Annotated in this window: 56 protein-coding genes and 1 pseudogene (1 of these 57 cut by a window edge); 41 read left to right on the top strand and 16 right to left on the bottom strand. The window is 69.4% G+C overall.

The window, feature by feature from the left end; all coding sequences use genetic code 11:
- Positions 1 to 148: 148 nt before the first annotated feature.
- Complete coding sequence (locus FHX39_RS10340) at positions 149 to 457, top strand: putative quinol monooxygenase (RefSeq protein ID WP_183338146.1); 309 nt, start codon at positions 149 to 151, stop codon at positions 455 to 457.
- Between the two features lie 25 nt (positions 458 to 482).
- Positions 483 to 1,337, top strand: a complete 855-nt coding sequence (gene pdxY / locus FHX39_RS10335; protein WP_183338144.1) for a pyridoxal kinase PdxY — start codon at positions 483 to 485, stop codon at positions 1,335 to 1,337.
- A 158-nt stretch (positions 1,338 to 1,495) separates the two neighbouring features.
- On the opposite strand, the gene FHX39_RS10330 is transcribed toward pdxY, so the two are convergent.
- Positions 1,496 to 3,019, bottom strand: coding sequence for a helix-turn-helix domain-containing protein (locus tag FHX39_RS10330; protein WP_183338142.1), 1,524 nt, complete (start codon positions 3,017 to 3,019; stop codon positions 1,496 to 1,498).
- Between the two features lie 127 nt (positions 3,020 to 3,146).
- Here FHX39_RS10330 and lpdA point away from each other — a divergent pair, with 127 nt between their 5' ends.
- The gene (gene lpdA, locus FHX39_RS10325; protein ID WP_183338140.1) at positions 3,147 to 4,547 is read left to right on the top strand and encodes a dihydrolipoyl dehydrogenase; all 1,401 of its coding nucleotides are present in this window, start codon (positions 3,147 to 3,149) and stop codon (positions 4,545 to 4,547) included.
- Between the two features lie 31 nt (positions 4,548 to 4,578).
- Here the strand turns inward: lpdA and FHX39_RS10320 are convergent, their stop codons facing one another.
- Complete coding sequence (locus tag FHX39_RS10320; RefSeq protein WP_183338138.1) at positions 4,579 to 4,755, bottom strand: hypothetical protein; 177 nt, start codon at positions 4,753 to 4,755, stop codon at positions 4,579 to 4,581.
- A gap of 231 nt (positions 4,756 to 4,986) precedes the next feature.
- Here FHX39_RS10320 and FHX39_RS10315 point away from each other — a divergent pair, with 231 nt between their 5' ends.
- Together FHX39_RS10315 and FHX39_RS10310 are read left to right on the top strand one after the other, a co-directional pair.
- Positions 4,987 to 7,896, top strand: coding sequence for a helix-turn-helix transcriptional regulator (locus FHX39_RS10315; RefSeq protein WP_183338136.1), 2,910 nt, complete (start codon positions 4,987 to 4,989; stop codon positions 7,894 to 7,896).
- Positions 7,897 to 7,958: 62 nt separating this feature from the next.
- The gene (locus FHX39_RS10310; protein WP_183338133.1) at positions 7,959 to 8,339 is read left to right on the top strand and encodes a VOC family protein; all 381 of its coding nucleotides are present in this window, start codon (positions 7,959 to 7,961) and stop codon (positions 8,337 to 8,339) included.
- A gap of 30 nt (positions 8,340 to 8,369) precedes the next feature.
- On the opposite strand, the gene FHX39_RS10305 is transcribed toward FHX39_RS10310, so the two are convergent.
- Complete coding sequence (locus FHX39_RS10305; protein ID WP_183338130.1) at positions 8,370 to 8,768, bottom strand: universal stress protein; 399 nt, start codon at positions 8,766 to 8,768, stop codon at positions 8,370 to 8,372.
- Between the two features lie 197 nt (positions 8,769 to 8,965).
- Here FHX39_RS10305 and FHX39_RS10300 point away from each other — a divergent pair, with 197 nt between their 5' ends.
- A complete protein-coding gene (locus FHX39_RS10300) occupies positions 8,966 to 10,258 on the top strand; it encodes a peptidoglycan DD-metalloendopeptidase family protein (RefSeq protein ID WP_183338129.1) in 1,293 nt (430 codons plus the stop codon).
- Between the two features lie 31 nt (positions 10,259 to 10,289).
- Here the strand turns inward: FHX39_RS10300 and FHX39_RS10295 are convergent, their stop codons facing one another.
- Entirely contained in the window at positions 10,290 to 11,054 is a 765-nt protein-coding gene (locus tag FHX39_RS10295; RefSeq protein WP_198423349.1) for a polysaccharide deacetylase family protein, read from the bottom strand.
- Positions 11,055 to 11,259: 205 nt separating this feature from the next.
- Between FHX39_RS10295 and FHX39_RS10290 the strand changes: the two genes are divergently transcribed.
- From FHX39_RS10290 to FHX39_RS10255, 8 genes are all read left to right on the top strand, one after another.
- Positions 11,260 to 14,982 carry an efflux RND transporter permease subunit gene (locus tag FHX39_RS10290; protein WP_183338127.1) on the top strand — a complete coding sequence of 1,241 codons (3,723 nt, stop codon included), beginning with the start codon at positions 11,260 to 11,262 and terminating at the stop codon, positions 14,980 to 14,982.
- Positions 14,983 to 15,042: 60 nt separating this feature from the next.
- Positions 15,043 to 15,630 (top strand): hypothetical protein, encoded by a 588-nt coding sequence (locus tag FHX39_RS10285; RefSeq protein WP_183338125.1) that lies wholly within the window; start codon positions 15,043 to 15,045, stop codon positions 15,628 to 15,630.
- A gap of 42 nt (positions 15,631 to 15,672) precedes the next feature.
- Positions 15,673 to 15,909 carry a type II toxin-antitoxin system Phd/YefM family antitoxin gene (locus FHX39_RS10280; protein ID WP_183338123.1) on the top strand — a complete coding sequence of 79 codons (237 nt, stop codon included), beginning with the start codon at positions 15,673 to 15,675 and terminating at the stop codon, positions 15,907 to 15,909.
- Positions 15,906 to 16,118, top strand: a complete 213-nt coding sequence (locus FHX39_RS10275; RefSeq protein ID WP_183338121.1) for a PIN domain-containing protein — start codon at positions 15,906 to 15,908, stop codon at positions 16,116 to 16,118. Before FHX39_RS10280 ends, FHX39_RS10275 begins: the two co-directional genes overlap by 4 nt.
- Before the next feature lie 296 nt (positions 16,119 to 16,414).
- A complete protein-coding gene (locus FHX39_RS10270; protein ID WP_183338119.1) occupies positions 16,415 to 17,164 on the top strand; it encodes a TnsA-like heteromeric transposase endonuclease subunit in 750 nt (249 codons plus the stop codon).
- Positions 17,161 to 19,239 carry a Mu transposase C-terminal domain-containing protein gene (locus FHX39_RS10265; RefSeq protein ID WP_183338117.1) on the top strand — a complete coding sequence of 693 codons (2,079 nt, stop codon included), beginning with the start codon at positions 17,161 to 17,163 and terminating at the stop codon, positions 19,237 to 19,239. Before FHX39_RS10270 ends, FHX39_RS10265 begins: the two co-directional genes overlap by 4 nt.
- Positions 19,240 to 19,242: 3 nt before the next feature.
- Positions 19,243 to 20,331, top strand: coding sequence for a TniB family NTP-binding protein (locus tag FHX39_RS10260; protein WP_183338115.1), 1,089 nt, complete (start codon positions 19,243 to 19,245; stop codon positions 20,329 to 20,331).
- Positions 20,328 to 21,266, top strand: coding sequence for a hypothetical protein (locus FHX39_RS10255; RefSeq protein ID WP_183338113.1), 939 nt, complete (start codon positions 20,328 to 20,330; stop codon positions 21,264 to 21,266). The genes FHX39_RS10260 and FHX39_RS10255 overlap by 4 nt, the downstream gene beginning before the upstream one ends.
- On the opposite strand, the gene FHX39_RS10250 is transcribed toward FHX39_RS10255, so the two are convergent.
- Together FHX39_RS10250 and FHX39_RS10245 are read right to left on the bottom strand one after the other, a co-directional pair.
- Positions 21,249 to 22,148, bottom strand: a complete 900-nt coding sequence (locus FHX39_RS10250; RefSeq protein WP_183338111.1) for a hypothetical protein — start codon at positions 22,146 to 22,148, stop codon at positions 21,249 to 21,251. The genes FHX39_RS10255 and FHX39_RS10250 overlap by 18 nt on opposite strands.
- A 14-nt stretch (positions 22,149 to 22,162) precedes the next feature.
- The gene (locus FHX39_RS10245) at positions 22,163 to 22,408 is read right to left on the bottom strand and encodes a helix-turn-helix transcriptional regulator (protein WP_198423348.1); all 246 of its coding nucleotides are present in this window, start codon (positions 22,406 to 22,408) and stop codon (positions 22,163 to 22,165) included.
- 440 nt (positions 22,409 to 22,848) lie between these two features.
- On the opposite strand from FHX39_RS10245, the gene FHX39_RS10240 reads away from it, so the two are divergent.
- From FHX39_RS10240 to FHX39_RS10230, 3 genes are all read left to right on the top strand, one after another.
- Positions 22,849 to 24,264, top strand: a complete 1,416-nt coding sequence (locus FHX39_RS10240; protein ID WP_183338109.1) for a 3' terminal RNA ribose 2'-O-methyltransferase Hen1 — start codon at positions 22,849 to 22,851, stop codon at positions 24,262 to 24,264.
- Complete coding sequence (locus tag FHX39_RS10235) at positions 24,261 to 26,813, top strand: polynucleotide kinase-phosphatase (RefSeq protein WP_183338107.1); 2,553 nt, start codon at positions 24,261 to 24,263, stop codon at positions 26,811 to 26,813. The genes FHX39_RS10240 and FHX39_RS10235 overlap by 4 nt, the downstream gene beginning before the upstream one ends.
- A gap of 490 nt (positions 26,814 to 27,303) precedes the next feature.
- Positions 27,304 to 27,801, top strand: a complete 498-nt coding sequence (locus FHX39_RS10230; RefSeq protein WP_183338105.1) for a hypothetical protein — start codon at positions 27,304 to 27,306, stop codon at positions 27,799 to 27,801.
- 68 nt (positions 27,802 to 27,869) lie between these two features.
- On the opposite strand, the gene FHX39_RS10225 is transcribed toward FHX39_RS10230, so the two are convergent.
- Both FHX39_RS10225 and FHX39_RS10220 read right to left on the bottom strand, forming a co-directional pair.
- Positions 27,870 to 28,544, bottom strand: a complete 675-nt coding sequence (locus tag FHX39_RS10225) for a class I SAM-dependent methyltransferase (RefSeq protein WP_332836768.1) — start codon at positions 28,542 to 28,544, stop codon at positions 27,870 to 27,872.
- A 51-nt stretch (positions 28,545 to 28,595) separates the two neighbouring features.
- The gene (locus FHX39_RS10220) at positions 28,596 to 29,141 is read right to left on the bottom strand and encodes a hypothetical protein (RefSeq protein ID WP_183338103.1); all 546 of its coding nucleotides are present in this window, start codon (positions 29,139 to 29,141) and stop codon (positions 28,596 to 28,598) included.
- Positions 29,142 to 29,477: 336 nt separating this feature from the next.
- Here FHX39_RS10220 and istA point away from each other — a divergent pair, with 336 nt between their 5' ends.
- Positions 29,478 to 30,713 carry an IS21 family transposase gene (gene istA / locus FHX39_RS10215; protein ID WP_183338101.1) on the top strand — a complete coding sequence of 412 codons (1,236 nt, stop codon included), beginning with the start codon at positions 29,478 to 29,480 and terminating at the stop codon, positions 30,711 to 30,713.
- Positions 30,713 to 31,510, top strand: coding sequence for an IS21-like element helper ATPase IstB (istB, locus tag FHX39_RS10210; protein WP_183338099.1), 798 nt, complete (start codon positions 30,713 to 30,715; stop codon positions 31,508 to 31,510). Before istA ends, istB begins: the two co-directional genes overlap by 1 nt.
- Here istB and FHX39_RS10205 read toward each other — a convergent pair.
- A complete protein-coding gene (locus FHX39_RS10205) occupies positions 31,497 to 31,778 on the bottom strand; it encodes a hypothetical protein (RefSeq protein ID WP_183338097.1) in 282 nt (93 codons plus the stop codon). The two genes, istB and FHX39_RS10205, sit on opposite strands and share 14 nt — an antisense overlap.
- Positions 31,779 to 31,940: 162 nt before the next feature.
- Here FHX39_RS10205 and FHX39_RS10200 point away from each other — a divergent pair, with 162 nt between their 5' ends.
- From FHX39_RS10200 to FHX39_RS10190, 3 genes and pseudogenes are all read left to right on the top strand, one after another.
- Positions 31,941 to 32,528 (top strand): TlpA family protein disulfide reductase, encoded by a 588-nt coding sequence (locus tag FHX39_RS10200; RefSeq protein WP_183338095.1) that lies wholly within the window; start codon positions 31,941 to 31,943, stop codon positions 32,526 to 32,528.
- 244 nt (positions 32,529 to 32,772) lie between these two features.
- Positions 32,773 to 33,237: pseudogene (locus FHX39_RS10195) on the top strand (peroxiredoxin); the annotation flags it as partial.
- A gap of 624 nt (positions 33,238 to 33,861) precedes the next feature.
- The gene (locus FHX39_RS10190) at positions 33,862 to 34,404 is read left to right on the top strand and encodes a hypothetical protein (RefSeq protein WP_183338091.1); all 543 of its coding nucleotides are present in this window, start codon (positions 33,862 to 33,864) and stop codon (positions 34,402 to 34,404) included.
- 370 nt (positions 34,405 to 34,774) lie between these two features.
- On the opposite strand, the gene lepB is transcribed toward FHX39_RS10190, so the two are convergent.
- The 3 genes from lepB to FHX39_RS10175 form a co-directional block, all read right to left on the bottom strand.
- A complete protein-coding gene (lepB, locus tag FHX39_RS10185; protein ID WP_332836767.1) occupies positions 34,775 to 35,545 on the bottom strand; it encodes a signal peptidase I in 771 nt (256 codons plus the stop codon).
- 616 nt (positions 35,546 to 36,161) lie between these two features.
- Entirely contained in the window at positions 36,162 to 36,428 is a 267-nt protein-coding gene (locus FHX39_RS10180; protein ID WP_183338089.1) for a hypothetical protein, read from the bottom strand.
- 101 nt (positions 36,429 to 36,529) lie between these two features.
- Entirely contained in the window at positions 36,530 to 36,946 is a 417-nt protein-coding gene (locus FHX39_RS10175; protein WP_183338087.1) for a hypothetical protein, read from the bottom strand.
- Between the two features lie 136 nt (positions 36,947 to 37,082).
- On the opposite strand from FHX39_RS10175, the gene FHX39_RS10170 reads away from it, so the two are divergent.
- On the top strand, positions 37,083 to 37,532 hold the full coding sequence (locus tag FHX39_RS10170) for a hypothetical protein (protein WP_183338085.1): 450 nt from the start codon (positions 37,083 to 37,085) through the stop codon (positions 37,530 to 37,532).
- 145 nt (positions 37,533 to 37,677) lie between these two features.
- Here the strand turns inward: FHX39_RS10170 and FHX39_RS10165 are convergent.
- Positions 37,678 to 38,960 (bottom strand): IS3 family transposase gene (locus tag FHX39_RS10165; RefSeq protein WP_183338083.1). Its coding sequence is split into 2 segments (ribosomal slippage): positions 37,678 to 38,672 and positions 38,672 to 38,960, totalling 1,284 coding nucleotides; the frame shifts between segments, so codons are not numbered across the junction.
- 115 nt (positions 38,961 to 39,075) lie between these two features.
- Between FHX39_RS10165 and FHX39_RS10160 the strand changes: the two genes are divergently transcribed.
- The 6 genes from FHX39_RS10160 (at position 39,076) to FHX39_RS10135 (ending at position 44,763) form a co-directional block, all read left to right on the top strand.
- Positions 39,076 to 39,726 (top strand): hypothetical protein, encoded by a 651-nt coding sequence (locus FHX39_RS10160; RefSeq protein WP_183338081.1) that lies wholly within the window; start codon positions 39,076 to 39,078, stop codon positions 39,724 to 39,726.
- A 204-nt stretch (positions 39,727 to 39,930) separates the two neighbouring features.
- On the top strand, positions 39,931 to 40,644 hold the full coding sequence (locus FHX39_RS10155) for a hypothetical protein (RefSeq protein ID WP_183338078.1): 714 nt from the start codon (positions 39,931 to 39,933) through the stop codon (positions 40,642 to 40,644).
- On the top strand, positions 40,641 to 41,195 hold the full coding sequence (locus FHX39_RS10150) for an RNA polymerase sigma factor (RefSeq protein ID WP_183338076.1): 555 nt from the start codon (positions 40,641 to 40,643) through the stop codon (positions 41,193 to 41,195). Before FHX39_RS10155 ends, FHX39_RS10150 begins: the two co-directional genes overlap by 4 nt.
- A gap of 159 nt (positions 41,196 to 41,354) precedes the next feature.
- On the top strand, positions 41,355 to 42,233 hold the full coding sequence (locus tag FHX39_RS10145) for a DUF1963 domain-containing protein (RefSeq protein ID WP_183338074.1): 879 nt from the start codon (positions 41,355 to 41,357) through the stop codon (positions 42,231 to 42,233).
- Between the two features lie 548 nt (positions 42,234 to 42,781).
- Complete coding sequence (locus tag FHX39_RS10140) at positions 42,782 to 43,750, top strand: hypothetical protein (protein ID WP_183338072.1); 969 nt, start codon at positions 42,782 to 42,784, stop codon at positions 43,748 to 43,750.
- Positions 43,751 to 43,779: 29 nt separating this feature from the next.
- Complete coding sequence (locus tag FHX39_RS10135; RefSeq protein WP_183338070.1) at positions 43,780 to 44,763, top strand: DUF4238 domain-containing protein; 984 nt, start codon at positions 43,780 to 43,782, stop codon at positions 44,761 to 44,763.
- Between the two features lie 633 nt (positions 44,764 to 45,396).
- Here FHX39_RS10135 and FHX39_RS10130 read toward each other — a convergent pair.
- A complete protein-coding gene (locus FHX39_RS10130; protein ID WP_183338068.1) occupies positions 45,397 to 46,338 on the bottom strand; it encodes a GlxA family transcriptional regulator in 942 nt (313 codons plus the stop codon).
- Between the two features lie 107 nt (positions 46,339 to 46,445).
- Here FHX39_RS10130 and FHX39_RS10125 point away from each other — a divergent pair, with 107 nt between their 5' ends.
- The 3 genes from FHX39_RS10125 to FHX39_RS10115 all read left to right on the top strand — a co-directional run bounded on the left by FHX39_RS10125 (position 46,446) and on the right by FHX39_RS10115 (position 49,333).
- Positions 46,446 to 46,757 carry a putative quinol monooxygenase gene (locus tag FHX39_RS10125; RefSeq protein WP_006247389.1) on the top strand — a complete coding sequence of 104 codons (312 nt, stop codon included), beginning with the start codon at positions 46,446 to 46,448 and terminating at the stop codon, positions 46,755 to 46,757.
- Positions 46,758 to 47,749: 992 nt separating this feature from the next.
- The gene (locus FHX39_RS10120; RefSeq protein ID WP_183338066.1) at positions 47,750 to 49,063 is read left to right on the top strand and encodes an ISL3-like element ISPfr2 family transposase; all 1,314 of its coding nucleotides are present in this window, start codon (positions 47,750 to 47,752) and stop codon (positions 49,061 to 49,063) included.
- A gap of 6 nt (positions 49,064 to 49,069) precedes the next feature.
- Positions 49,070 to 49,333: a putative quinol monooxygenase gene (locus tag FHX39_RS10115; RefSeq protein WP_183338064.1), complete on the top strand. Its 264-nt coding sequence runs from the start codon at positions 49,070 to 49,072 to the stop codon at positions 49,331 to 49,333.
- 150 nt (positions 49,334 to 49,483) lie between these two features.
- Here FHX39_RS10115 and FHX39_RS10110 read toward each other — a convergent pair whose 3' ends face one another.
- Positions 49,484 to 49,738: an aldo/keto reductase gene (locus FHX39_RS10110; RefSeq protein WP_198423347.1), complete on the bottom strand. Its 255-nt coding sequence runs from the start codon at positions 49,736 to 49,738 to the stop codon at positions 49,484 to 49,486.
- A 362-nt stretch (positions 49,739 to 50,100) separates the two neighbouring features.
- Between FHX39_RS10110 and FHX39_RS10105 the strand changes: the two genes are divergently transcribed.
- Genes FHX39_RS10105 through FHX39_RS21765 form a run of 5 tightly spaced genes read left to right on the top strand, consistent with a single transcriptional unit; the run spans position 50,101 to position 52,745 of the window.
- Entirely contained in the window at positions 50,101 to 51,234 is a 1,134-nt protein-coding gene (locus FHX39_RS10105) for a glutathione-independent formaldehyde dehydrogenase (protein ID WP_183338062.1), read from the top strand.
- Between the two features lie 50 nt (positions 51,235 to 51,284).
- The gene (locus tag FHX39_RS10100; protein ID WP_183338060.1) at positions 51,285 to 51,473 is read left to right on the top strand and encodes a hypothetical protein; all 189 of its coding nucleotides are present in this window, start codon (positions 51,285 to 51,287) and stop codon (positions 51,471 to 51,473) included.
- Complete coding sequence (locus tag FHX39_RS10095) at positions 51,458 to 52,027, top strand: type 1 glutamine amidotransferase domain-containing protein (RefSeq protein WP_183338058.1); 570 nt, start codon at positions 51,458 to 51,460, stop codon at positions 52,025 to 52,027. The genes FHX39_RS10100 and FHX39_RS10095 overlap by 16 nt, the downstream gene beginning before the upstream one ends.
- On the top strand, positions 52,024 to 52,518 hold the full coding sequence (locus tag FHX39_RS10090) for an SRPBCC family protein (protein WP_183338056.1): 495 nt from the start codon (positions 52,024 to 52,026) through the stop codon (positions 52,516 to 52,518). The genes FHX39_RS10095 and FHX39_RS10090 overlap by 4 nt, the downstream gene beginning before the upstream one ends.
- A gap of 35 nt (positions 52,519 to 52,553) precedes the next feature.
- On the top strand, positions 52,554 to 52,745 hold the full coding sequence (locus FHX39_RS21765; protein ID WP_332836766.1) for an alcohol dehydrogenase catalytic domain-containing protein: 192 nt from the start codon (positions 52,554 to 52,556) through the stop codon (positions 52,743 to 52,745).
- Here the strand turns inward: FHX39_RS21765 and FHX39_RS10080 are convergent.
- On the bottom strand, positions 52,738 to 53,781 hold the full coding sequence (locus FHX39_RS10080; RefSeq protein WP_198423346.1) for an ISL3 family transposase: 1,044 nt from the start codon (positions 53,779 to 53,781) through the stop codon (positions 52,738 to 52,740). The genes FHX39_RS21765 and FHX39_RS10080 overlap by 8 nt on opposite strands.
- 732 nt (positions 53,782 to 54,513) lie before the next feature.
- Between FHX39_RS10080 and FHX39_RS10075 the strand changes: the two genes are divergently transcribed.
- The 4 genes in view from FHX39_RS10075 to FHX39_RS10060 are tightly spaced (at most 11 nt apart) and all read left to right on the top strand, a layout consistent with a single transcriptional unit that may run on beyond the window.
- Positions 54,514 to 55,353, top strand: a complete 840-nt coding sequence (locus FHX39_RS10075) for a cupin domain-containing protein (RefSeq protein ID WP_183338054.1) — start codon at positions 54,514 to 54,516, stop codon at positions 55,351 to 55,353.
- Entirely contained in the window at positions 55,350 to 56,093 is a 744-nt protein-coding gene (locus FHX39_RS10070) for an HpcH/HpaI aldolase family protein (protein WP_332836765.1), read from the top strand. Before FHX39_RS10075 ends, FHX39_RS10070 begins: the two co-directional genes overlap by 4 nt.
- On the top strand, positions 56,086 to 56,559 hold the full coding sequence (locus FHX39_RS10065; RefSeq protein ID WP_183338050.1) for a nuclear transport factor 2 family protein: 474 nt from the start codon (positions 56,086 to 56,088) through the stop codon (positions 56,557 to 56,559). Before FHX39_RS10070 ends, FHX39_RS10065 begins: the two co-directional genes overlap by 8 nt.
- Before the next feature lie 11 nt (positions 56,560 to 56,570).
- Positions 56,571 to 56,886: the beginning of a DUF3500 domain-containing protein gene (locus tag FHX39_RS10060; protein ID WP_183338048.1), read on the top strand. The gene runs 923 nt beyond the window's last position; only the first 316 of its 1,239 coding nucleotides appear in the window; the start codon lies at positions 56,571 to 56,573; its stop codon lies off the right edge, out of view.

The following is a 56,886-nucleotide window of genomic DNA, read 5'->3' as shown; positions in this document are numbered from 1 at the left end:
CAGCCTACGGTCGTCAAGCAAGACACGCCGAGGGGGCGGGCAAGTTCTCGTCGCTCCCTCAGGACCGGTCGTCGGCGTCCCCGCGGAACCGCCAGACTGTGACCGGTCCATCCACCTCGTCCGTCCGCATCCCAGCCCCGGAGGTCTCGTGCCCGTCGTCGTCACCGCTGTGTTCCACCCCGTCCCCGGCCGCAAGGACGACCTCGTCGAGGCGTTGCGGTCGACGATCCCTGCCGTGCACGCCGAGGCGGGCTGCCTGCTCTACGCCATCCACGACGCGGACGACGGCACGGTCACGATGATCGAGAAGTGGGAGTCGGCCGCCGACCTCGAGGCCCACGCCTCCGGCTCGGCCGTCAAGCCGTTGCAGGCGGCCACGGGCGAGCTCCTGGCGGAGCCGGTCCGCGTGGTGACCATGGAGCCGATCCCGGTCGGTGGCTCCGCCGGGACGCTCTGAGCCCGGATCCGTCGAGGCTCGTCCCATGACCACGATCCTGTCGATCCAGTCGAGCGTCGCGTACGGCCACGTCGGCAACAGCGCGGCGACGTTCCCGCTGATGCGGATGGGCGTCGAGGTGTGGCCGGTGATCACGGTGCACTTCTCGAACAACACCGGCTACCCCTCGTGGCGCGGGCCGCTCCTGACGGCGGACGACGTCCGCGAGGTGGTGCGGGGGATCGACGAGCTCGGGGTGCTGGGGGAGTGCGACGCGGTGCTCTCGGGCTACCAGGGAGCGGCCGACAGCGGCTCGGCGATCCTCGAGGCCGTGGCGCTGGTCAAGCAGCGCAACCCGGCCGCGCTCTACTGCTGCGACCCGGTCCTCGGGGACGTCGGGCGCGGGTTCTTCGTGGCTCCGGGGATCCCCGAGCTGATGCGTGACGCCGTCGTGCCGCAGGCGCAGGTGATCACGCCGAACCAGTTCGAGCTCGAGTTCCTCACCGGGCGGACGGTACGGACGTTCGCCGACGTCGTCGCGGCGGCCCAGGCGGCTCGCGCGCTCGGGCCGGAGACGGTCCTCGTCACCAGCGTCGACGTCGAGGACGCCGAGCCCGGCACGCTCGACCTGGTCGTCGCGACCGGCGCGGGCGCTTGGCGCGTCACGACGCCGCGCCTCGACGGGCTGTTCCAGGGAGCCGGCGACCTGACCGCGGCCGTGTTCCTGGCGCGCCTGCTGCAGACCGACGACCCCGCCGACGCCGCCGCGTGGACGGCCTCGGTGGTGTTCGGCGTCCTCGACGCGACGCGGCGTTCCGGTCGGCGCGAGCTCGAGCTCGTCGCGGCGCAGGACGAGCTCGTACGCCCGTCGCGCCGCTTCGAGGCCGTACGCCTCACGTAGCGAGCGGGACTGCTCCGACGCGTTTGAAGCTCGACCACTACCGGATCGGGCGCCTCTGCCTGGACGACCGGACGGGCACGACATGCTTTTCGTCGTGCCCGGCAGGGAGGAAGGCAGAGGGTTGGAGCCCGACCCGCGCCGGAGCGAAGCGGAGGCAATTAATCTCTGAAGACCTCGATGTCGGCGCCAAGGAGGTTGAGGCGGTTGGCCAGGTCCTCGTAGCCGCGGTTGATCACGTACACGTCGCGGAGGACGGACTCACCGCGGGCGGCGAGCATGCCGAGCAGGATGCAGACGGCCGGGCGCAGCGCGGGCGGGCAGACGACCTGGGTCCCGCGCCAGCGGGTCGGGCCCTCGACGATCACGCGGTGCGGGTCGAGGAGCTGGACACGGGCGCCGAGGCGGTTGAGCTCGGTGAGGTAGATCGCCCGGTTCTCGTAGACCCAGTCGTGGATGATCGTCTTGCCCTCGGCGCTGGCCGCGATGACCGCGAAGAACGGCAGGTTGTCGATGTTAAGCCCGGGGAACGGCATCGGGTGGATCTTGTCGATCGGCGCGTGCAGGACCGACGGCTTGACCGTCAGGTCGACGAGGCGGGTGTGCCCGTTCGCGGCGACGTACTCGGTGCCGAGGTCGAACTCGAGGCCCATCTCCTCGAGGATCGCCAGCTCGATCTCCAGGAACTCGATCGGCGCGCGCTGGATCGTCAGCTCGGACTGCGTGACGATCGCGGCGGTGATCAGGCTCATCGCCTCGATCGGGTCCTCCGACGGCGCGAACTCCACGTCGGTGTTGATGCTCTCCACCCCGTGCACCTGCAGCGTGGTGGTGCCGATGCCGTCGATCTCGACGCCGAGGCGGGTCAGGAAGACGCAGAGGTCCTGGACCATGTAGTTGGGGCTGGCGTTGCGGATGACCGTGACGCCGGGGGAGAGCGCGGCGGCGAGCAGCGCGTTCTCGGTGACGGTGTCGCCCCGCTCGGTCAGCGTGATCGGCCGCGCGGGCTCGGTGGCGTCGACCGTGCAGCGGTAGAAGCCCTCGGTCGGGACGACGTCGAGGCCAAAGCGGCGCAGCACCTGCAGGTGGGGCTCGATCGTGCGGGCACCCAGGTCGCAGCCGCCGGCGTACGGGAGGGAGAAGTCGGCGTACGAGTGCAGCAGCGGGCCCAGGAACATGATCACTGAGCGCGTGCGGCGGGCGGCCTCGACGTCCATGGCCGCCAGGTCGAGCTCCTCGGGCCGGTTGAGCTCGAGGTCGGCGCCGCCGTTCAGCCAGCGGGCCTGCACGCCGATGCTGGTCAGCACCTCGAGGATCCGGTTGACCTCCTCGATGCGCGCGATGCCCCGGATGACCGTCCGGCCCCGGTTGAGGAGGCTGGCGCAGAGCAGGGCGACGGCGGCGTTCTTGGAGCTGCGGACCTCGATGGTCCCGTTGAGCTTGACCCCGCCCTGCACCCGCAGGTGCTGGGGCGCGGGCTGGCCGACCGAGATGAGCGGCGCGTCCAGCGCGGCGGCGATGCGGTTGACCATCTCGAGACTGAGGTTCTGGTTACCGGCCTCGATGCGGTGCACGGCGCTCTGACTGGTGCCGAGGACGTCCGCGAGCTGGGTCTGGGTCAGGCCGCGGTGCTTGCGCGCGCTCCTGATCAGTCCGCCGATACGGTCGAGGTCTGTGGTGGTCACACGCCCGACGATAACTCACATGTGAGATTTTTCTTCAACCACGGGGCGTGTCGGGGTGTCGTCCGGTGGGGGAAAGGCCCCATGACCACCTCGGCCGGGCCTTCGCCGCGACCCCTAGGCTAGCGACATGAGCGATCACTACGACGTCGTCGTGCTGGGCGCCGGACCGGGTGGCTACGTCGCCGCCGTCCGCGCCGCACAGCTGGGTCTGTCCGCGGCCATCATCGAGCTGAAGTACTGGGGCGGCGTCTGCAACAACGTCGGCTGCATCCCCACCAAGGCCCTGCTGCGCAACGCCGAGATCGCCCACCTCTTCACCCACGAGGCGAAGACCTTCGGCATCGGCGGCGACGTCACGTTCGACTTCGGCGTCGCGTTCAAGCGCAGCCGGACCGTGGCCGACCGAATGGCCAAGGGCGTGCACTTCCTCATGAAGAAGAACAAGGTCACCGAGATCGACGGGTGGGCCACGTTCGTCGACGACCACACCTTCGACGTCGCGCTGAACAAGGGCGGCAACCAGACCGTCACCTTCGACAACGTCATCATCGCGGCCGGTGCGACCACGCGCCTGCTGCCGGGCACCTCGCTCAGCGAGCGCGTCGTGACGTACGAGGAGCAGATCCTCACCGAGGAGCTGCCCGGCTCGATCATCATCGCCGGGTCGGGCGCGATCGGGACCGAGTTCGCGTACGTGCTGGCCAACTACGGCGTCGACGTCACGATCGTCGAGTTCCTGGACCGGATGGTGCCGCTGGAGGACCCGGAGATCTCCGCCGAGCTGCAGAAGGCGTACAAGAAGCTCGGCGTGAAGGTGCTGACCAGCACCAAGGTCGAGGGCATCGACGACTCGGGCGACAAGGTCAAGGTGAGCGTCTCCCCGGCGAAGGGCGGCGACACCCAGATCCTCGAGGCCGACAAGGTCATGCAGGCCATCGGCTTCGCGCCGCGGACCGAGGGCTACGGCCTCGACAAGATCGGTGTGCACCTCGGCGCGCGCGGGGCGATCGAGATCGACGACTCCATGCGGACGAACCTCCCGCACGTGTACGCCATCGGCGACGTCACCGGCAAGCTCCTGCTCGCCCACACCGCCGAGGCCCAGGCCGTCGTGGCGGCGGAGACGATCGCCGGCGCCGAGACCATGGCGATCAACTACGACATGATCCCGCGGGCGACCTACTGCCAGCCGCAGATCGGCTCCTTCGGCTACACCGAGGCGCAGGCCAAGGACAAGGGCTACGACGTCAAGGTCGCCAAGTTCCCGTTCACCGCGAACGGCAAGGCGCACGGCCTCGGCGAGGCCACCGGCTTCGTCAAGCTCGTCGCCGACGCCAAGTACGGCGAGATCCTCGGCCTGCACATGATCGGCCCGGACGTCACCGAGCTGCTGCCCGAGTTCACCCTCGCCCAGCTCTGGGACCTCACGGCCGAAGAGGTCGCCCGCAACGTGCACGCCCACCCGACGCTGTCCGAGGCCCTCAAGGAGGTCGCGCACGGCATCGAGGGGCACATGATCAACCTGTAGGCGGTCGGCGGCCGCTCCACCGGACGAGTCGTCAGTGGCTCAGGTGGAGCAGCCGACGCAGGCCGCCCGGGCGGGCCGTGCGGTGCTCCCGCGTCGCCCAGCGGTTCAGCACGGCGGGCGGCTGGCCCTCCGCGGCGAGCCGGTCGAGCGCAGCGATGTCCTGCAGCTCGGCGATCCTGGCGCTGTTCTCGTACTCGTTGAGTCCCATGGCGATCTCCTGCGTCCCGGGGGCTCTGGTCGAACCCCTCATGACGGTGAATCTCGTCGTGAGCCAGAGGCCGCGCATCAGGAGTTCGGCCTGATCAGCACACGTTTCTCGGGCCAGTCGTCGTCTGAGGTGGGGCCCGGCGGCGTCTGAGGTACCTCAGATGTGCCGACCACACCGCACGACGGCGTCACGGCTGCCGTTCCGTCGGTGGCGGCTGCGAGGATGACGCTCGTGCCCACCCCCGCCCCGCCGCTTGTCGGGCGTACCCACGAGCTCGAGGAGCTGGCCATGCGGGCGGGCGTCGTCGAGCCGGCCGGCCACGGCTCCGTGCTCCTGGGCGGCGACGCCGGCATCGGCAAGTCCCGCCTGCTGGGCGCCCTCGCGGAACGGGCCCGGGCGTACGGCTGGGACGTGGCGGTCGGGCACTGCCTCGACCTCGGCGGCAGCCCCGTGCCCTACCTCCCGTTCACCGAGCTGGCCGGTCGCCTCGCCGCTGTCCACCCGGAGCCCGTCGCCGAGCTCACGGCCCGGCACCCGTCGCTGCGGCGGCTCGTGGCCTCGGGGGCGGGAGCGTCCTCGACCGAGCCGGCCGAGCGGGGGCTGTTCTTCGAGGCCGTGCACGCGACCCTGTCGACGCTGGCCACGGAGCAGCCGCTCCTCGTGGTGGTCGAGGACCTGCACTGGGCCGACCAGTCCACGTACGACCTGCTCACGTTCCTGCTCACGCGCGGCTCCGGTGACCGGGTCGGGCTGGTCTGCTCCTACCGCAGCGACGACCTGCACCGCCGGCACCCGCTGCGCCCGCTGCTCGCGGCCTGGAACCGGCTGGCCGGCGTGAACCGCCTCGAGCTCGGGCCGTTGCCGGACGACGACGTCCGCGCCCTGGTCGGCTCCCTGCGCTCCGAGCCGACCACCGCCGCCGAGCTCCAGGACGTGGTCGAGCGGGCGGAGGGGAACGCGTTCTTCGCCGAAGAGCTGGTGGCCGCCATCGGCACCTCGGACACGCCGCGGGACCTGGCCGACCTGATGCTGCTGCGGGTCGACCAGCTCGACCCCGACGCCCGGCTCGTGGCCCGCGCCCTGGCCGTGGGCGGTCACGGGCTCCCCGACGCCCTGCTCGGCGAGGTCACGGGGCTCCAGCCCGATCGCTTCGAGGTGGCCGTGCGGTCGGCCCTGGACCGCAACGTCCTCCTCAGCGACCGCGACGGCTACGGCTTCCGGCACTCGATGCTGGGCGAGGCGATCGAGGCCGATCTCCTGCCCGGCGAGCGGGCCCGGCTGCACGACGCGTTCACGGCGGCCCTCGCCGGTCGGACGGACCGCGGCGCCTCCGCCGACCTCGCTCGGCACGCGCTCGCCGCCGGACGGCTGCCCGAGGCCTTCGCCGCCAGCGTGCGCGCCGGTGACGAGGCCGCGGCGGCGGGTGGTCCGGACGAGGCCGCGCGCCACTACGCCCGGGCCCTCGACCTCGTCTCGGCCGGCCGCGTGCAGCTCGCCGACGTCGACCCGCCGGTCGAGCTCGTCGGGCTCGTCGAGCGCGCGGTCTCCGCCACCGCAGCCGCGGGGATGGCGCGCCGGGCGGAGGGGCTGGCGGCGACCGAGCTCGCGCGGCTGCCGGCCGACGCCGCGCCCGCGGACCGGGCCCGCCTGCTGATCGCCCTCGTCGAGGCCGCCGAGGTGTACGAGACGACGTCGGACCTGGTCGGCCTGGCGGGTGAGGCCGAGCGTCTGGTGCCGGCCGAGCCTCCGACCGCGCTGCGGGCCCGGACGGTCACGGCGCTCGCGTCGGCGCTGGTGCTGTCGGGGCGGCTCGACGCGGCGGTCGGCTGGGCCGAGGAAGGACTGGCGATGCCGCCCGAGCTCCGGCCGGGGGAGACGACGGTCAAGCTGCGGACGGTGGTGGCCCGGGTCACCGAGCGGCGCGGGGACAGCGCGGGGTCCGAGCGCATCCTCGGCGAGCTCGCCGAGGCGCTGCACGCGGCCGACGACCCGGCCGAGGTGCGCATCCGCCACCAGCTCGGCGGGGTCCTGCTCGAGGAGGGCCGGCTGACCGAGTCGCTCGGGTCGTACCGGCGCGCCGCCGAGCTGAGCACCCGGCTGGGGCTGCCGTTCGCCCCCTACGGCGCCGAGGCGCGGGTGTACGCGGGCCTCGTCTGCTACCAGCTCGGCCGCTGGGACGACGCGCTCGCCCTGGCCCGGGACGCCGTCGACCAGGCGCCGTCGTTGCCCGCTGCCGCGCTGGCCGCGGTCGAGCTCCTCGTCCGGGCCGGACGGGGGGACCGTGCGGGCTGGGCGGCCGTGCTCGAACGGACCCGTCCCGAGTGGACGGCCGAGGGGATGGTCGCGATGCAGAGCGCCGCGGCCGCCATCGACCTCCACGGGGACGCCGGCGACCTCGACGGGGCGCTCGCGGTCCACGACGCCGTCGTCGTGACGATGACCTCTCTGTGGGGGTCGCCGGCCTTCCAGGGCCGGATCAGGCTGACCGGGCTGCTGCTCGGTCAGCTCGCGCCCCAGCTCGCCGGCCTCGACCCGGACCGGCGCTCGGCGCTGCTGTCGCTGGCCGAACGACTCGCCGCCGAGGCCGAAGGGTGGACCGAAGCCGGTCGGCACCGGGTGCCGGGCTCGGAGGGTCAGGCGTGGCTGCACCGGGTCCGCGCGGAGCACCTGCGGCTGCGCTGGCTGGCCTCGCAGCCGACCGACGCCGACGAGCTCCGCTCCGCCTGGGCCGGCAGCGTGGCCGGCTTCGCGGCGTACGGGCACGTCTTCGAGACGGCACGGTCGCAGGCGCGGCTCGCCGTCGCGCTCCGGGCGACCGGTCACGAGGCCGACGCCACGGCGGCCGCGTCGGCCTCCCTGGAGGTGGCCCGCGCCCTCGGGGCCCGACCGTTGCTGGACGAGGTCCGACCGCTCGTCGGTCGCGGGGACGCGTCCGGGGCAGGCGGCGACGTGCTGACCCCGCGCGAGGCGGAGGTCCTGGCCCTCGTCGCCGAGGGCGGGAGCAACCGCGACGTGGGTCAGCGGCTCTTCATCAGCACCAAGACGGCGAGCGTGCACGTCTCGAACATCCTCGCCAAGCTCGGCGCGCGCAGCCGTACGGAGGCCGTCTCGATCGCCCGGCGCCGCGGGCTGCTCGACTGAGGGCTGCTGGTCGAGGGACGGGGGCATGTCCGGCGAGGCTCCGCGTCGCTAGCCTCAGCCGCATGATCGATCATCTCGGGATCCAGGTGGCCGACGTCGACGCCGCCGCGACCTTCTACACCACCGCGCTCGCCGCGGTGGGGCTGCGCGAGGCCGTCCGGATCCCGGTCCCGCCCTCGTCGGTGGTCGGGATGGTGTCGTCGGCCGGCGGGCAGCCGGACTTCTGGCTCTCCCAGGGAGCTCCGGCCGAGACGCGGGAGATCCATGTCGCGTTCGTGGCGCCCGACCGGGACGCCGTCGACGCGGTCCACGCCGCGGCGGTCGGGGCGGGCTACGAGGTCCTGCACGCGCCCCGGGAGTGGCCGGAGTACCACCCGGGCTACTACGCCGTGTTCCTGCGCGACCTCGACGGGCACAACGTCGAGGTCGTCGTCCACCGCTGACCGGGCTCCCCGGCCGGCGGCGGGCGGGGCTCAGCCCTTGGCGGCCTTGACCCCGACGACCGGGCAGTCGGCGCCGAGCAGGACGGCCTGCGCGGTGCTGCCGGTGATGAGCTTGCCGACGGGGGACCGGCGGCGCAGGCCGATGACGATGAGGTCCGCGTCGTTCTGCGCGGCGGCGGTCAGCAGGCTGTCGGCCGCGTCGACCCCGTCCGTGGGCCGGAGCATCGTGTGCTCCAGGCCGGAGGCGGCGAGCTGGGCGTCGAGCGCGTCGATGTCCTCGGCCGTGGCGAACTGGGGGTCGGCGTAGTTGCCGTCCTTGCCCGTGTTCAGCACGAAGAGCGAGGCGCGGTGCTCCTGCGCCTCGGCGATGGCCCAGTCGATGGCGGCGAGGCCTTCGGGCGAGGGGATGTAGCCCACGAGGATGTTCATGGGGTCATCGTAGGGAACCGAGCGCGGGGGCATGGGCCCAGGTGAGACCACGCTGAGAACTTCCGAGCGTCTCCGCCGAGACCGCTGAGAACCCGACGTCGCCCGCCGACGGGGTTCCCCGTTGCTCTAGCGTCGACGGCTCAGCGGCGGGGGTCGCTCGGCTCGGGGAGATCTTTCTTCACCGGAGGTCCCCAACCGTGCCCACCACGTCCCGACCCGGCCTCGTCGGCTGCCTCGTCCTCGTCCTGGGCGTGCTGCTGGTGGTCGCTCCTGGGCACCCGACGCCCGACGCCGAGGGCGCGCCCCCGCCCCAGGTCTCCTCCGACCACCCGTACAGCGACCCGACGTGGTTCCCGCTGCGGACGCCGGCCCGTATCGGGTGCGCGAGGGTCGGGTGCGGGACGGCGGCCGACCACGGCTTCGACGCCATCGACCTGCTCGGCGCCCTCGGTGACCCGGTCCACGCGGCGGGCGCCGGCATCGCCCACGTCGGAGGCGACTCCGGAGGCTGCAGCACGTCGAGCGAGGTCGAGGCCGGGCGCTGGGTCTGGATCGACCACGGCGGCGGCGTCATCAGCCGGTACCGCCACCTCGACACCATCACGATCGAGGAGGGGCAGCTGGTCACCCCGGCCACGCGCATCGGCACCATGGGCCACTCCGGGGACCTCCCCCCCTGCCAGACGACCTACCTGCACTTCGAGGTGCTGCACGACGCGCAGAGCGACGGGCAGGGCGGCGAACGGGTCGACCTCGGATCGCTGCGCGGGTGCGGCGCGCAGGGTCCTCTGCAGCTGCCCGAGGCGCTCGGCTTCGACAGCTGGAACGCCCCGGGGCTGCACCCGGCGAAGAGGTTCATCTCGCCGACGCTCGACGACCGCTGCGTCACGGCGGACCGGACGACGACGCCCGCGAGCCCGTCGCCCCGGCTGACGCGGCGCGACCGTTCGATCACGGTGGCCCTCGACGTCCCCGCGCGCGACGGTTCCTGGGCGGTGGACCTGGAGATCTGGCGTCCCACGCTGAAGGCCTGGAGGCCCGTGTCGGTGGTCACCCGGCCGGCCGGGGCGACGAGCACCGTCTTCGACGACGTCGACAACGACCACCGCTACCGCGCGCGGGTCGCGCTCCACCAGGGCCAGGGGTGGAGCCGCTGGTCCGGCTTCCGCGAGGTGCTCGGGGCGCCGCTCGCCCCGCCGGTGCGCTACCTGGAGTGGAAGCAGACGACGAGCAGCACGAAGAGCTATCTGCACTACGGCTGGAGCGAGCCCGACACGCTGGGCGGCCCGGTCACCGCGTACTCCGTGGCGCGTCGGTGCGCCACCAAGCCGACGTCGTTGGGGACGTGGAAGACCTCGACCGAGACGCCGAGCACCCGCTTCCGGAACATCGACGGGCTGAAGAAGGCCAAGGTCTGCGAGGTACGGGTCCGGGCGACGAACGAGGTCGGTAGCGGGAGCTGGTCCGACGTACGGCGCACCACCCGGTGACCCTCGGCCCGCCCGGCGGGAGGCGGTGGCGTCAGCCCAGGTGGGCGGGCACGCCGAGGAGCTCGTCGGCCGTGGCGAAGGAGTAACCGTCGTCGCGCAGCCGGTCGATCAGCGGGCCGACGGACGCGACGGTCTGGCTGCGGTCCCCGCCGCGGGCCTCACGTCCGTCGTGCATGATCAGGATCGTCCCGGGCCGGACGCGGCGAGCAGCACCGGACGCCATCCGGGCCGCGGCGGGCTGGAAGACCTCGAACGGGTGGCCGAAGGTGCCCGACACGACCTGCAGGCCGGCGCCGCGGACGGTGCCCAGGACCCAGGGCCAGTGGCACAGCCACGGCGGACGGTAGAGGGCCGGCACGACCCCCGACACCCGGTGCAGGACCTCCTGCGCGCGCGCCACCTCGTCGCGCTGGCGCGGGTGGCGCAGGTAGGTGGTGAAGTCGTGGCTGAGGCTGTGGTTGCCGAGCACGTGACCCTCGTCGACGACCCGGCGCGTCGTCGAGGGGAAGCGTTCGGCGCACCGGCCCACCTGGAAGAACGTGGCGCGTACGCCCTTGGCCGCCAGCACGTCGAGCAGCTGCCCGGTCCACGGCTCGTTCGGCCCGTCGTCGAAGGTCAGCGCGACGACCCGGTCCGCCGACTCGGCCGCGGGGGAATCCGGACCAGGGTCCGCGGCGGGCGCCGCGCGGTAGGGGAACGGGCCCCACAGCTGGGTGCGGGAGCCGAAACCGGCCCACCAGGCCGCTCCGACGGCGGCACTCGCACCGAGCACCGTCCCGCCTGCCACCGCCCGCACCCGGACACTCTAGGACGGCCTCGGACCATGTCGCGCCCGGCCGCCGACCTCCTCGTCAGGCCCCGGCTCAGGGTGCTGTCAGGGGCCTGAGAGGGGGTTGTGCCGGAGGTGTGGGTGCCGGGAGCCTACGTACGATGGCCGCTGAGTCACCAGCAGCGAAGACGCGCGTCGGCTCGATGCCGGCAACTGAACGGAGCACCACCCCGTGTCACTCCTGACCCGACTGAGCCTCGTCAACCGGCTGGTCGTGGCCCTGCTGTCGATCGCCGTCGTCATCTTCGGCGTCGTCGCGATCACCGCGCTCAAGCAGGAGCTGATCCCCTCGACGACGGCGCCCCAGGCGCTCGTCTCCGCGACGTACGCCGGCTCCTCGCCGCAGATCGTCGCCGACGAGGTCGCCGACCCGATCGAGCAGGCGGTGCGCAGCGTCACCGGCGTGACGAAGGTCAGCTCGAGCTCCACCACGGGGTCGACGTCGATCACCGTCGAGTGGGACTACGGCCTGGACAACGACAAGGTGCTCGCCGACATCCAGAACGCGATCAACTCGGTCGAGTCGACGCTGCCGGCGGACGTCACGACGAACGTCCAGCAGGGCAGCAGCGACGACATCCCGGTGCTCCAGCTCGCCGTGGCCTCCGACCTGCCGCTGACCAAGCTCGGGCCCCTCGTCGACGACCGGGTCGTCGACAAGCTCGAGGCCGTCGACGGCGTCCGCACCGTGCAGGTCAGCGGCGAGGACACCACCCGCATCGAGATCACCACCAAGGCCTCGCAGCTCGAAAAGTACGACCTCACCGTCGCCGGCGTGACGCAGTCGATCACCGACCAGCTGACCGCGCTCCCGGCCGGCACCAGCTACGACGGCAGCTCCGCGCTCACGGTCGAGGTCGGCAGCGCGCCCGACTCCGTCAAGAGCGTGGCCGCCCTGCCGATCGCGACCGAGAAGGACGGGGCCAAGCGCCTCGACCAGCTCGCCACGGTCAAGATCGCGTCGATCGAGCGCACGTCGATCTCCCGCGCCGACGGCCGCCCCGCGCTCGGGCTCGCCGTCCTGAAGAGCTCCGACGCCGACGCCGTCGCGGTGTCGCACGCGGTCAACGGGCTCACGCCCGAGCTCACCCGCGACCTCGGCAACAACGCCTCGTTCACCACCGTCTTCGACCAGTCGCCCCTCATCGAGGAGTCCCTGCACGACCTGGCCACCGAGGGCGGCCTCGGCCTGGGCTTCGCGGTGCTGATCATCCTGGTGTTCCTGCTGTCGGTGCGCTCGACGGTGATCACCGCGATCTCCATCCCCCTGTCGCTGCTGATCGCGATGGTCGGGCTGTGGGCCGCGGACTACTCGCTCAACCTCTTCACGCTCGCCGCGCTGACCATCGCCGTCGGCCGCGTGGTGGACGACTCGATCGTGGTCATCGAGAACATCAAGCGCCGTACGGGGCACACCAGACGACCGTCGATGGACGACATCGTCGCCGCGGTGAAGGAGGTGGGTGGTGCCGTCACGGCGTCGACCCTGACCACCGTCGCCGTCTTCCTCCCCGTCGCCACCGTGTCGGGCTCGACCGGCGAGCTGTTCCGGCCGTTCGCGGTGACCGTGGCCATCGCCCTGACGGCCTCGCTGTTCGTGGCGCTCACGATCGTGCCGCTGCTGGCCTACTGGTTCATGCGGGGCAAGAAGACGGCCGAGGCCCGGGAGGAGGCCGCGTCGGAGGCGGAGCACGTCACGCGTCTGCAGCGCGGCTACCTTCCGTTGCTCACGTTCTCGCTCAAGCACCCGGTCGTCGTGCTGGGCGTGGCCGGGGCCATCCTCGCCGGGACCCTCGGGGCGACGTCGCTGCTGAAGACCGACTTCCTCGGGTCCTTCGGCGACGACCGTGCGCTGCTCGTGACCCAGACGCTGCCCGCCGGTCTGCGGCTCGAGGCCACTGCGGAGAAGGCGGCCCAGGTCGAGTCGGAGCTGGCGTCCAACCGCGACATCAAGAACTACCAGGCGACGGTCGGCCAGCCGGGCTCGCCGAACATCGTGACCTACTCGATCACGCTGAACGACACGGTCGACACCGACGCCGCGACGGCGAACCTGCGCAGCCAGCTGGTCGAGTCCAGCGACGGCGGGGACATCGTGGTCCAGCCCGGGAGCGCGGCGTACTCGTCGAACGACCTGACCGTGACGCTGAGCGGCGACGACGCGGCGACCCTGCGCACGGCGTCGGACGAGCTGCTGGGCATGGTCAAGCAGGTCCCGCAGCTGACCGACGTCACCTCCAACCTGTCCGACGAGCGCCCGCTGCTCCGGGTCGCCATCAACCGGAACCGTGCGGCCGAGCTCGGCTTCACGCAGGGTGAGATCGGCGCCGCCGTCTCGACGGCGCTGCAGGGCTCGAAAGCCGGGTCCATCACGCTCGACAACGACACGACCGACGTCTTCGTCCGGACGCACGCACCGGACGCCACGCCGAAGCAGATCGCCGCGCTCAAGCTGCCGGTCAGCCAGCTCCAGCAGCAGATGGCCGTCGACAAGGCGACCGACGCCCTCGACGCCCGGTCGGACGAGCTGAGCGACCAGGGCGACGCGCTGTCCGACCGCTCGGACGCGCTGACGGACAAGCAGAAGGACCTCGCCGACCGCCAGAAGGCGACCGGTGAGGAGCAGCAGGACAAGGCGAACGCCAAGGCACAGGACGGCAAGAACGACCTGCTCGACTCGCGCGACGACGCCAAGGACGCGGTCAGCAAGGCGAAGAAGGCGCTGGCGAATGCCAAGAAGGCTCCAGTTCCCACACCGCCGAAGCCGCCGACAACTCCTGACGAGGCTGCTGCACTTCAGTTCCAGATCGCTCAGAAGCAGTATTTACAAGAGTTGGGAGCGCGCGAAGGAGCGATCGAGCAGGCCCGAGCCGGGGTCAAGCAGGCCGAGTCCGGCGTCGACCAGCTCGACGACCAGGTCAAGAGCACGAACGAGCAGCTGTCCGACTCGGCCCAGCAGCAGGCGCAGTCCGACGCGTACAGCAACGAGTCCGACCAGCTCAGCGACGAGGGCGACGCCCTGCAGGACGAGCAGAAGAAGCTCACCGACGAGCAGAAGGACCTCGCCGACGACCAGAAGGACCTGCAGGACCTGAAGGCCCGTCCGATCGAGGTCGGGGACGTCGCGAAGGTCGTGACCGAGAACGCGCCGTCGACCGTTCGCCGCGAGGACGGCAAGCAGGCCGTCACGATCACCGGTACGCCGGGCGGCACCGACCTCGGTGCGGTCAACACGGCGCTGCAGGCGAAGGTCGCCGAGTTCACGCCGCCGGCGGGGGTCCAGGTCGTCCAGGGCGGTGCCTCGGCCGACCAGGCGAAGGCGTTCTCCCAGCTCGGCCTGGCGATGGGCCTGGCGATCGTGCTCGTCTTCATCATCATGGTGGCGACGTTCAAGAGCCTCGTGCAGCCGCTGATCCTGCTGGTGGCCATCCCGTTCGCGGCGACAGGTGCCCTCGGTGGGTTGCTCGTCACGGGCACGCCGCTCGGTGTGCCCGCGATGATCGGCCTGCTGATGCTCATCGGCATCGTCGTCACCAACGCCATCGTGCTGATCGACCTGATCAACCACTACCGGCTGCGGGGCGAGGACCCGCTGACGGCGATCATCGACGGCGCGCGGCTCCGGCTGCGACCGATCATCATGACCGCGGCGGCGACCGTCTTCGCCCTGCTGCCCATGGGTCTGGGCATCACGGGCGCGGGCGGCGGGTTCATCGGCAAGCCGCTCGCCGTGGTCGTCATCGGCGGCCTCGTCTCCTCGACGCTGCTCACCCTGCTGCTCGTCCCCACCCTGTACGGGCTGGTGGCCCGCGTCGCCGGCAAGAAGGCCCGGGCCCAGCTCGCCGCCGCGGCGCCGGCTCGCGCCGAGGAGGACACGCCGACCACGATCTCGTGATCGTGAGCTGGCCTGGGGAAAACCCTCCGAGCGGGCTCCGTGGGGTCGGAGAATGAGGGCATGAGCGAACCGGTGCAGCCGCGCGACACCCCCTTCATGAGCAACGAAGCCCTGGCCTCCGACCCCGGGGGAGTGACGATCGATCCCCAGCGGCTGCGTCAGCTGTCCCCGTCGCTCTTCGGCGTCGGTTCGGTGCTGCCGACCCGTCTGATCGCGCGCAAGATCCTGGACGCGCACCTGTGGAACGGCGACAGCCGAGCGGCCGTCGTGATGAACCTGCAGCCGTTGCTGGTCGCCGCGTACAGCTCGGACTTCGACGCGGTGGTGATCCTGCGCTTCGATCGGCGGCCCACCGACAGCTACGTCCAGGTCGGCACCCGGCGCCTGACCGTGAACACGTACCACCGGGGGAGCCCGACCGCCCGCGACATCGTGCCGGGCCCGTACGCCTCGGGGCCGTGGTCGAACTTCCACCCCGTGATCGCCGACTTCGTCGCGGCGGACCTCGGACGGGTCGAGCGACGCAAGGCGACCATCGACGAGCGCGAGTGGCAGCGGACCTGGGAGCTCGGTCACGATCACCTGATCAAGCGGCCGACGCAGATCCGCGACGGGGCGCCGCACCGCTCGGGTCGGGCGTCGTCCTGATCTGCGCTTGCCTCGAGATCGAGTGTGGATCACTGTGTGTACGTGGACACGGTGAGCGTGCGTGAGCTGCGCAACGATGCGGGATCGGTGCTTGACAGAGTTGCGCGCGGTGAAGTCGTGGTGGTGACTCGCGACGGAGCTGAGGTCGCCGAGCTGCATCCTCGTGGGCACCGCGGACTGACCGGAGCCGAGGTGCTGCGGCGCTGGCGTGCCGTGCCACCCGTAGACCCGGATCGACTTCTTCGGGACATCGATGAAGCGGTCGACCAGACATTATGACACCCGGTGAGCCGCTAATCAGCACCATCACCTTGGCCGAGCTGTCCAGTGGGACACTCGTCGCCACCGCCGACCGGGCTTTGCGGCAGGCGGTGCTGCAGCAGGCCGAGCCAGTTCCATCCCACACCTGCAACCCGGACGATTTCCGCGGCATGGACGGCCTGGTCGTGCATGAGGTGCCGCATCCTGATCATGAGCGGCGGCTCTAGACCCCACTCTCGCGAGCATCTGGGTGGCTGTCCGATAAGCAGCATTATGACAATGCACAGACGCGGAGGCGAAGCAGTTCCTGCTGGAGGTGTCCTGTGCCATCCAACTTGTCATTCTTGCCATCCAACTTGTCAGCGTCCGGAACCAGGCCCTGTTTGACATCCGTCTTGTCAGCAGGACCTTGTCAACACCTTGACCACGATGTGACCTGCGGGTGGGCTGCTCGTTGTCACGAGGGCGGTACGGTGCGACGCTCGTTGTGACCGTGAGTCACGGTCTGGACGAGGGTGTCGCCATGGTTCGTGCCCTGCCCGCGAACATGTCCGCGGAGACAGCGCGAGCGGTCTACGTCGGCAGTGACGCTGAGTTGCGGTCGTGCTCTGTGACCGAGCTCGGCAGTGTCGAGGTGGAGCGCTGTGCTCCTGTGCGCGAGTTCTTCGCCTGGCCCGGCCAGCGGTCGTTCCAGGGCTGGTGGTGGTCGAGGACCACGGGGACATTGCTGGCCTTTGAGAGTCTTCTCGAACGGCAGGCGTTGATGGCGTGGGACTTTGAGCCGAGGGCCGTGGGGTTGGCGGTGCAGCCCTTCGCTCTGTTGTGGCCGCGCGGGTCGGCAGCTGGCCAACACCACGTCCCTGACCTTTTCGTGCGCCTCCAGGGCGGCGGCGGTGGCGTTGTCGACGTGAGGCCGGCGGAGCTTGTTGACACTCGTGCGGCGAGACAGTTCGAGCAGACCCGGCGAACCTGCGCCGAGCTCGGCTGGGCTTACCAGGTCTTCACCGGCTTGGGCGCCACGGTCCGGTCGAACCTTGAGTTCCTTGCTGGATACCGGCAGGACCGCTTCACGCTGGGCTCAAGCTTTTCGGCGGCGGCGTCGATGGTGTTCGCTGGTGGCCAGGAACTACGCGACGGGGCCGACGAACTCAGCCGGTCCTGCTCTCGTCCCCTGGCGACAGTGTTGGCCGGTTGCTACCACCTGCTGTGGCGCCACGAGCTGCACGCAGACCTCGGGGCAGCCCTACGGCCGTCGACCCCGGTGTGGCGATGAAGGTCGGTGTCGCCCTATGGGAGACCGTTCAGTTCGAAGGCTCGCGCTGGCAGGTAGTGGCCCTCGATGCAGGTGCGGTCGCCCTCCGCTCGCTCGACGGGCTTCGGCCGCGGACCGCAACCGTCGCTGCTCTGCTGACGTGCCCGGAGGACGGTCCCCTGGAGGCGAATCGAGTTCCGCTGTTGCGGGTGAGCGCCTTCGACACCGCGCCCGCGGCTGCTCGTGCGCAGGCGTTGTTCTTGCAGAGGCACGTGCACGAGGTACTGACCGGGCTCCCGCCTGACTGCCCGAGTGGTACCCGGGCGCGGCCCGAGTACGACCACCAGCACACCCTCCGCCAACGGGTCGAGGCGAAGTCGACCGAGTTGTCAACCATAGGAATTGACCTATCGCCCAGGTCGCTGTGGCGGTGCATCGCTCACTACCGCATCGATGGCGTCGCGGGCCTGCTCGATCCGAGGACTGTCCGCACTGCCACGGTGACCGGCCGCGTCGACCCGCGGGTCGTTGCTGTCGTTGAGGACGTACTGGCCCATCAGAAGATCTTGTCGACCGGCACCAGAGCCCGGGCGCTTGCGCAGATCGAGGTCGAGGCGGCCGCAGAGAACCTGACCCTGCCGTCGTCCCGCACCCTGTACCGGCTGGTGAACAGGTTGGACCGGCAGCGGCATTCGTTCGGGAACGCGACGACGCGGCGCACTCAGGCCAACCGGCCAGACCGCGCCTACGGCCACCAGGTGCCGTCCCGCCCGGGCCAGCTGGTGGAGATCGACAGCACCCCGCTGGACGTGCTGGTGCTCTATCCCGACGGCGGCTCAGGCCGCGTCGACCTGACGATCGTCTTAGACATAGCGACGCGGACGCTTCTGGCCGCGGTGCTGAGTCCGGTGGCGGCGAAGGCGGTCGACGCGGCGCTGATGCTGGCGCGAGCGATGACGCCGCCGCTGGTGCAGCCGGGGTGGGCGGACGCGGTCCGGTTCAGTCGCAGCCTGCTGCCAGAAGGGGCTCTCGAAGAGCCGGAGGTGCTGGCCGAGCAGCTGCGGGAGCGGCCGGTGGTGTCGATCGAGTCGGTGACGATCGACCGCGGGCGGGTGTTCGTGTCGAGCACGTTCCTGGCTGCGTGCGAACGACTGCAGATCTCGCTTGTCAAGGCCGCGCCGCGCACGCCGACGGACAAGCCGCACGTCGAGCGGATGTTTCGCTCGATCAACACCTTGTTTATCCAGTACCTGACCGGCTACACCGGCCCCAACGTCGTGTGCCGCGGAGCAGACGTCGCGGCGGAGGCCTTGTGGCCGTTGGCGCAGGTCCAGGACCTGCTTGACCAGTGGATCGTCCAGTGCTGGCAGAACCGGCCCCACTCCGGGCTGCGGCTGCTCGCGGTCCCGCAGCAGCACCTCACGCCGAACGAGATGCTCGAAGCCCTCTCGGCTGTCGCGCCCGGTGTGGCGGTGGTGTTCGACACCGACGACTACATCGCGCTGCTGCCGCGGGTGTGGCGCACGGTGCAGCGCTACGGCATCAACTTCTCCGGCCTGACCTACGACTCCCCCGCCCTCGGGCCGTTCCGCAACGTGCGCAGCGGGATCCGCTCGCCGGAGGCGTGCGACAAGTGGGAGGTCCGCTACGACCCGTACCGGATGAACCGGGTCTACCTGCGCAACCACGAAGCCGGCTGCTGGGTCGAGGTGGGGTGGACGTTGCAAGCGCAGACCCTGGCTCCGTTCGGCATCGACGTCCTCCGCGCCGCTCAGGCCGCCGTCGCCCGTCGTGCCGAGCGGCCCGCCGCGAGCGCCGCAGCCCTGCTAAACGAGATCAACCGAATCCAGACGAGCGTGACCGCGGAGAACCGGGTCGAACGCGCCGCCCGACGCCGCGGCAGCACCCAGCAACTACCAGCGGCACTCCCCCAACCTGAACCGTCTGCGGAGCGGGCGTATCTGCGCGTCGTCGTCGACGCCTCCGACGTTGCCGAAGACCAGCCCGAGCAGAAGCTGGCTGGTGAGCCACTGCCGGAGCCGCAGCCGCTAAAGCGGTTCCTCTACAACGAGCCTCCCGACGACGGCTGGGTCTGAATCGTGGCGGTACCGGTCACGCTGCAGGCCTGGCAGGCGTGGGCCAACCGGCCGGACCCGGTCCCACCAGTCAGGTTGTCCGCGGCCGCGCGGCAGGCGCTGCCGAGCGCTGCCCAGTTGGCCTACGACGCGCAGCGGTTGGCGTGGCTGTCGGCCGACGTGGTGTTCGACACCGACGACGTCAAGGCGTTGACCCGGATGGTGCGAGTGGCGACGGTCCGCAACCGGGTCGACTCAGTCACCGCCCGCCGGGCGATCGCGCTGTCGGGGGCGTCGACGCTCGGCAAGAGCACCGCGGTGCTGCACCTGGGCCGGCGCCACGACCGCGCCGTCCGGGCCCGCCAACCCGCACACCCACACGGACGCGACGACGCACTGCACCCGGTCGTGTACGTGGTGGTGCCGGCGGCGGCGACGCCGAAAATGTTGATGCACGCCATCTGCCAGGGGCTGGATCTGCCGTGGACCACGCACGCCACGACCCAGTTCCTCACCGACGCCGCGATCGACACCATGACCGCGCTGCGCACGTCGATGGTGATCGTCGACGAGATCCACAACCTACGGACCAACCGCCAAGTCGGCGCCGAAGCCGCGACCGCGTTGAAGCTGTTCGCCGAACGCCTCGACGCCACGTTCGTCTACGCCGGCATCGACCTGCCCCGCTCGGAGCTGTTCACCGGCGAGTTCTCCCGCCAAATCACCGGCCGGATCGTGGTCCACCAGATGCTGCCCTACACGTTCGCCACCCGCACCCAGCAGGGCGTCTGGGTCGACCTCGTCGCCTCCTGCGAGGACCTGCTCGTCCTCACCCGCCACCCCGCCCGGAGCCTCACGGCCCACGCCGGGTACCTGTTCGACCGGACCGGTGGCTCGTTGGGCACCCTGCGTGCCCTGCTCGCCGACGCCGCAACCGAAGCGATCCTCACCCACACCGAACGAGTCACCCGGAACCTGCTCGACGCCACCCCGACCGACCGGCAGGCCGACGACCTCCGCACCGCCCGCGACGCCGCTGCCCTGCCCGCGTCGGTGGCCCGGCGCCGCGGATCGGGTCGTGCGAGCGGTGCGGGAGGAGGGAGCGGAGGGTGAAGTTGGCGCCGCTGCCGGTACCGACGCGCTGCTACGCCGGCGAGGACCTGACGAGCTGGGCCACCCGACACTGCTCGCGGAACCACACCACCGTCCACGCCGTCGAGCGGGCCCTGTTCAACCGCGACCTGCTGCACAGCCACGCCCACCACGACCCCGAACGCCTCACCCGGTGGCGCCAGCTCGGCAGCCTGCACCCCGTGGCGTTCACCACGCCTGTGCAGACCGGCGGGGTCTGGGTCACCAGTCGCGACCTGTGCCTGCGCTGCACGCAGGGCCACCCGGCGACCGGTCGGCTCCCGCAGCGCGGCTGGTGCTGCCTGACCCACCAGTGGTGGACCGACTACCCGCCCCGTCACATCGCCGGCCACGTCGATGACGACGACCGGGCACCGGTGCAGGCCCTCGTCGTCGCCGCCGAACGCACCTTCCGGCGCGAGCTCGCTCCGCGCGGGGTGCTCGTCGACAGTCCCCTGATGCTGTTCGCCCTCGAGCTCGCGCACCTCATCCGGCCCGGGTCAAGCCAGGTCGCCGACTCCTCGACAACTGAGCTGTCCAGGCACTACCTGAGGGCGGCCCAATACGCCGTACAGATCCGCTGGGCGCAGGCGCTCATCGACCCCGCGGTCCGGGCCGGCCTGACCGACACGTCAACCGTGCGCGACGCCACGATCAACCGCGTCGCCGACGAGCTGTCCCGCCTACCCCACATCTGCTGGGAGCCCTCGCGCGACCAGCTGGCCCGCGTCCAGATCCGCTGGGCCCTGCCCGGCGGGGGCTACGCATACCTCGACGACGAGGGCGACGACCCCGAGCAGCAGGTGGAGACCTGGCGAGTCAGGCAGCGGCTCCACCGCTTCAGCGACCGACTCACCAGCGATCTCAGCAGCGCAGAAGGCAGGCCGCTCCCGTTCGCGCTAGCCGGCGTGCCGTGAACCGTCGTAGTCAGCCACCCGAGACGGGTAGAGCGTGAACGGAGCCTGACCCGCAACCCGCGTCGGCTCGACCAGCACGCGGTACAGCAGCCGTCGGCGCAACGCTGCCACCTCGTCATCATCACCTGAAGCGGCAACATCCACGACCCGCAGGGACCCGCCCACGAGGGACTGACGAGCACGACCCACTTCCACCACCATCCCCTGCCGCAACGGGCCGTGCAACGGGCGGTTCCGCACCACGACCACCGCTGCCGGAGCGGGATCGAACAATCCCAGCTGTGCGTACGCCGTCCTCGACGAAGCCATGCTCATACTGATCTCGACCGGCAGCACGCCCAGACCGGTCAGCCCACCCCGCTCGACGTCTCCGGCCCGCGGACCCACCGGATTCGACACCCGGAGCACGACCAACGCCACATCCAGCGGCACCTCCACCCGGTCAGCGGCACGGATCCGCAGATAGTCGTCGGCAGACCACTCCCCCAGCAGCCCCGTGCCGCTCTCGTCCGTGGGAACCTCGGGTAACCCCTCGGCCAAGTCAAGCGCCCCCTCGGTTCCGCGGTCGTGGTCGTCCCACGAGTCCAGCACCGTCTGCTCAAGCGACTGCTCGGGAAGCGGGCCACGCAGCACCATCACCCGGACCAGCGGCGGCCTGCCTCGACCACGCGACGCCTCCACCCGCGCCCGCAGCCCCGGGTCCTCTACCGTGTCCGGAACGTCGGGATGCTCCAGCAGCTGCTGGGTCTTCCACCTGCCCGGGCCATCCAATGCCGCGACAACGTGAAGCACCGTGCCTAACGGATGGTCCATCGACCCGGTCGTCGGGTCAATGAGCAGTCGCAGCAGCCACCACTCCCCCACCAAGAGCCGCTGCACCATCGCCGAATCCGGTCCTACCCGACGTCGCTGACGCCCGTGCCGTCACGCCCCACGACGGACGGTGCGTCGTCGATGAATACCGGCCCGAGCAGCTCGTCTATCGAGACCTGGAACGCGATCGACAACCGCATCCACGTCACGACCTCGCCGCGCGCCTGCCCCGCCGACAACCTCAACAGGGTCTGGCGCGATACCCCGCTCGCCTCAACAAGCTGCTCGAATGTCAGCCCGCTCGCCGCCCGGCGCACGTTGAACCTCACGCAACCGGGACGGATCCAAGTCCCGATGCGCCACCCCCACACACCACGCGGAACTCGTTCAAGAAGCAGTACCGATATCGATACTTTCTTGGCCTTGGTCCACAACTGCGCGAAGCCATCAGCCTGGCGAGGTCACGAGTAGTCGCCACTGCCACCGGACCCGATCCGGCGCTCTCGCTCACCCTGAAGACTCCGACATTTTTGGGCTTCCGCCTTGCGAGTTCGGTCTTGACGGCCGCTGCGTAGCACCGTTGGGACCAACACTAGCCGGAGCAGCGCTCGACAACACCGGCCCGACCGCGACCTTCTTCGGCATCGCTGCGGTGACGGCCCTGATCAGCACCGCAGTCCACGTCCACCGATCGACGCTTGAGACCGGGCGGACAGAGACCGAGGCGTAGCCAAGCGGGACCCCTCCTCAGAAGGGCAGACTGACGGTCGTGCTGCTGACTCTGTCGACGTCCGCGACGACGTCGATGCCCGTCCCTGCCGACCTCGGGTTCCTGCTGCACAAGCACCCGGACCGGGCCCAGTCGTTCGACGTGGCGTCCGGGACCGTGCACGTGATCTGGCCGGAGGTCAGCGATGAGCGGGCCACGGTGGCGGTCCTGCTGGAGGTCGACCCGGTGGCGCTGGTCCGCGGCCGGGGTGGGCGGGGTGACACGGGGTTCTCGTTGTCGCAATACGTGAACGACCGGCCGTACGCGGCGTCGTCGATGCTGTCGGTGGCGTTGGGCAAGGTGTTCCGGACCGCGATGAGCGGCCGGTGCGACGCACGACCCGAGCTGGCCGGCAGGGCGATCCCGCTCGAGGTGCACGTGCCGGCTCTGCCGACCCGAGGTGGCGCGGACCTGGTGGAGCGGCTGTTCGCGCCGCTGGGGTGGTCGGTGACGACGACGGCGATCGTGCTGGACGAGCAGGTGCCGTCGTGGGGTGTCTCGCCGTACGTCGACCTCCGCCTGGCCGGTGTGCTGACGGTCGCGGATGCGTTGACGCAGCTGTACGTGCTGATGCCGGTCCTGGACGACACCAAGCACTACTGGGTGAATACCGACGAGGTCGACAAGCTGATGCGGGCCGGAGGTCATTGGCTCGCCGACCACCCCGAGCGCGAGCTGATCACGAGCCGCTACCTCGGCCACCACCACACGCTCGTCCAGGACGCGGTCGGCCGGCTCGCCGAGCTCGACGAGACCGAGGCCGAGGTGCTGGACGAAGGTTCCGACCCCGGCGCCCCGGAACGGCCGGCCTCGATGGCTCAGCTCCGCAAGGCGGCCGTGGTCGCAGCCCTGCGGTCCGAGGGCGCGACCACCGTGGTCGACCTGGGCTGCGGGGAGGGCGCGCTATTGCGCGCGCTGGTCGCGGACCCGGCGTTCACCCGGGTGACGGGGGTTGACGTGTCACACCGGGCGCTGGAGATCGCGACCCGAAGGCTGCACCCGGACCGGATGCCCGACTCCCAGCGCGCCCGCCTGGAGCTGCTGCAGTCCTCGGCGACGTATCGCGACGACCGGCTTGCGGGCTATGACGCCGTGGTCTTGATGGAGGTCGTCGAGCACGTCGACCTGCCGCGGCTGCCCGCGCTGGAGCGGAGCGTCTTCGCTCACGCCCGACCGACGTCGGTGCTGGTCACCACGCCTAACGTCGAGCACAACGTGCGCTTCCCGAACCTCAGGGCTGGCGAGATGCGGCACCGCGACCATCGCTTCGAGTGGACCCGCCAGGAGTTCCAGACGTGGGCGGGCACGACCGCGACGGCGTACGGCTACACCGTCCGATTCGAGCCCGTGGGCGAGGACGACCCCGAGGTGGGCCCGCCGACCCAGCTGGCCGTGTTCCGGAAGGTGGCCGCGTGAGCGAGCTGGCGGTGCCGGAGGTGTCGCTGGTCTGCCTGGTCGGGGCGAGCGGTTCGGGGAAGTCGACGTTCGCGCGGCAGCACTTCGCCCCGTTCGAGGTCCTCTCCAGCGATTTCTTCCGAGGACTGGTCTCGAACGATGAGAACGACCAGTCGGCGACCGCGGCCGCCTTCGACGCTCTGCACCACGTCGCCGGCCTCCGCCTCGACGGCGGACACCTCACGGTGGTCGACGCGACGAATGTGCAGCCCGAGGCGCGCCGCCAGCTCGTCGCCCTCGCTCGCGCCCACGACGTGCTGCCGGTGGCAGTGGTGCTCGACCTGCCCGAACGCGTCTGCCTCGACCGCAACGCCTCCCGTCCCGAACGCAGCTACCCGGACTCGGTGGTGAAGCGGCAGCGCGACCAGCTCCGCCGCTCGCTTCGCCAGCTCGGGAAGGAGGGGTTCCGCAAGGTCCATGTGCTGCGCAGCGAGCAGGAGGTCACCGACGCGGTCGTCGTCCGCGAGCGGCTCCTGAACGACTTCCGCCACGAGCAGGGACCTTTCGACGTCGTCGGCGACGTGCACGGCTGCCGGGCCGAGCTCGAGTCCCTGCTCATCGAGCTCGGCTACAACCTGGTCCGCGACGAGCAGGGCCGGCCCGTCGATGCCCAGCCGCCCGGGCAGCGCAAGGCGGTGTTCGTCGGCGACCTGGTCGACCGCGGCCCGGACACTCCAGGTGTGCTGCGGCTCGTCATGGGCATGGTCGCGGCCGGACACGCCCTCTGCGTGCCCGGCAATCACGAGAGCAAGCTCGTGCGTGCGCTGCAGGGCCGCGACGTGCAGGTCAGCCACGGGCTGGAGACGACGCTGGCACAGCTGGCCGGCGAGCCGCCCGAGTTTCGCGAGCAGGTGGAGCAGTTCTGCCACGACCTGGTCTCGCACCTGGTCCTCGACGGCGGCCGGCTGGTCGTCGCGCACGCGGGGCTCAAGCAGGCTTACCACGGCCGCGCCTCGGCCCGGGTCCGCAGCTTCGCCCTGTACGGCGACACCACCGGGGAGACCGACGAGTTCGGCCTGCCGGTGCGCTACCCGTGGGCCGACGAGTACCGCGGCAAGACGATGGTCCTCTACGGCCACACGCCGACCCCGACACCCGAGTGGGTCAACAACACGATGTGCCTGGACACCGGGTGCGTGTTCGGCGGCCACCTCTCGGCGCTCCGCTATCCGGAGAAGGAGGTCGTCTCGGTCCCGGCCCAGCAGGTCTGGTACGAGCCGGCCAGACCGTTCCTCAACCCGGCAGCCGCTCCGGCGGCCACCCGTGAACCAGACGAGCTGGTCATCACCGACGTCCTCGGCAAGCGCGGGGTCGACACCCGCCTGGCCGGCCGCGTCACGGTGCGCGAGGAGAACGCCGCCGGCGCCCTGGAGGTGATGAGCCGCTTCGCTCTCGAACCGCGCTGGCTGCTCTACCTCCCGCCGACCATGTCCCCCACCGCCACCACCCCGGACGGGGACCTGCTCGAGCACCCCACCACCGCCTTCGACTACTACCGCCGCTCCGGAGTCGAGCAGGTGATCTGCGAGGAGAAGCACATGGGCTCCCGCGCCGTCGTCCTGCTCTGCCGCAGCTCCGAGGTCGCCGCGATGAGGTTCGGTGCCGGCGACGGCGCGTCTGGGGCTGTCTACACCCGTACTGGGCGTCCGTTCTTCGCGCCGGCCGAGACCGAGCAGCTGCTGCAGCAGCTGCGTCGAGCCGTCGACGACACCGGATTGTGGGGCGAGCTCGACACCGACTGGCTCCTGCTGGACGCCGAGCTGCTGCCCTGGTCGGTCAAGGCCGACGAGCTCCTCCGCCACCAGTACGCCGCGGTCGGCGCCGCCGCCCGCGCCGCGCTGCCCGCTGCGGTCGGTGTGCTCGAGGCCGTCGCCGCACGCGGGACCGATGTCACCGAACTGCTGGCCCGGACCGTGTCTCGAGTCGGCAACGCGGAGGCGTTCACCGACAGCTACCGCCGCTACGTCTGGCCCACCTCCGGCCTGGACGGCGTCCAGCTGGCGCCGTTCCAGCTGCTTGCGACCGAGGGCCGGACCTGGACCGATCACGACCACGGCTGGCACCTTGCCCTTGCCGACCGCCTCGCCGCGGCTGCACCGGCCCTCGTCCGACCCACGCGGAGCACCCTCGTCGACACCACCGACCCTGCCTCGGTCGCTGCCGCCGTGACTTGGTGGGAGGACCGCACGGGCGCAGGCGGCGAGGGCATGGTCGTGAAGCCCTTCGCCAACCTGGTCGCTACCGGGCGCGGCTACGCCCAGCCCGGGATCAAGGTCCGCGGTCGTGAATACCTGCGCATCATCTACGGCCCCGACTACACCGAGCCCGCCAACCTGGAACGGCTCCGCGACCGCAACCTCGGCCACAAACGCTCGCTGGCCAGCCGCGAGTACGCCCTCGGCATCGAGTCCCTCGAACGCGCCGCGCAGCGCGAGCCCCTCTGGCGCGTCTACGAACCCGTCTTCGCCGTCCTCGCCCTCGAGTCCGAACCCGTCGACCCCCGCCTCTAGCGGGGATCCGTAGGCAGTTCGGTTACCCGGCTTGTCCCGAACCTGCTCACTGTCGCAGCGACTCTGTCACTGACGCCGGCGCAACAGGGACCTCAGTGGCACGCCAGCGGGGTCGTCGGAGCCGACGCCGGCAGGCCCGGCGTGGGAGCCGCGAGACTCCTGGCGACCGCAGGGACACGGGCATAGCCACTCATCGGCTCGCTCACGTCACCTACTGCTTCGCAACTACCCCGTTGACCGGGCATTTTTGCGAGCGGGTCATACGAAGATCTCGACCAGCGCGAGCCGGGGCTGCTTAGGTTCAGCAGCGTCGCTTCCGCTCGACGGACGGCTTACGAGCACGGGTGTGCAACCGGGCTCGGCCGTCCGGCATCGCCGTTCCACAGTGAGATGCGAGGCTCTAGCCGTGAGGTGGGTGCGGGAGCGCAGAGGCAGGCGGAACATCCGCGACCTGCGCGAGCTGTTGCGTTCAACCTTTCCGAGTCCAGTCGTGGCGCTCGACCGCGAGTGGGGAGATGACTGCGTAGACCTGCTGAGCGACGTGGATCTGCTCGAGGATCACTTGACGGCTGCACTGTCCTGGGGCCGCGAACCCCACCGGCCCGCTCTCGTTGTTGCTCTGGAGCAGGCAGTGAGCTGTCATACGAGGTGGGACCCGCTCATGACCGAGGGGCAACGAGATGCCCTAAAGCGTGTCGTCGACGCACTGCGAGTGTTGGTGATGCCCGAGGGAGATCTGAGCGTCTGGTGGGCAACGCTTCATGGTTTAACTGCGGTAGCCACCGAAGGCGAGTACGCGGGGTGCACGGTCACGATCGAGGTTCGAGGGTCCGGAGTTGTCTTGTTCGCCATCGAGGGAACGCCGATAGCTGGTGGTGAGGCAGTGTCCTGGGAGGCATCTGCCACGGACGATCAGGGGGTCCAGGAGTGGCTTGCCTCGTTCGGCCTCAGGTCGGCTGCCGCCGGCCGCTTAGAGCCGAACCTCTGATCCATCGGCTGTCGCTACGCGTCGCTAGAGGGTCGTCTTGAGCGAAGTCGCCTCGGCTGATCAGCCGCTCAGGGCTTCGTCCACTCGATGGTGTGTCGGAAGCCGAGTCGGTGCTGGAGGATGGCTCCCGGCATCAGTTGATCTAGAAGCCGGCGCAGCTGGTCGAAGGGCAGGGTCGGGTCGCGAACAGGGACCGAGAGATGCGTGGGGGCTCCTTCTTTGCTGGGCCAGGGATGCGTCACGTAGCCGATGACCGGGTTGGTGACGATGGAGGCGACGTCCCAGGCGTAGTCGCGAGCAGTCGTTGGAGGGGCGAGCCCTACAGCCAGAAAACGGCCTGCAGATCGGAGACGTCGACACACGTGGGCCAGAGCGTCGGCGACGTCGAGGTGGTGCAGGACAGCGACCATCGTGACGAGGTCGAGGTCCTCGTTCCCGTCGACCCATGGGCCGCCGGTGATGGTGACGTTGGGCAGGCCGGCGCACCGCCGGCTGGCCTCGAGGCGCATGGTCTCGTCGACGTCGTTGCCGATCACCCGGTCGACGTGGGGTGAGAGCGCCGCAGCAAGTCCGCCCCGTCCGCACCCGACGTCGAGCGCGACCGTGCACGGCTCCGGCAGGTTGGCCAGGATCCAGCTGTGGAAATAGTCGTTGTGGCTCCACGGGTGTCGGGCGTTGAGCTTGGCCATCGAGGTCGAGAAGGTGCCGCCGGCGAACGTCTGCACCCAGCTCCGTAGCGTCACGAGACGGATGCTGCCAGATTCGGCGTTCTCGCTTGACGGTCGGCTTGTGGTCTATCCGTTGAGCGGTTGGAGCAAGCCGAAGTGCTCGGCCACCTGGGTCGCCGCTGCTTGGGGATCACGTTCGTCGGTGTCGACCAGCAGCTCGTCCAGATCCGCTCGCGCTAGCTGCTCATGAAGCGTCACGTGTCGCTGAAGGTGCCACGTCAAAGCCGCATGCTGGTGCTTGGTGTAGCGGCGCCGCGGGCGCTTCTCGGTCACCGCAGGCCCTGCCACCAGTCTGACGATCCGGACCGGTAGATCGAAGACCCGCTCGTATCGGTCTCGGTCGGTCGTCGAGGCGATGACACCGGCTACAACCAGTTGTCGTGGCCCGGCCTGGCGGTAATTGCTCCAAACCGCGGTCATGTTGGCTGCTTCGGTGACCACGTTCTCGGGATCATCTTCTGCTGGTGGCCAAGAGCGGTGGTACCAGTCGACATCCATCAAGCTGAAGGCTCGGCCGTGCTCGGCTAGTAGGTCGCCCAGGTGGTCGAGCGTCGAGGACTTACCTACGCCGTAGGAGCCGTTGAGGAAGATGACGTAGGGCTCGATCACCACACGCTCACCTTAGGTACCACCGACGAAGGCCAGTCGAGTGCCGGTGAGTGGTGCACGGGTGGGCGTATCTCCGGGGCGTCAATCTCCCTGGGGACCTGGCCGGCCTGGGCCACATGGAAGAGAAGGTCTGACACCGCCTATGCCTTGGTAGAGGGTCGGGTTGCGTGCTCCGCACGACGGTCGATCACTGCGACGGCTGCTCCCCGGACGCTAGGCCCGCAGGGTGGTCGGCTTGAGAAGACGACCTGCGCCCCTGGGGCGGACGGTGTCGCCGACGGCTGAAAACTGACCCCCAGACGACGGGCGAAAACGGACCCCCCGCGTTGACGATGAGGGGTGTTGACGGTGGAGGACTGGGCCGAGATCCGCAGGCTGCATCGGGCTGATGGAATGCCGATCAAGGCGATCGTGCGCAAGACGGGGGTGTCGCGTAACGCGGTCCGTCGGGCGTTGGCAGCAGACGAGCCACCGCGCTACGAGCGGGCTGGGAAGGGGTCGCTGGTCGACGGCGTCGAGCCGCAGATCCGTGAGCTGCTCGCGTTGTGGCCGACAATGCCGTTGACGGTGATCGCCGAGCGGATCGGCTGGACGCACTCGCTGACGATCTTAAAAGACCGGGTCCGAGTCTTGCGGCCGCTGTTCGTCCCACCCGATCCGGCGTCGCGCACGACCTACTTGGCCGGGGAGTTGATGCAGTGCGACTTGTGGTTCCCGCCGGTCGATGTGCCGCTCGGCGCCGGTCAGGTAGGTCGGCCGCCGGTGCTGGTGATGGTGTCGGGTTACTCACGCTGGATCTCCGCGCTGCTGCTGCCATCGAGGCAGGGCTTGGACCTGATCGCCGGGCACTGGTGGCTGCTCTCTCAGCTGGGGAAGGTGCCGCGGGCGTTGGTGTGGGACAACGAGTCCGCGGTCGGGTCGTGGCGGGCGGGTCGGCCGAAGTTGACCGAGGAGTTCGACGCGTTCCGCGGCATGCTCGGCGTCAAGGTGGTGCAGTGCCGGCCCCGTGACCCGGAAGCGAAGGGCCTGGTCGAGCGGGCCAACGGCTACCTCGAGACCAGCTTCCTGCCCGGCAGGACGTTCACCGGCCCGGCTGACTTCAACGATCAGCTCCAGGCGTGGCTGGTGTTGGCGAACCGGCGCCAGCACCGCCGCCTCGGCTGCCGCCCCGCCGACCGGCTCGAGGCCGACCTGGCCGCGATGCTGACCTTGCCGCCCGTCGCGCCGGTGGTCGGGTGGCGGGCCTCGTTGCGGCTGCCCCGCGACCACTACGTCCGGGTCGCGAGCAACGACTACTCCGTGGCCCCGTCCGCGGTTGGGCGCCGGGTCGAGGTGAGCGCGGACCTGGAGACGGTCACCATCACCTGCGACGGCCGCCCGGTCGGGTCCCATGCCCGCTGCTGGGCCGCGCACCAGACGATCACCGACCTCGCCCACGCCCTCACCGCCCAACAGCTACGCCACCACCTTCACACGCGAGGTCCGGTCACGACTGCGCAGGTCGAGCAGATCGAGCAACGGCAGCTCAGCGACTACGACGCCGCATTCGGCCTCGACAACGTCGAGGTGGCCTGATGGCAGCCAAGACGACGACCAGCAGCGGTCGTGACATGGCTGCGGAGATGGCCTACCTGACGCGGGCGTTGAAGGCGCCCACGCTGCGCGATGCGGTCGAACGCCTCGCGCCACGAGCCCGGGAGGAGTCGTGGACGCACGAGGAGTTCCTCGTCGCGTGCCTGCAGCGCGAGGTCTCCGCCCGGGAGTCGCACGGCGGCGAGGGCCGGATCCGTGCCGCGAAGTTCCCGTCGCGCAAGAGCCTGGAGGAGTTCGACTTCGACCACGCCCGCGGCCTCAAGCGAGACCTGGTTGCGCACCTGGGCACCCTCGACTTCGTCACCGCGAAAGACAACGTCTTGCTGCTGGGCCCGCCCGGGACCGGGAAGACCCACCTCGCCACCGGCCTCGCGATCCGCGCCTGCCAGGCTGGACACCGGGTCTTGTTCGCCACCGCATCGCAGTGGGTCACCCGCCTCGCCGACGCCCACCACGGCGGCACCCTGCAAGCCGAGCTCACCCGGCTGGGCCGCTACCCGCTGCTCGTCATCGACGAGGTCGGCTACATCCCGTTCGAACCCGAAGCGGCAAACCTGTTCTTCCAGCTCGTCTCCGCCCGCTACGAACGCGCCTCGCTGATCGTGACCTCGAACAAGCCGTTCGGCCGGTGGGGCGAGGTCTTCGGCGACGACGTCGTCGCTGCAGCCATGATCGACCGCCTCGTCCACCACGCCGAAGTCATCGCCCTCAAAGGCGACAGCTACCGCCTCCGCAACCGCGACCTCGGCCGCACTCCGGCGCCGACTACGTCGGAGTAACCGAACCCGGCCCGCGGTCCGACTCGCCGCCCACCTGCTCGGCGGCTCTGCGGTTCCGCTTGCGTAGCCCAATCCCCACCGCCAGCGTTGCAGCGCCGAGGATGACCCAGAACAACGACGAAACCAGGCCCCTGCTCAGGTGATCAGTGAAGAAGCCAACCGCCAGCATGACGACTCCGCCGATCAACCACACGGCGCCCAGCACGGGCGTCAGCCGAGCATCCCGCTCTCGCTGATCGCGATCCAGCTTCTTCCAGTCGAAGCTCACCCGCCCACCCTAGAACCGCGACCTGCCGCCGTGGCTTCGTGGCAAGAATTGGTTCCCCAAGGGGGTCCATTTTCGGCCGTCGTCTAGGGGTCCGATTTCACCCGCCGTTGACAGACGGCTCACGCGTGACCGCAGGAGCTCCACCGCGGTAACGTCTGAGTTGTGCCTGTCGGGTGGAAAGTTGCCTCGACAGCAGCCACGGCCGCGTTCTTGGTGGCGGTCGTTGTGGCGGTCTTCTTGGTGGCTACGCCGCTCGGAAAGAACGACGACGCTGATAGCGGCTTGGGCGTCAGCCCGGGGTTGACTCGGTTCGACGAGGTTGACCGGAAGGATGCGCCGAGCATCGAGGGTCCGCTCGTCAGCCGCAGCGGTGTGGCCTCGATCAGTCATCCGGGCAAGGTGGTCGTGGTGAACGTGTGGCAGTCGACGTGTGGGCCGTGCAGGGGCGAGGCCGGTGCGCTCGAGGCCGCAGCACGGTCCACAGCCGAGGAGGCGACGTTCGTGGGCCTCGACGTCGTCGACCAGCGAGCGGCTGCCCGGGCGTTCCTGCGGACGAGCGGGAGCTCCTACCCGCACATCTTCGACCCCGACGCGCAGCAGTTGTTGAAGTTCAACGGCATCCTTCCGGTGCAGGCGATCCCCAGTACCGCGGTGATCGACAAGCAGGGCAGGATCGCGGCGCGGATCATCGGTCCGGTGTCTGCTGAGACCCTGACTCAGCTGATCGACGAAGTCGCCAGCTCGACCTGACCGGCCTTCGCTCGGCGAGGCGATGACGAAGGGCTGCGCTTCTTCACGCTTCGGTTCCGTAGGACGGTGGTTGAGCGCGGGGTATGAGACAGCGCCCGCTCCCGCATGGGTGCCCGTTAGCCGGTCGGCTTGCGGTGACGCCAAGCAGGCGGCCGGCAGGTCCCTGTGAAGATGTCGCTGTGGCCGACGCAGTAGCAGCGGTGTCCGACGGAGGGCTCGTGGGTCGGGCGATCCCGGGGTCGTCCTTCCCTCGACGGCGGGTAGCGCGGTGCGGCTCGCGGACACCTCCTTGGGCGGCTTCGTGCTGTTCATCTACCCGCGCATCGCCCGACCCGACGACCAGGTGAGCGCCGAGTGGCTCCGTATCCCGGGCGCGAAGGGCTGTACCGCCGAGTCCTGCGAGTTCCGCGACCTCGTAGACGACTTCCGAGAGCTCGGACTGTTGATCTACGGCCTGTCGACCCAGAGCACCGCCGACCAGGCGCGAGCCGTCCAGCATCTCCGGCTCTCCTACCCGCTGTTGTCCGACCCCGAGCTGACGTTGCAGCGAGGACTCGGGCTGCCGATCTTCACCCACGAAGGACGCCAGTTGTACAAGCGCAGCACCCTCGTCGTTCGTGCTGGGGCGATAGCCATTGCTCAGCTCGAGGTCAGCGATGCCGCCTCGCACCCACACGAACTCCTCGCCCTGCTTCAGAGCTTGGCGTAACCGTCGGCCGGGCTAAGTCTCTAACGGCTCGATGGGGACGCCCGCAGGAGGGACGGCTTGCGGCGCAACTTGACACCTCGAGTGTCGTGGACCGTTGGCAGGTATCTTCCGAGTGCGCCAGGCTGACACCCATGTGGAACGTGTACTCCGACGATGATCCAGGTCGTCCAGTCGAACCAGACGGGAACGCAGTTCCCGGTCTGGCACCCCCACCCCCAGTCGGCCTCGATCCCGTCGAGATAGTGGTCGACGGAGAATGCTTCGTCGTCACGCATCGCCCCGGCTCACCGGGCACGTACGACTTCGACTGGACTGACCACCCTGAGGCCTACGGTTTCGCTGTCGGCGGCAACCCCGAGTGGCGGCCTGACCGGGCAGAGATGACAAACGAGGTTCAAATCTTCTTGGCTCAAGTCGATAAGGAAACCGGCTACCTTCGCGACTGACCGCAGAACGGTCGTCCTGCGACGACAGCAATGCAGTTTCGACCGTGACCAGCTTGGTACCGATCTCCCTACCTCCGCAGCTGGCGTCACTGCTTGAGTGGGCCAGTGCTGATCGTCGACGAGAGGTTGCGATGACATGAAGAGCTCTCGCCCAAGTGGCCGCCGGCTTCTCGGAGTCGTGGTCGGTCTCCTTCTCGTCGCAGTGTGCGGAGCCTGCTCGGCGACGACCGTCGCATCGCCGGCCGCCACCCCCTCGACGACAACTACGAGCCCCGAACCGCCCGAGCCGTCGGGAACGCTCTACACCGACGTCGACGAGCAGCTGAGCAACCTCATCACCGAGATCGAGCAAGACCGCGACGGCAACGACATCCCGGGATACGCGGGCGTTGCGGTCGATCCCGAGCACCGCGCTCTCGACCTCTGGTGGGTCGGAACTCCACCAGCAAGGGTCGCGCAACTGATCGTGATGCCGCCTCACGACCTGGCGATCCGGCTTCATCGCGCCGGGTACGACTACGCCACCACTGACCGTGCGCTCGACGAGCTGATGGACCGGTACCCCGTCATCCACTCCGGCAGCCCGGAGGACGACGGAAGCGGGATCGAGGTGGAGACGACCGCGAAGGGCAAGCGAAAGCTCCCGAGTGCCGCGCAGCTCTCCGAGCAGGCCGAGATGCCCGTTCGCATCGTGGTGAGCGAGCCCCCCGAACCTGCGTGAGAACCGCTGTGCTCAGACTGCTTACGTCGGGGCCGCCCGATCCTTGCTTTGCTGTTCAGCGCTGGGCATGATCCACACGACAACCGGGTCGCATGCACACAGTAGGAGGGGTCCTCAGCGCGCTCCGCACAACGGTCAGCTTGCGACGCTCAGGGACGCATCAGAGATCGAGACGGGCAACGACTTCATGGCCGCTGGACTCTCCGGTTGGACAAAACCCGAGCTGGAGGTAGAAACCCTCCGGTCCGTCCTCGCCCGCGTGGTAGGTCACGAAGCACACGCGCTCGCCCCGCTCACGGAGGTCGGCACACCGCCCGCAGGACGGTTGTCCATCGGGACACCGCGGGGCATCCGCGCGCCGCGTCTGTGATCAGCCGCAGCCCGCGCCCTCGAGCTTGATCTCGCCGCTTTCGGGCGGGGGCGCGGGGGCGTCGGGCACGTTCGTGAAGGTCGCTGGCACGTGCAGGCGCTTCGCGCGGTTGAACGGAGCCGCGATGGCGAATGCTGGCCCGACGACGTCGGAGATCGGCACGAACGCGGTCTGCCCACGACCTTGCGTCGACAGATCAGTCAGGTGACAGCGCGAGTCGGCGCTGAGGTCGCGGTGGTCTCCCATGACGAAGATGCGATCCCGCGGTACGACGACGGTGAACCCGAAATCCGACGGCGCAACCGGGACGCCCGAGGAGCTCGTGTACAGGTAGGCCGTCTCGTCGAGCGCCACACCGTTGACGGTGACCCGGCCGGAGTCGTCGCAGCAGACGACGGTGTCGCCGGGCATGCCGATCACGCGCTTGATGAGGTGCCCTGTCCCGACTGTCGGTACCCCCACAAACTCGAGCACATGGTCGAGCGGACCCTCAGGCCCGTCAGGCTCGTCGGGTAGCCAGTTCGCCGGGTCGGTGAACACCACGACGTCACCTCGGTGGAAGGCGATGACCTTCTCGACGACCACCCGGTCACCCTCCAGCAGCGTGTTCTGCATCGACGCCGACGGGATGATGAACATCTGCCCGACGAAGGCCCGCAGCAGCGAGCTGACGATCAGGGCGCCAACGACGACGAAGATGAGCTCCCTAAGGAACGCCAGCGCCGGACGACGCCCTCGCGTCGCTGGTCGTGTTGTCGTCTCGGTCACCACACGACCGAGGATCTCACCGACTGCGCTTGGATGAGCGACCTTCAGCGACACGACAGGCCGCCGAGCAGCGGCGCCGCTCGCGGAGCGCTCCGACAAGGGCGTCGAGGAGGGCGGCACCTCCTACCCACAGGGCGGGCACAGCGACGCTACCGGCGACCTTGCAGAAGAAGAGCCCCGCGGCCAGGCCGGTGTTCCGAGGGCAGACCATGTCGAAGCCGCTAGCGGTGGGCGCCGGAACGGAGTGGCACCACAGGCTGGTCAAGATGGAGACAGCGGCGAAGCCGAAGCCGATCGTGGCGCCAGCTCCGCACACATACCAGCCGTGCTCGGTCCAGTTACGACCGTCGACCTGGTCGACGTGAGCATTGTTGACGGGACGCATCGCTAGCCGCAGCGGCGCGACAGACCGCACCGGCGACCACCGACCCTCCGGCGCTGAGCTCACGGGATCAACCCTAAGTCGGCCGCGTTCGACCAATTCGTGTCGCAAGTCCCAGCAGCAGGTCCGCTTCCGCCCAGCAACAAACGCGTGCCCGCCCGGCAACTACCGCGCGGCGTCTCGACTGAGGGTTGTATCTGCGTCACGTGTCCTGATGACGAGGTCGGGGTGGTGGCGTCACTCCAGGTTGGCGAGCCAGCTCACTGCTGTGGGGTCGGCGACGAGCCCTTCGGTCCAGGATGGCGGCCCGGGCTGGCCGCGGTCCCCGGGCTCGGACAGCGCCTGCAGCACGATCTGGGCGAGGTGATATAGGGTCAGACGAGGGCGGAACAAGGCAGAAAACGCGGCGGTGTCCCCGCGTCGGCCGAGAAGCTGCGGAGACCAGCGCTGCCGATACACGACGGTGAACCTGTCACCGTCGACCCGCGTAGCCACGACGGTCACCTTGTCTGGGTGCACGTCACCGGGACGAGAGGTCCCCAACCGCTCGAGATGGCACAACATCTCCGCCGCGAACCCGACAGGTAGGTCGTCTTCCGACGCAGTCACGACCGCGTTAAGACACCATCCGCCCGTCTCGTGGTCGTGATCGTGGGGACGGACACGAAAGCGATCGCGAAGCTGATCACAGCAGCCGCCGCCACGACGAGGGAGTTCCAGATCGTCCACTCGCTGTCGGGCGCTGCGATCAGCAGGGCGACGATGCCTGCGGTGGCGACGACCGCGAGGGCGGCGGTCGCGCTGCCCGCGACCCGAGCACGCCGAGCGCCCTTCGAGATCTGCCACTCCCACACGACCAGGGCCAGCAGGGCGGGCATGAAGCCGACCACCGCGCCGACCGGGACGGTGACGATGAGAGCGGACCAGGTGACCGCGGCCGTCGTGTCCGGCGTGGGGGCGAACTGGGCCTTGAAGCTGTCGGGCAGGACCAGCAGCGCGCCAAGGAGCCCGCCGGCGGTCATCCCGCCAACGAGGGCACGCCACAGAATCGCCTTCGGCGGACGCAGGTCCCGCTGGACCGTCCGCGAACGCGCACGCCCTGGGTGATGACTACCGGACACGCGCGAATCCTAAGTTCGATCAGTAGCGTGTGGCCTCGTGAGCGAGCTGTCCGAGATCTCCTCCCGCCCGACGCGCGGGCTGTCCACCGCGGGGTGGATGAGGCTGCGGATCGGGCTGGTCGCAGCCTGGGCGGCACTACCCATCGCAGCCATGACCCTTGGCAGACACCCCTCGAGCCAGGAGGACGCAACCTCGGTGAGCATCTGGGGCATGGAGGTACCGCCCTGGCTGCTCGTCGTCGCGCTGGTCTACGTGTTCTTGAGCTTCGTCTGCCTTGTCTGCGGTCCCGAGCCTTGGCGTGCGACACGCTGGGCCTGGTTCTGGCTGGGAAACAACCCGATTGGCGCGCTGGCCTTCCTCTTGCTGAGTGGACCGATGCCGGGTGTCGGAAGGCCCTCTCCTTACCGACCCCGGCTCCGAGGCGGGTGGGCGTTCATCATCGGCTCCGTCGCGGACGCTGCATGCGTCCACCTCGGTCTGCAATAGCGGGCTGGTCCCCAGCAACAGATCAGAGCGCCCTCATGACCGTTGACTGCGTGAAGGCGCAGATCGCAGTCAGTCCGCCACTGAGCGCCAGCACGACCCAGCTACGGCGCGAGGCGATCTAAACCGCACCGGCGTGTCCGGAGACCTATCGGTTTGAGAGCTCAGCGGGCTGCTGGGCTCTGATCTGAGCGTAGTGAGCAACCTCCATCTCGGCCGGCGGCACGTCTCCGCAGTACTCGTAGAGCCGACGGTGGTTGAACCAATCGACCCATTCCGCGGTGGCGATCTCAACCTGGTCGACGCCTCGCCACGGCCCTTGTCTCTTGATCAGCTCGGTCTTATAGAGACCGTTGATCGTCTCGGCCAGCGCGTTGTCATACGACGACCCGACGGCCCCGACCGACGGCTTGATCCCGGACTCGGCCAGACGCTCGCTCAGCGCCACCGAGGTGTATTGCGACCCGTGGTCATGGTGGTGCACGAGGCCGGTCAGGTCGGGGTGACCGTCGCGGCTGCGGGTCCAGATGGCCTGCTCGAGGGCGTCGAGGACGAGCTTGGTGGTCATCGACGTGCCGGTGCGCCAGCCCAGGATCCGACGCGCGTAGGCGTCGACGACGAACGCGACGTAGACCCAGCCCGACCAGGTCGACACGTAGGTGATGTCGGCGACCCAGAGCCGGTCTGGTGCTGCTGGGGCGAAGCGCCGCTGGACCAGGTCGTCGGGCAGCGGCCGCGCCGGGTCGGCGATCGTGGTCCGCTTGACCTTGCCCCGGACCGCGCCGTGCAGGTCGAGGCGGCGCATCAGCCGCTCGACCGTGCACCGAGCGACCGGGACGCCCTCGCGGTTCAGCTGCAGCCACACCTTCCGGGCGCCGTAGACGCCGTAGTGCGCTGCATGGACCCGCACGATGTCGGCCTCAAGCTGCTCGTCGCGGACCTTCCAGCGGCTCGGCGTCTGGTCGAGTCGCTGGCAGTGGTCGAAGTAGGTGGATGGGGCGATCGGTAGGCCGTGCTCGGTGAGCACGGTGCAGATCGGCTCGACGCCCCAGACCAGGCCCGCCGCTTCGCGGCGGCCCTGGTGGGTGCGGATGAACTCCACGATCAGTGGTGTGGCCGGTCGAGCTCGGCCGCGAAGAAAGTCGATGCTGCTTTGAGGATCCCGTTCGCCCGCTTGAGCTCGGCGTTCTCCCGGCGCAGCCGCTTCAGCTCCGCCGACTCATCCGACGTTGCGCCGGGGCGTTGGCCGGCGTCGACCTCGACCTGGCGGACCCACTTACGGACCGTCTCGGCCGTGCCGATCCCGAGCAGGCGGGCGACCTCGTTCATCGTGGCCCACTGCGACTCATGATCACCCGAGATCTCGGCGACCATCCGGACCGCCCGCTCACGCAGCTCGGGCGGATACCTCTTCGACGTGCTTCCTGCCATGACCCCAACCTCTCAAGAAGTGGAGTCCCCGGACACGCCGGTGCGGTTCAATCCAGCTTCTCCGCCCTGCGTTGGCTAGCGTCACTGCTCCACTACGACGGAGGGCTGCCTGCCCATGCGGACGACCCTTCGGCTGAGGGCGATACTCGCCGGACTCCTTGGTGGGCTGCTGGGCGCGGCGACGTCACTTGCGAACCACGGGCACGGCCTCGCACCGAGCTATATAAGCCAGCTCCTCGACGCACCCTGGACGTGGGTCGCGGTCGGGCTCGTCCCGTGCTTCGCAGCCCGCTCGTGGTCGAGGTCGGCCTTTCTCAGCGCCGTCGCGCTCTGGGCGGCCGTCCTCTGCTACGACCTCATGGATCTGCACTTCGGCGTCTACACCGGGCTCGCGTCCGCCGACCCGTCGTCCTCGATCGTGACCGACTGGCTGAGCTTCGGCAGCGACGTCGTCGGCTACGGCGTCGTGGCGGCCATCGCCGCAGCCGGTCTCGGCCTCATCGTCACCGTCATCCGCCGCGGCGGCGTCCTCGGCCTGCTGGCTCAGATGGTCGTGCCCTCGTACGCCGCGTGGGAAGGCCATGTACGCGTTCGAGACGCCCGCGCGGTCGGCGACAGCACCGCGCACGTGATCGGGACGAACCAGGCGGTGACCGCTATGGCCTTAGCTGCAGTGATCTTGCTGGCGAGCACGGGCGCCGCCCGCCTCGGCTTAGCTGCTTCCCGCGACCGCTCAGCCATAGACCGGTCGGTCCGGCCAACCTAGGCCTACAGCAGCCGGTCTTCGACGCCCATGGCACCTGTTCCGCAAGACGATCGGGTTGCGGGACGGCGGCGTGACAGTCGACGTTGACGGCTGACGCGGTACGGGCGAAAAGTCCGGCGATCGTGAAACAGCGGAGCCTTCTTGCGACACGTCTGGTGTGACAGGGATCCTCACTGCGAGGAGCTCGCATGGCAGGAGGCAGCGATGTCCGACCCACTCGACGACCTACTACGCGCAGACGCCCGAGTCCTGGACGAGGACCTGCGGTCACCCGGGTCGGTCGACGGCATGGACGCTCTCTGGCTTGAGGCCAAGGCCGGAGCCGTTGCACCGACGACGGTGGTTCCCCGACGAGGCGCGAAGGTGCGGCGGCGCATTACCGGGGCTGTCGCGGCCCTCGTCGTGGTCGGGCTCGGTGCTGGTGGGGCGCCAGCGTTCGCCGACTGGGTCGGCCTGCACACAGGCGAGTACGACACCGGGCCGCGGTCAGCCCCCCAGCCGAAGACAGCGGATCGTGAGATGTGGCGCCTCGACTCCCCTGAGCTGGCGCGTCAGCTGCAGGCCTGGGAGCAGACCTACCCGCTGGCGCCCGGATACAGCCTGGACCCGCTCCTCGACGGCTACGCGAACGTTAAGAGGTCGGAAGCGACCGCCGCAATGGCCCACGACGACGTCTTCTTCTTCAGCCAGTGCACCTGGGTCGACTACTGGCTTACCGCAGACCGCGACGGGGACGCCGCCGGCAAGCGTGCAGCGACGAACGGGCTGGCCGGAACCGTCGCCAAGCTCGACAGCGTGCTCACCCTCGACAAGCCCGGACGAGCGTACGAAGGAGAACTCGTTGATGCGGCGCGAGCCGACAAGGTGGCTGCGCTGCAGCGCGAACGGCGGATCAACTGCGACTGGAAGTTCCGGTGAGCAAGACCGACCGGCAGACCGAGCAGGTCGAGGACCTCTACCGCCAGGCAGGGCCGGCGGTGCTCGGCTACCTGACCCGCCGAGCAGCGACCCCCGAGGAAGCGGCCGACCTGTTCGGCGAGGTCCTCGTGGTGCTGTGGCGCCGCCGTCGGGACCTTCCGCCCGCCGGCCAGGACCGGCTCTGGTTGTTCGTCGTGGCCCGCAACGTGCTGGCCAACCACCGGCGCCAGGCCGTGCGGCACCGCCAGGCCGCTGCGGCCCTTGCCGAGCAGCTGCGGGCGGTCGGGACCACCCCGACTGAACACGGCAGCACGCTCAACCTTCGTGCCGCTCTCGATCAGCTCGACCCCGTAGACCGCGAGATCATCCAGCTCTCCGTCTGGGAAGAGTTCACCTCGGCCGAGATCGGCACCGTCCTGGACCTGCCCGCAGCTACCGTCCGGACTCGGCTCCGCCGAGCACGGCTACGGCTGCGTCACGACCTCGACCTTCAAGACGAAGACGAGCAGGCCAGCAGGCAGCCGGCGCTGACCGGACCCCACCATCGATAAAGACGCGCACGAAGATTGACCGTCCCCGGCAGCCTTCCAGCCTATGTGCTCGGTAGACGGTCGGCCTACGACGAACGTCAGGGTTCTGCCTCAGTTACTTGTCGTCGTCCTTGGTCTGTCACAGCCACGCTCGGCGCTCCCACCGGGCACGATAAGGGCATGAGTCCCAAGCCCTTCGGCAAGCGCAAGAAGGGCGGCGCCGCTCATGCCGTCCGCGAGGAGGTCCGGGGCAGGCTGCGTCAGCGGCTGGCCGAGCTCGCGGCGCCGTGTGTGCGCGTCGACCTCGCTTCGGATGACGCGGCGTCCCCGCCGACCGGTAGCTGCCTTGGCGAGGGTGCGTACTTGCCGCACGGCCAGCCATGGCCGATCGACGAAAACGGCCCGATGTGCTTCGTCGCCCAGATCAACTTCGCCGAGGCGCCGAAGTTGGTCGGCTTCCCCGAACGCGGACTGCTGCAGTGGTTCACCTCCGCCGACGACACCTACGGGCTGACGTTCGACGAGTCGCGGGGGACGGTCGGTTTCCTCGCGCGCTGGTTCGACGACGTGTCCGCGCCCAGCGTGGGCGAGGAGCCGGACGACGTCGACACCGACTGGTCCCCAGTCGGGGACGGACGCCTAATTCTGACGGAAGGCCTGAGTTTACCTGCGTGGAAGGAGCTGCCGGAGGACGTGCGCGCCGAGCCGCTGTGGCAGGAGGTGACGGACGTCCTCGGCGACAAGGGCCTCGCCGCAGTCGGGTATGAGCTCGAGCCCGAAGACGTGTGGGAGGACCTCGCGCGCGGGTACGAGTCGCCGCTGGTCGGCTTCGTCGTCGGCAGCAAAATCGGCGGATTCGCTCGATTCACCCAGACGGACCCACGAGGAGACGGTGCCTACCCCGCCCGCAACGCACCGAGGGGATCAGTGCTGCTGCAGCTGGACTCGGGTGAGAGCGGAGGCTGGGGCGACGGCGGTGTCGGGCAGCTGTTCGCCGACCCTTCCGCGGTAGCCGGCGGCGATCTCTCGTCTGTTCGATACAACTGGGACTGCGGCTGAGCCAAGCAGCCAAGCAGCCAAGGTCAGAGTTCCGAGCATCTCGCTCAACCCGAGGTCGTCCCCGGAAGTTGGCCTCCGCCGTCTCGCAGGACGGTAGTTCAGCGTGCTCCGCACCACGGTCCCCTTACGGCGAAGAAAGTGGCGGCCGCCTCGCCGCCGAGCGCCAACCACACCAGGTTGCAACCGAGAGCGTCCGGTCGCTGACAACCTGGATGAGACAGCGTCCGGGTGCTGACAAGATCCTTGAGACAGATCGTGCCTAATTCGTCTCACAAGAGGTGTCCGCGGAGCGCGCAGCCGCTGACATGAAGATTGAGACCGGACATCCAATCACGGTAGAGGTCCGGGCTGACTTTTTTGGCGGCGGCGCGGCGAGAGAGTGTCCTGTCTCATACAAGCTGTCAGTTTTCTCAAAGATCTTGTCAGTAGTCCGGATCAGGCTCATTCTCGCAATGATCTTGTCAGTAGCGCGGCCCACTCCGAGGTGACGCCCTTGGGGATTGATCTGGCCGGCGCGATCTGTCAGCGCTCCTGCCGATACTGCAGGTATGAATCTCTCCACCGAAGGCTGTCTGGTCTCCAACGTTGCAGGGGCAGCGATGCAGCGTGGTCTGGACGCCATCGGAAAGCCCGACGCGGCTGTCATCGTCAGCGAGAACTTCGCCGAGACCGTGCAGCGACTCGATCCCAGCTCGGGCCTGTACGACACGGACCGTGGCTACGGGGTGGTCGGCGGTCGGACGATTCACCATGACGGGCACACGACCGTCGTGATCAACCACGCGGTCGTCAGCAGCGCTTCCGTCGCGGAGATCGAACGGCTGCTGGCGCACGAGGGCGGCCACGTCCTGCTCCACGCACAGGATGAAGCGGCGTTTGTGGTGCAGCCCGACCGGTCGACCAGCGGTCTCGCCTGGCTGCGGATGATCGCTGAGCTCGCGATCGAGGAGTTCCGAGTCGAGCGACGCGCTGCAGAAGCCGGTTACCCGGTCGCAGGTCTGGCCACGCCCAGCAGCATGAACGATCAGATGTTCGACTTCACCTGTCAGGTCTTCGAGGCGCTGCACGCCCCCGAGTCGGACGACGTGTTCCTCTTCGCGAGCAAGGTCCTGGCCGCTCAGCACCGGCTCACCATCAGCCTGGGCTACCTCGCCGGGGCCGTCGTCGACGGCGGGACCCTCGTCAGCGTGGACGATCTGTCGACCTTTGGCAACCAGTGCTGGAACGAGCTGATCGCCCGCAGCTGGCAGGAGAGGCTGGACCTCTACCGGCGGATCCCAGCTGCAGGCACCTCGTGGGGCGGCTCCGTTCGTGCCACGCATCTGCGGCAGGCAGCCGAGGTGGAGCGGAAGCTCCTCCGCGACACGGGCTTCACCATCCAGAGCAATGACGCCCGCCCAGACTCGAAATGGGCGTTCCGCCGGAGCGGTACTGACGCCATGTTCGAAGCACGCTGGCAGCAGCTGGTCGCAGAAGGCGACCTCCGCGACGATGCGAACGCCGCGGACGCCCCGTGACGAGACAACACAAGGCGAAGCAGCACACGGTGCCGAAGACGTTGCTGCGCGGCTTCGTCGACACGAGGAGCAGGCTGGCGCTCCGACGCCGGGACGGGACGGAGTCGTTGATCTCGGTGAACAACGCGTCCGTGCGCACCAACTTCTACAGCTACACCGGTGCCGCCGGCGCTCTGGTCGATGACATCGAGGACTGGCTGAGCAGCGACATCGAGGGCCCCGTCGCGCCGGTACTCATACGAGCGCGTCGAGGTGACCCCTTGAACGCGCCGGATAACACGGCGCTGGCGAGGTTCGCTGCCAGCGGTCTGCTCCGGACCGCGACCACGCGGGCTCGCCTCGAGCAGGTCGGCGAACACATCGGACCGGTCCTGGTACTTCACGAGCACCTTGTCAACAGGAAGATCGATCCGACGACACTCTCGCCAGACGCGCTGAACGCAGCTCAGGTCGCCGCAACCGCCGTCTGGGAACGGTTGGGCAAGCCAGATGAGCCCGCCCAGGCCAACCTCCGCATATTTCTGCGTGAGTTCGACCGGCTCAGTGAGCGGCTCAACGACTGGACCTGGTCGGTGCGTACGGCACCCAGGGCGTGCCTCATCACGGCGGACGCACCCGTAGCCGTCCTGCCCAGCGCCGACCTTGGCTGGCAAGGCATTCTGCCCCCAGGCTCGCCCGTGTTCATTCCGATCAGCTCACGCCAGCTCCTGATAGGTGAACCGCGGCGCCCTCTTGCCGGTGGCGACCAACTGCTCCCGGAACTCGCCAGCGTCGTGAACGCACGTCTGGCGTTCGAGGCCTACGACGCCCTGTTCGCCAGCCCAAGCGCACCTTGGCCAGACGTGCCGCCCCTATCGCCCACGCGGCCGACAATGCCGACCCCCACGGTCACCTGGTCCCGCAGCGACGGCTCCGCTGACACTACGACCTCGCCCTCCTACCCGGAGATCAACGACCCCGCCATCCGTCGACTCATCGACGACCTCGGTGGCTCTGACGACCTCGGCTCCTAGTCCGGGAGGCAGTGCCCGGCAGGAGGCGTTGCCAGTCCAGGGTTGTAGTGCGACTGTGGATGTTGGCCGAGGCGCCGCGGCCCGTGACGAGGTCCTGCGATGACTGGTGTGCTGCCCGCGAACTTGTCGGCGGTCTCGACGTGCGTGGTCTACGTCGACGGTCTCGGCCAGCCGCGCACCTGTGACCTGCTAGATCTCGCTGGCCTCGCCGTCGAGGGGTGGCGCCCGGTCCGTGACGGGGCTCTTCCCAGATGAGGGTGTAGGTCGGCCGGGCGCGTCGGTCCGCAGATAGACGTCGAGGTCTCCCGACGACGGAGGTTCCTACGCCATCCATCCGAAAGACCTCGACGTGACCGACGCTACCCCGCCGGCCGGCCTCGGCCGCCCTGACCTGACCGCCTTCGCGTCTCATCCCAATCGACCCTGATCGGGTCTGCTGACCCCCTCGACGAGAACGCAGCGACATCACAGCCACCCAACCCCGAGCGGCCGGGAAGCCGGGGCACGTCACATGGCCTGTGCTGCGGGCGTGTCGAGTGGGTCGTCCAGGGGCGACGCAGGAGCGTCGACGCGACGTGCTGAGAGGTGGTTCCAACCGGGCGCTAGGACACCGGCTACAGGCATGGCGATAGGTCAGGAACGGCGTCGCTCCCTGCGCAGGAGGGAGCGCAGAGTCTCGGCGTTCGCGTAGCCGACCCGTAGCGCGATCTCGGCGGAGGTGAGGTCCGTGGTTGCTGAGAGGTGCCGAGCTCGTTCGATGCGAAGCCGTTGGACGAAGCCGAGCGGAGTGATGTTGAGCGCCGCACGGACTCGTCGTTCGAGGGTGCGCCGGCTGGTGCCGAGCGACTGCGCGACGAAGGCGACGTTGAACGGTTCGTCCAGGCGGGCGCGCACGAAGCGTTCGAACTCGACGACGATCGGGTCCTCATGCCGGAGATGTTCGTAGGCGACGAAGGCCGCCTGCGACGGACGCTCGTCGATGATGAGGAGCTTGGCGACATGTTGGGCCAGGTCGGGGCTGATCGATCGCACGAGTGAGAGCGCGAGGTCGATGTGGGCGAACGCGGCGCCGGCGGTGACGAGGTTCCCGTCCACGACGACCATGGTGTCGAGATCGAGGGCGACGGTTGGATAGCGCTTCAGGAACTCCGGCCCCAGGAACCAGCTGGTCGTCGCCCGCCGATGATGCATCCGTCCGGTCTCGGCGACGGCGAACACGCCGGTGCACGCCGCGGCGATCCGGGTGGTCGCGTCGTCGAGGCGCCCGAGCGAGGCGATGACCGAACGAGCATCTCGGCTCTGGAGGGCGTCGTTGGTAGCGGCGGCCGTGAGGGTTCCAAGCGCAGGGACGACGACCACGTCGAACTCTCCGGACTCCGACAGCGGGTGGTCAACCGACAGGGTCATCGATGCCGTCGTGGTCACTCGCCGTTTCGGTCCGAGGATGGCGAGTTCGATCGGGTCGATCCGCGGGTCGATATCGCCGCGGGCTCCGTCGGCCACCCGCACGATGTCGATGACCGACGCGACAGCCGAACCGAAGCAGCCGTCGATCGCGATCAGTCCGATACGCATGGCGCGAACAATAGCAATACTGTCGTATACGCCACTCCCCATCGGCCCTCGCTCGTCATACGCTGAACTCGCCCCACGAAGAACCCCGACTTCAAGGAGAACCCCTCATGTCCACACCCGCATCACTTCCGTATGCCTTCGTCGCCAAGATCGTCGCGGCCGATGGACAGCACGACGCGCTCGCCGATCTGCTCGCCGGCGCTGTCGCACTCGCCAACGAAGAAGTGGGAACGATTGTCTGGTTCGCGGCTAGAACCCACGCCGACACCTTTTGGATCTTCGATGCATTCCCCGACGAGGCCGCTCGCGACGCCCACGCCAACGGCGCCATCGTCGCAGCCCTGATGGCCAACCAGCACCTCCTCGGCGCAGCACCCGAGATCCTGGCGGCCGACGTCCTCGCGTCCAAGCTCCCGTAGTCCGCCAACGCACGAGACGATCGCGCCCCGCCGAGCCGTCGGACCCGACCGCCTCGACACCCGCACCACGTTGACGATCCCCGACGGGCCGATCACGAGGGGGGCCAGGCAACACCAGGCGCAAGCCTGGAGCGGCACTGGTTCACCGGTGGTCATCGAGAGAGCCAGCGCGGTTCCATGGCAGCGCAACTGTGTCAACTTGCCCTCCGTCCCGCTAGGCGCCGTGGGCGGGTCTTGGTTGCGATCCGTTGCCGTGACGGGAGACGCGTTGCGCGTCGCAGCGATGACGGGTCGTTGGCGTTCCGGGGCGTTGCGTTCGTGCGCGTCGCCCGTGCGGCATGGAACATCTCGCTGCGCACACAACGATCGCTGCGCCGACGCACCGTTGACACCTCGCACGTCCAGGTCGCGACACAACGCCACGCCGCGTTGCCGAGCGGAGCGAGGCCTATCGGCACACGGACAGGATGCGGGCTGCGAGCGCTCAGCCGGCGAGGGGTCCGTCGCAGAGGAGAGCGACGTCGGTGTCGGGCAGAGCCGTGAGGCCAGCGCATCGCGCGACCACCAGAACCGAACCGCCCCTGCCCTGCGTTTCCGCAGGTCAGGGGCTGTTCGCCAGAGCCGCCTGTCGGAATCGAACCGACGACCTAATCACGTCGGCTTTGCGTCTATCGCTTGATGCGCCCACTGGGCGAACGAGCCGCTGACCTGCGCAAACGCCGAGAGTGGGGGGCGCCGCCATCCGGTGGTGACCGACGACGACCGACCAGTACCGACCGTTTCACCGGAGCTTGCGGCGGCGTCGAAGCCGAGCAAGCTCCATTCTTTTAGCTCACCGCGCCCTCCTCCTAGCCGGTCCCGTCGTCGTCGAAGACGTTTCAGGGGTCTTCCCAGATGACGGTGTAGGTCGGCCGGGCGCGTCGGTCCGCAGATAGACGTCGAGGTCTCCCGACGACGGAGGTTCCTACGCCATCCATCCGAAAGACCTCGACGTGTCCGACGCTACCCCGCCGGCCGGCTTCGGCCGCCCTGACCTGACCGCCTTCGCTCGACTCGACGGCCTCGGTCTGAGCGTGACCGGGCAACGACTTGAACCGGATCGTGCGGTCCTCGCGTGCCGCGTGGTGGAACCAGATCAGTGGTGCCGACGGTGCGGCAGCGAAGGCGCTGCTCGTGACACCGTGATCCGGCGGTTGGCCCACGAGCCGCTGGGCTGGCGACCCACCGTGCTGGAAGTTGTAGTGCGCCGCTACCGCTGTGCCGACTGCGGACACGTGTGGCGCCAAGACACCAGCGCCGCGGCGGAGCCACGCGCGAAGCTCTCGCGCACCGGGCTGCGGTGGGCGCTGGAAGGGATCGTGGTCGCACACCTCACCGTCGCCCGTGTCGCCGAGGGACTCGGGGTCGCGTGGGACACCGCCAACAACGCGGTCCTGGCCGAAGGCAAGCGGCTGCTGATCAACGACCCCACGCGGTTCGAGGGCGTGAAGGTCATTGGCGTCGATGAGCACGTCTGGCGCCACACCAGGCGTGGCGACAAGTACGTCACCGTGATCATCGACCTCACCCCGGTCCGCGATGGCGCCGGCCCAGCAAGGCTGCTGGACATGGTCGAGGGCCGGTCGAAGGCGGCGTTCAAGACCTGGCTCGCCGACCGCGACGACGCCTTCCGTGACGCGGTCGAGGTGGTCGCGATGGACGGCTTCACCGGGTTCAAGACCGCCGCTGCAGAGGAGATCCCGGACGCGGTCACGGTGATGGATCCCTTCCACGTCGTGCGCTTGGCCGGTGACGCCCTCGACAGGTGCCGGCGCCGGGTCCAACTCGCGATCCACGGGCACCGTGGGTTCAGGGACGACCCGCTCTACAAGTCGCGGCGCACGCTGCACACCGGCGCGGACCTGCTCACCGACAAGCTACGCGCGCTGTTCGTTGATGACGCTCACGTCGAGGTCGAGGCGACCTGGGGTGTCTACCAGCGCATGATCGCCGCCTATCGCCACGAGGACCGGCAACGTGGCCGCGAGCTCATGGAGAAGCTGATCACCGACCTCAGCGCCGGCGTCCCCAAGGTGCTCACCGAGCTCACCACCCTGGGCCGGACCCTGAAGAAGCGAGCCGCTGACGTGCTCGCCTACTTCGAACGACCCGGCACCAGCAACGGGCCGACCGAGGCGCTCAACGGACGGCTCGAACACCTGCGCGGCTCCGCACTCGGGTTCCGCAACCTGACCAACTACATCGCCCGAAGCCTGCTCGAGACCGGCGGCTTCAGACCCCAACTTCTACACCCCCGATTGGGATGAGCCGCCTTGCCAGGCAAGGAGACGGAACTAGCAGACTTCCTCGGCCAAGCTCGATCCATTGTGATGGAGGAGCCGGGCACGATCGCCTGGTTTGCCATCCAATTCGGGCCGTCCACGTTCGGCGTGTACGACGTGTTCCCCGATGACGAGGCACGAGACGCCCATCTGGCGGGCGGCGTGGGCCAGGCGCTCGGATCTAACACCGGCGTACTTTTCTCCGAACCAGTGATCGAAAAGATTGACATCCTCGCTGACAAAATCCCGGCCTAGCTGTGCCAGACCAGGACGTTGGTGACGTTCCTGCGGTGAAGAACCGTCGCGGCCCGATCTTGCGGCCGAGGTACACCCCCCGCGGGGACTTGGAGGCGTGTTTGCGCGGATGTGCCACGCCTAGCCACGGAACTAAAGGATCTCCAAGGGTCACGGTTCAGTTGGCGGCCGGAACGTACGGTCGAGAGCATTCAGGTCCTCGTCGGTCAGCTCCACTTCCAGTGCCGTGGCGTCGTCTTGCACGTGCTCCGGGCTGCTCGCCTCGGGGACAATGCATAGAAAGTCGCGACGCAGCACCCATGCCAGAGCGGCCGCTACGAGGCTGATGCCGTGCCTGGTCGCGACGTCGCCCAATGTCGCGTAGTCGAGGATGCGGCCCTGCTCGATCGGCGAGCACGCCAGCACCGACGATTCTCGACGAGCTACTGCAGCGCGCCGGCCGGATACCGGCCACGTTCGAGTTGATGGTGGGCGTCGCGTCCGGCTCCTCGTGATCCGGCAAGAGCGGGAGCCGCCGTGCTCCTGCGCGGGGTCGAGGGCCGACGGCTGCGGGTGCTCATTGGGCTGGCGCACCGCGCGGCTGCCCGACCTGCCCGTCCGCGCGATGCCGGGGCGTACCGGGGCGTGCTCGGGTGGATCGCCGGGACCCGGTTCGACCCCGAGGTCTGTAGGAAGTCTCGCGTGTTGTGCGCGATGGACCGGGCGTTACCGCTGCCGGCACGTGGGTAATCGGTGAGTAGCAACTCGCCGATCGAAGGAGAACACCCATGCGCGCACTCGTGTACCGCGGACCGAAGGACGTGGCGGTCGAGGACGTCCCGGACGCCCGGATCGAGCGTCCGACCGACGCCCTGGTCAAGGTCACCGCCACGAACATCTGCGGCAGCGACCTACACATGTACGAAGGACGCACCGACGTCGAGCAGGGCAAGGTCCTCGGCCACGAGAACATGGGCCAGGTCATCGAGGTCGGCTCGGCGGTCGACCGCGTCAAGGTCGGTGACTGGGTCGTGCTGCCGTTCAACATCGGCTGCGGCTTCTGCAAGAACTGCGAGTCCGGCCACACCGGCTTCTGCCTGACGGCCAACCCGGGCAGCGCGGGCGCGGCGTACGGCTACGCCGACATGGGCCCGTACGCGGGCGGCCAGGCCGAGCTGCTGCGGGTGCCGTGGGCGGACTGGAACGCGCTCGTGCTGCCCGACGACGCGGAGGAGAAGCAGCTCGACTACGTGATGCTGTCCGACATCTTGCCGACGGGCTGGCACGGCACAGAGCTGGCCGCGGTGAGCCCAGGCGACTCGGTCGTCGTGTACGGCGCTGGCCCGGTCGGTCTGATGGCGGCCCTGTCGGCGCAGGTCAAGGGCGCCGACCAGGTGTTCGTCGTCGACCACCAGCCCGATCGGCTGGCGCTGGCCGCGAAGCTCGGGGCCACCCCGGTCGACGATTCGCAGGGCGACGGCGTCGACCAGGTTCTCGAGGCGACCCGCGGCGAGGGCGCCGACAAGGGCGTAGAGGCCGTCGGCTACCAGGCCCACGACGCCTCCGGCAAGGAGGAGCCGGGCCTGACGATCAACAGCCTCATCGCCGCCGTCCGACCGACCGGCCGGATCGGCGTGGTCGGGGTGTTCGTGCCCGAGGACCCGAACGCCGCCACCGACCTGGCGAAGAAGGGGCAGTTCGCGTTCGACTTCGGGACGTTCTTCTTCAAGGGCCAGGCGATGGGCACCGGTCAGGCGAACGTCAAGCAGTACAACCGCGGCCTGCGGAACCTCATCCACGCCGGGAAGGTCCACCCCGGCCAGATCGTGTCGCAGGAGATGGACCTCGACCAGGCCGTCGAGGGCTACAAGAACTTCGACGACCGCCTCGACGGCTGGACCAAGGTCGTCCTGCACCCCTGAAGTCCGCCCGCCGTCCGACCCGAAGGCTCGACCGCCATGAGAGGACCTGCGTGAGCATCCTCCATCCCATCCGTGACGCCAACGAGAAAGCACAGACGGCGTTCGGCGAAGCGGTGAACTCCGGTCACTTCGCCGGCCGCCTGACCCAAGTCAGTCGGCCGCGCTCAGCTGCGGTCGCCCCCATGAACACAACCGACAGATCACAGCAGGCAAAGGAGAAGTCATGGCAGGCGAACTGAACGGCAAGCGGGTGGCGATCCTCGCCGCCGACGGCGTGGAACGGGTCGAGCTGGAGCAGCCCCGCCAGGCGCTGGACCAGGCGGGGGCGCGCACCGAGCTGCTGTCCCTGCACGACGGGCAGATCGCGGCACGTAACAACGACCTCGACGACGCCGGCACCTTCGACGTCGACGCGCTCGTGCGGTCCGCGGCGGTCGAGGACTACGACGCGTTGCTACTGCCTGGAGGCACGGTCAACCCCGACAAGCTGCGCATCGACCAGGCCGCGGTCAGCTTCGTCCGGGACTTCATGGAGAGCGGGAAGCCGGTCGCGTCGATCTGCCACGGGCCGTGGACGCTGCTCGAGGCCGGCGTCGTGTCCGGTCGGACCCTGACCTCGTTCCCCAGCATCCGCACCGACCTGCGCAACGCCGGCGCCACCGTGGTCGACCAGGAGATCGCCATCGACGGCAACCTCGTCACCAGCAGGTCCCCCGACGACCTGCCCGCGTTCTGCGAGGCGATCGTGAAGACGTTCGGCGGCGCCGGCGTCGCCGCTGAGGGTGCCCGATGACTTCCCGCGGGACCAGCGTGGCGGCGGCGCTGGCCGTGGGGGGTGCCGTTGTCGCGCTGGTCCGACAGCTGCAGCGACGCGTGGCAGCAGGAGCGAGCAAGGACGCCGAGGCGCGGTCGCGCTGGCGGGCCGTCACCATCAACCGCAGCCCCGGCGACGTCCTCGTCGAAGACCACCTGCCCGGCCCATTGGCCGAGCTCGGCGACCTCGTCGAGGTCGAGGTCCGTCCCGCCCCGGGCGGCAAGGGCAGCGAGCTTCGCGCCCGACTTCAAACCCCCGAACCGAGCGGGGCCGCATCAGCGGCTGCCCGCATCTCGGGCCACGACCCGCGGCAACGAGTTCGGGCCGCGCTGCGCGAGGCCAAGCAGCTGATCGAGGTCGGTGAGGTGCTGCGCGTCGACCCGGCGCCCCACGGCCGCCGGACGTCCACACCGGGCGGCGCGCTGGTGGACCTGGCAACCGACCGCGCCTCCGGGGAAGGAGTGCTGTGAAGGCTCTCACCTGGAGAGGCGTCAACGAGACCGCCGTGGAGACGGTCGACGACCCCAAGATCCTCAATGACCGCGACATCATCCTCAAGGTACGACTGACCACCACGTGCGGCTCCGATCTGCACCTGCTCGGCGGCTACATCCCGGCCATGCGCGCCGGCGACGTCCTCGGTCACGAGTTCATGGGCGAGGTGGTCGAGGTCGGTAAAGCGGCTCTTCTTACTTGAGGTGGGGGCTGACCAGTCCGCCGCCGATGAGCAGCATCCGTAGGCGGTAGTTTTCGCGGTTGCGGAAGCCGCGGGCGACGCGCCGGTGGAGCTCGATGAGGCCGTTCACTGCTTCGGTGCCGCCGTTGGAGGCGCCGGCGGTGTCGAAGTAGGCGAGGAACTCTCGGCGCCACTTCTTGAGGGTCCGTCCGAGGCGGGCGACCTCAGGGATCGGGCACGATGCGAACGTCGTCACGATGTTCTCTGCAAGCCGTCGGCCAGCGGCTGGGTCGGGCTGGTGGTAGACCCGCCGGAGTTGTTGGGCGCACTGCCAGGCCACGAACACTTCGAGGTGAGCGGTGTCGGCGTCCATGGCCGCGGCGAGGCGCGCCTGCTGTCGTTCGGTGAGGCGTTCCTCGGCGCAGCGCAGCACGTTCCTGATCTTGTAGAGCGGATCGTCGCGTCGGCCCCGGTGGCCGTGGATGCTCTGCTGGACCCGGCGGCGGACCTCGTCGACGACCTGGCTGCCGAGCTTGACGACGTGGAACGCGTCGAGCACCGATACCGCGTCGGCGAGTTGGTCGTCGATGGCGTTCTTGTAGCCGTGGAACGGGTCCAACGTCGCCACTGCGACCCGGCGGCGGAATCCGTCGCCACGCGCCGCGAGCCAGTCGGCGTACGCCTTTCCGGACCGGCCGGGAACGAGGTCGAGCAGCCGGGCCCGGGTGCGTCCGGCCTGGTCAGGGCTGAAATCGACCATCCCGGTCAACGCCTTCGGCCCGCGCCGGCGTTCGTCGACGTGGTGCCAGATGTGTTCGTCGACGCCGAGGCTGGTGACGTTGTCGAACCGGTCCGGGTCGTCGGCCATGTCCTGCAGCAAGGGCTCGATCGAGCGCCACAGCGTGCGCACGACGTGCCGAGCTGACGGGCCAGGCCGAGGACCGAGGCGTGCTCGAAGCGGAGCTGGCGAATCGCCCACCAGCACGCCCGCACCGTCAACAACGCCCGCGGCCGGGCGACGTCGTCGTGCTGCTCGGTGAACACCCTGGCCGGGCACGCCGGCTCCTCGCACTCCCAGGTCCGCTTGCGCCACACGACGCGCACCGGTCGGCCGAAGCAGGGGGCGTCGACGAGCCGGACGGTCCGCCGACCGTGGCTGCCCGCGATCACCCCACACGCCCGGCAGCCCTGCTCGGCCCGGGGCGACTCCACCGTCACCACCAGCCGTCGGTGCTCGGTGTGGACCTTGATCACCCGCAAGCCGGGTAGCCCGACCAGCAGATCGCAACGGTCGCAGTAGTCGTGGTGGGTGTCGATGCGCAGGCAGCCGCCAGCGCAGCCCGTAGGCTCGCTCATCGTCGGGGTCCTTGTGGAACGGAAGCTTGGTCGCCTCTGATCTTGAGGACCCCGACCCTCACCTCAGCGCATCCGCCCTCACCGGCGTGTCACGCCCGCCCCACCGCAGGTACGAAGAGCCGGATTTGCCCGCCGAAGTGGTCGTTCTTGCCAAGAGCGTCGCGACGCATCTCGACCTCTTTCACGCGGCACTCGCCGACGAGCTCGGCCGATTGGCACCGTGGGTCCCGCCGACGTCGCGGTCGCTTCCACGCTCGCCGACTTCTTCGGTGGGGCCGTTCGTGCGCCTCTTCTGGTGGGGCACGGCTCTGATCCGTCATTCCGCCCACTGGTTCGGTTCTACCGAACGTTCCGGTCGGAACTTGACGATTGATCCGTCCCAATTGAAACGGGAGTCTTGCCAGGCACACACCCACCCAGTGGAGGAATCTTCGTGACCCCTGTTCGTACCCCCGTCGTCGACGAGACGCGTCGACGTCCTCCCGACAGCGTCGCGGTCGGGGGAAGCCGGACCTGGTCCCTGCGCGGCAAGAACTTCGCGGTCGCCGTCACCGAGCTGGTGGCCGGCATCCCTCTGGTCGAACCCCACGCGGTCGACGAACACATCTTGATCGTCGCCGACGACGCGGGAGCCGTCGTCACGGACTCTGCAGGACGATCCGAGAGACTGACCGAGCCCTCGCTGGTGGTCGTCCCGGCCGGGCGGAGCACGATCGAGGCCGCCAGGGACACCGTCGTCCTCCGCGTGTTCGCCGCCCACGACGCCGAGCTCATGCGCCTCGCGGTGAACGACGGGCCGCACGACGATCCCGCCGTCGCACCGCTCCTGACCGACGCCATCCGCAGCGGCGGCCGCTTGCGGGTGCACCGCATGTCGCAGATCCCCGACCAGCCGGGACGGCTCGGGCGGATCTTCTGCACCAGCTCGCTGATGATCAACTGGTTCCCGACCAAGATCGGCGCCCGGGACCCGGAAGCCCTCTCACCCCACGCGCACGACGACTTCGAGCAGATGTCGGTGACGCTGCAGGGTGCGTTCGTCCACCACTTCCGAACCCCCTGGACCACCCGGATGAGCGAGTGGCGCGACGACGACCACGTGAGCGTCGACAGCCCCTCGATGGTGCTGATCCCGCCCAACCTCATCCACACCACCAGCTGGACGGGCGAGGGGGCGCACGTCCTCGTCGACGTCTTCGCCCCGCCGCGCGAGGACTTTCTCGCCGAGGGCTGGGTCATCAACGCCGACGAGTACGCGGGCACGAGCGCGTGACGCCGGGGCCACGTCTCGGGGCGTGGGTGAAGCTGCCGACGCCCGAGACCGTTGAGCTTCTCGCCGTCGCCGGACTCGACTTTGTCGTCGTCGACGACGAGCACGCGACCATCGACATCCGGACGATCTCCACGATGATCTCGACCGCTCTGGGCTGCGGCATCGAGCCCTACGTCAGAGTGGCCGGGGTCTCCCCCCGCGACGTCCAGCCCGCACTGGACGCCGGCGCCCACGGCCTGTTCGTCCCCCAGGTCGGCGACGCGTCCGACGCGCAACGCGCCGTCAACGCCACCCGCTTCCCACCGCTTGGGCGCCGAGGGGCCAGCAATTCCGGACGCGCCGGCCACTGGGGTGTGCAGAGCCTGGCTGAGTACATCGAAGCGGGGAGCGACGTCAAGCTGATCCTGCAGACCGAGACGCCCGGCGCGCTAGCCGCCATCGTCGCCATCGCGCAAACTCCTGGGGTCGACGGGGTGTTCATCGGGCCGTCCGACCTCGCCGTATCGATGGGCGTGGAGCTCGGCGACCCGGCTGCGCGGGCGCTGATCGTCGCGGCCGAGCAGAGCTGCGCCATCCACGACATCCCGGTCGGCACGACGGCCGCCGACGACGCCGTCGACCTGGTCGGACGCGGCTACCGGTTCCTCGTCCTCGGTACCGACGCCGGGCTCCTCCGGTCGGGCGCCTCCGCTGCGGTCGCGCGAGCCCGGGCCCGGTCGGAGGAGGCCGACGTTGGGTGAGGCACTCCCGGCAGCGCTCGTGCACGGCGAGCTGTCCCTGCTGATGTCCGCGCTGTGGTTCGACATCGACCACGGCGACGGGACCCTGGCCTCGACCTTCTTCACCCCGGACGCCAGCCTCACGTTCTCGCGGCGAACCTTCGTCGGGACCGCTGAGATCGACGGGGTCTACCGCACCCGCGCAGCGCGCGGTCCGCGCGTGTCGCGCCACGTGACGACCAACCTGCACCTCACCGTCCGTGCGCCCGCCGCCATCGAGGCCGTGTCGATCCTGACCCTGTACGCCCAGGACGGAGAACCACCGGTCCCCACGACCGTCCCGGTCCTGGTGGCGGACGTCTACGACACCTTCGTCCGCGCGGCCGACCGCGACGGGGACGGCCGCCCGGTTTGGCTGATCGCCGCGCGCCGGATCGAGACCAGGTTCCTCGCCCCCGGCGGCGTGCTCGCCGTCCCCACCGAATGAGGAGTGCCTCGATGACCCACCCCCGCGGCTCCGGAGTGACCCGGCCGCCGTTCCCCGTGCCCGCCGCACGCGGCACCCTGCCGATCGTCGACTCGCTGCTGTTCGCCGACCTGCTGCCCGAGGTCCCCGCCCACGAGCTCTCGGCCGGGTTCCGCCACTACCTCGAACCCTTCGTCGGTATCACCGAAGACGGGACGCCCCGTCCCGGGCTCTACCAGCTCGACCAGGTCGAGGTCCGCCCGAGCCGCGCGGCGGACGCGGCCCGTCGCTACCTCAGTGGGCTCGCTCCCTACCAACGTGTCGTCGGTGCGCTGCCCATGGACGCGC

Source organism: Microlunatus antarcticus (assembly GCF_014193425.1).
Lineage (GTDB): Bacteria > Actinomycetota > Actinomycetes > Propionibacteriales > Propionibacteriaceae > Microlunatus > Microlunatus antarcticus.
This window is presented reverse-complemented; position numbering and strand designations above follow the sequence as displayed.

Excerpts from the sequence above, each read along its gene's own strand:
- pdxY (WP_183338144.1), top strand. The coding sequence starts at position 483 with ATGACCACGATCCTGTCGATCCAGTCGAGCGTCGCGTACGGCCACGTC.
- lpdA (WP_183338140.1), top strand. The coding sequence starts at position 3,147 with ATGAGCGATCACTACGACGTCGTCGTGCTGGGCGCCGGACCGGGTGGC.
- FHX39_RS10320 (WP_183338138.1), bottom strand. The coding sequence starts at position 4,755 with ATGGGACTCAACGAGTACGAGAACAGCGCCAGGATCGCCGAGCTGCAG.
- FHX39_RS10310 (WP_183338133.1), top strand. The coding sequence starts at position 7,959 with ATGATCGATCATCTCGGGATCCAGGTGGCCGACGTCGACGCCGCCGCG.
- FHX39_RS10305 (WP_183338130.1), bottom strand. The coding sequence starts at position 8,768 with ATGAACATCCTCGTGGGCTACATCCCCTCGCCCGAAGGCCTCGCCGCC.
- FHX39_RS10285 (WP_183338125.1), top strand. The coding sequence starts at position 15,043 with ATGAGCGAACCGGTGCAGCCGCGCGACACCCCCTTCATGAGCAACGAA.
- FHX39_RS10275 (WP_183338121.1), top strand. The coding sequence starts at position 15,906 with ATGACACCCGGTGAGCCGCTAATCAGCACCATCACCTTGGCCGAGCTG.
- FHX39_RS10270 (WP_183338119.1), top strand. The coding sequence starts at position 16,415 with ATGGTTCGTGCCCTGCCCGCGAACATGTCCGCGGAGACAGCGCGAGCG.
- FHX39_RS10265 (WP_183338117.1), top strand. The coding sequence starts at position 17,161 with ATGAAGGTCGGTGTCGCCCTATGGGAGACCGTTCAGTTCGAAGGCTCG.
- FHX39_RS10250 (WP_183338111.1), bottom strand. The coding sequence starts at position 22,148 with ATGGTGCAGCGGCTCTTGGTGGGGGAGTGGTGGCTGCTGCGACTGCTC.
- istB (WP_183338099.1), top strand. The coding sequence starts at position 30,713 with ATGGCAGCCAAGACGACGACCAGCAGCGGTCGTGACATGGCTGCGGAG.
- FHX39_RS10175 (WP_183338087.1), bottom strand. The coding sequence starts at position 36,946 with ATGACCGCCGGCGGGCTCCTTGGCGCGCTGCTGGTCCTGCCCGACAGC.
- FHX39_RS10160 (WP_183338081.1), top strand. The coding sequence starts at position 39,076 with ATGCGGACGACCCTTCGGCTGAGGGCGATACTCGCCGGACTCCTTGGT.
- FHX39_RS10155 (WP_183338078.1), top strand. The coding sequence starts at position 39,931 with ATGTCCGACCCACTCGACGACCTACTACGCGCAGACGCCCGAGTCCTG.
- FHX39_RS10145 (WP_183338074.1), top strand. The coding sequence starts at position 41,355 with ATGAGTCCCAAGCCCTTCGGCAAGCGCAAGAAGGGCGGCGCCGCTCAT.
- FHX39_RS10140 (WP_183338072.1), top strand. The coding sequence starts at position 42,782 with ATGAATCTCTCCACCGAAGGCTGTCTGGTCTCCAACGTTGCAGGGGCA.
- FHX39_RS10130 (WP_183338068.1), bottom strand. The coding sequence starts at position 46,338 with ATGCGTATCGGACTGATCGCGATCGACGGCTGCTTCGGTTCGGCTGTC.
- FHX39_RS10125 (WP_006247389.1), top strand. The coding sequence starts at position 46,446 with ATGTCCACACCCGCATCACTTCCGTATGCCTTCGTCGCCAAGATCGTC.
- FHX39_RS10105 (WP_183338062.1), top strand. The coding sequence starts at position 50,101 with ATGCGCGCACTCGTGTACCGCGGACCGAAGGACGTGGCGGTCGAGGAC.
- FHX39_RS10095 (WP_183338058.1), top strand. The coding sequence starts at position 51,458 with ATGGCAGGCGAACTGAACGGCAAGCGGGTGGCGATCCTCGCCGCCGAC.
- FHX39_RS10090 (WP_183338056.1), top strand. The coding sequence starts at position 52,024 with ATGACTTCCCGCGGGACCAGCGTGGCGGCGGCGCTGGCCGTGGGGGGT.